Source organism: Xylophilus sp. ASV27 (assembly GCF_016428875.1).
In the GTDB taxonomy this organism is placed as follows: Bacteria; Pseudomonadota; Gammaproteobacteria; order Burkholderiales; family Burkholderiaceae_C; genus Xylophilus.
On record NZ_JAELTO010000006.1, the window covers coordinates 1 to 55,506 of the forward strand.

The window sequence follows — 55,506 nt, forward strand, 5'->3', positions numbered from 1 at the left end:
CCCCCCCCCCCCCCCCCCCCCCCCCCCCCCCCCCCCCCCCCCCCCCCCCCCCCCCCCCCCCCCCCCCCCCCCCCCCCCCCCCCCCCCCCCCCCCCCCCCCCCTTTCCAGCACCCCCCCCCCCCCGACATCTACACTAGGTTCTCTTCGTCGGCAGCGTCAGATGTGTATAAGAGACAGGGCCAGGGCGGCAATGGCGGCGGCAACGGCCAGGGCCGCGGCGCCCGCGGCAATGGGCCGCGCCCCGCCCACCCGGGCAATGGCGACGGCGCGCAGTTTCCGCGCGAAGAGCGCCAGCCGCGCCACCATGGCAATGCGCCGAGCCCCTCGCATGCCGACGTGGTGGCCCATCGCCGGGCCGAGTCGGTCGGCGGCGCGGCGGGCCAGCCCGATCCCCTGCGTACCAGCGTGGACAGCATGCTGGGCCGTGGACGCCGCGGCGGCGGTGGCGGCGGCGGCAACCGCTCGGGCGGCGGCGGCTATGGCCGCAGCGGCGGCGGCAACCGTTCCTACGGACGCTGATCCAGGCGGAATGCGGCCACCGTGCCGCATCAAAGGAAAAGGGGCGCCGCGGCGCCCTTTTCCATTGCTGGGCGAATACACCCCTCGGCCGGTACGTTATTCGCATGGAGAACGCGAGCTGCGCTGATAATCGTTCGCATCCACCCGGCATTCCCTACAACACCAAGATCGAACGGGCGGAACTCCACGCACCCGTTCTCTGCTTGTTTCCAAGGAATGCCATGACCCGAATCCACCGGCCGCAGCGCGCCCTTGCGCTCGCTTTCGCCGCGTCGCTGCTCGTCGCCGCCCTCCCCGCCCGGGCGGCGGAAGAAGTCACGCTCTACACCACGCGCGAGCCGGCCCTGGTCGCCCCCCTGCTCTCGGCCTTCTCGGCGCAGAGCGGCATCAAGGTGAACACCGTCTTCGTGAAGGACGGGCTGCTGGAGCGGGTGCGGGCCGAGGGCGAACGCTCGCCTGCCGACCTGCTGATGACGGTGGACGTGGGCCATCTGATCGATCTGGTGGAAGGCGGCGTCACGCAGAGCGTGCAGTCCGCCGCGCTGCAGTCGGCCATTCCCGCCAACCTGCGCGGCGCGCAGGGCGAATGGTTTGCGCTGTCGCTGCGCGCACGGGTGGTGTATGCGGCCAAGGATCTGAAGCTGACGTCGTTGCGCTACGAGGACCTGGCCTCCCCGCAGTGGAAGGGCAAGGTCTGCACCCGCGCCGGCCAGCATCCCTACAACACGGCCCTGGTATCGGCCATGATCGCCCACGACGGGCCGGCCAAGACGGAGCAATGGCTGCAAGGCCTCAAGGCCAACCTGGCGCGCAAGGCCACCGGCGGCGACCGCGACGTGGCGCGCGACATCCTGGGCGGCATCTGCGACGTGGGCCTGGCCAACTCCTACTATGTGGGCCACATGAAGGCCTCCAAGGAAGGCACCGACGCGCGCAAGTGGGGCGACGGCATCCGCGTGGTCAAGCCCACCTTCGCCGACAAAGGCAGCGGCACGCACGTCAACATCAGCGGGGCCTCGGTGGCCAGGCACGCGCCGCACAGGGCCAACGCGGTGAAGCTGCTGGAATTCCTGGTGTCCGAGCCGGCCCAGGCGCTCTATGCGCAGGCCAACTACGAGTACCCGGTGCGCAAGGGCGTGGCGCTGGACCCGGTCATTGCCCAGAGCATCGGCCCGCTGCAGGTCGACCCGCTGCCGCTCACCGAGATCGCCCGCTACCGCCAGCAGGCCAGCACGCTGATCGACAAGGTGGGACTGGACAAGTGATCCATTGATGCCTCCGGTCGGGCCGCTGTGGCGCGGCGCGTCGGTGCTGATCGCGCTGGGAGTGCTGGCGCCCGTGGCGTCGCTGGCCTGGCTGGCGCTGGGCGCCGATTTCTCGCACTGGGTGCATCTGGCCACCCACGTGCTGCCGGACGCCGCGCGCAACACCGCCCTGCTGCTGGCCGGCGTGGGCGTGCTGGTGCTGGTGATCGGCACCGGCTGCGCGTGGCTGGTGACGGCCTGCGACTTTCCCGGGCGCCGGGTGCTGCACTGGGCGCTGCTGCTGCCGCTGGCCATGCCGACCTACATCGTCGCCTTTGCCTATCTGGATCTGCTGCACCCGATCGGCCCGGTGCAGGGCGCGCTGCGCTGGCTGCTGGGCTATGACAGCCCGCGCCAGTTCCGCCTGCCCGATCTGCGCTCCATGGGCGGAGCGATCCTGGTGCTGGGCCTGGTGCTCTACCCCTACGTCTACCTGACGGCGCGCGCCATGTTCATGACGCAGCCGGCGCATCTGCTGGAGGCCGCGCGCACGCTGGGCGAAACCCGGCTGGGCAGCTTTTTTCGCGTGGTGCTGCCGCAGGCCCGCCCGGCGCTGGCCGTGGGCCTGAGCCTGGCGCTGCTGGAGACGCTCAACGACATCGGCGCCTCCGAGTTCCTGGGCGTGAACACGCTCACGGTGTCGGTCTACACCACCTGGATCACGCGCTCTGACCTGGCCGGCGCCGCGCAGATCGCCTGCGCCATGCTGGCTGCGGTGCTGCTGCTGGTGCTGCTGGAGCGGCATGGCCGCCGGCACCAGCGCTTCGGCTCGACCCAGCGCATGCGCCCGGTGCAGCCGCGCCGGCTGCGCGGCGCCCAGGCCTGGCTGGCCACCGCAGCGGCCGCGCTGCCGGTGCTGCTGGGCTTTGGCGCGCCGGCTCTCTACCTGCTGGCCGAAACCTGGAAGCGGCTGCGCCAAGGCGGCGTGTCGGCCGGGCTGCTCGACAGCCTGCTCAACACCCTGCTGCTGGCCGGGGGCGCCACCGCGCTGGCGCTGGCGGCCGGCCTGGTGGTGGCCTGGGCCACGCGCCGTACCGGCAGCGGGCCGCCCCAGGCGCGCTGGCAGGCGCGCGCCGCGACGCTGGGCTATGCCCTGCCCGGCACCGTGCTGGCCATTGGCCTGCTGACGCCGGCGCTGGCGGTGGACGCCGCGCTGGGACGGCTGCTCGGCCGCCCGGACCTGCCGCTGATGGGCGCGGGCGCCATCCTGGCTGCGGCCTGCGCCATGCGCTTCCTGGCGATGCCGGTGGGCGGCATCGAGGCCGGCCTGGCGCGCATTCCGCCTGCGCTGGAGCAGGCCGCCCGCCTGCTCGGCGAAACCGCTACCGGCACGCTGCGCCGCGTGCACCTGCCGCTGCTCACGCCGGCGCTCACCGCCAGCGCGCTGCTGGTCTTCGTCGACGCCATGAAGGAGCTACCGGCCACCCTGCTGCTGCGGCCGGCCAATTTCGACACCCTGGCCACCTGGCTCTATGCCGAGGCCGCGCGCGGCACCTACGAGGAAGGTGCGGTCGCCGCGCTGGCCATCGTGCTGGCCGGGCTGCTGCCGGTGGTGCTGCTGGCGCGCACGCAGTTGGGCGGCCCCACGGAAGATGCCCTGATTCCATGAGCACCACGCTGCGACTCGACGCCATCCAACTGGCCTATCCGGGCCGGAACGGCCTGCACACCGTGGTGCGGGACCTCTCGCTGCAACTGCAGGCCGGCCACATCGGCTGCCTGCTCGGCCCCTCGGGCTGCGGCAAGACCACGGCGCTGCGCGCCATCGCCGGCTTCGAGCCGGTACGCGCGGGGCGCATCCTGCTCGGCGAAACAGTGCTGTCCTCGCCCGGGCAGCAGGTACCGCCCGAACGCCGCCGCGTGGGCATGATGTTCCAGGAATATGCGCTGTTCCCGCACCTGAGCGCGGCGCAGAACGTGGGCTTCGGCCTGCGCCGCCAGCCGCGCGCGCTGCGGCAGGCGCGCGTGGCCGAGATGCTGGCGCTGGTCGGCCTGGCCGATGCGGCGGCGCGCCACCCGCATGAACTGTCCGGCGGCCAGCAGCAGCGCATCGCGCTGGCCCGCGCGCTGGCGCCCGCGCCTGGGCTGCTGCTGCTGGACGAGCCCTTCTCCAACCTGGACGGCCCCACCCGCGAGCGGCTGACCCGCGAGGTGCGCGACATCCTGCGCGCCGCCGGCCAGACCGCCCTGCTGGTCACCCACAACGAAGCGGAAGCCGCCACCATGGCCGATGCCATCGGCCGCATGCAGGGCGGCGCGCTGCAGAACTGGGTCACCCGCGCGCCGGCCGCAGCCCCGGCGCGGGAGCGCAGCGCTCATCCGGACGAAAATCAGAAGGAAATACGGCTGTAGCCAAGAATCTATCTAGGCTTTTAGCTATCATAAAAATAGCAAATGGCGCGCGGCGAATTCCGGGGGACACATCGTCGTTCAGTCGCCGTCGGCAGCGCCCTCGTCGCCAGCGGGCTCGGCCATCGCGGCCAGTGCCTCGTCCAGCACCGCATGCAGGGCCGCCACGCGCTGCTCGCCCAGCAGGGCGTTGAGGGACAACTGCGCCGCCTTCCAGTGCCGCTGGGCCTCGCGCTGCCTGGCGCGGCCGGCCTCGGTGATGCATACCAGCCGGCTGCGCGCGTCGGGCCCCGCCTCCAGCACCAGCAGGCCTTCTGCCACCAGCACCTGCAGGTTGCGGCTGAGGGTGGAAGCCGTCATCTGCATCAGCGCGGCCAGTTCCACCGAGCGCAGCGGCCCGAAGCGCAGCACGTGGCACAGCAGCGAGTACTGGGTGGTCTTGAGCCCGGTCTTGCCCACCTCCGCGTCGTAGTGCTGGGTGACGCGGCGGGTGAGCTGGCGCAGCTTGAGGTTGGTGCACCCGCGGGGCTTGTCGGCGGGGCTGGCGGTTTTCATGCGGACAATTGTAGCTACAATCGTTGCAGCTACAACACCCCATGGAGACCTCCCGCATGAGCAATCGCGACCCCGCCGCCACCCTGGCCGATTGGCTGGCAGAAGAAACCGCCGCCCGTCAGCGCCTGGACGCCGGACCCGGCCCCGGCGTGGCCCGGCCGGAGCAGATCGCCGGCCTGAGCGGCCTGCAGCAGATGCAGGCCATGCTGCGCGGCGAACTGCCCTACGCGGCCATCGCCAGCACGCTGGACTTCCTGGTGCTGGAGGTGGACGAAGGCCGCGCGCTGTTCCAGGGCACGCCGCGGCCCGGGCACCTGAACCCGATGGGCACGGTGCACGGCGGCTGGTTCGCCACGCTGCTGGATTCGGCGCTGGGCTGCGCCGTCCAGACCCGGCTGCCGGCCGGCCGCGCCTACACCACGGCCGAACTGGGCATCAACATGGTCAAGGCCATCACGCCCAAGGTGCAGCGGGTGCGCGCCGAGGGCAAGGTGATCCACTGCGGCCGCCAACTGGCCACGGCCGAGGCCCGGCTCACCGGGCCGGACGGCACGCTGTACGCGCATGCGAGCACCACCTGCCTGGTGTTCGATCTGCCGACCCGGTAGGCCACAATCAAGGGCTTCTGCCTCCATCAAAGAAGCCCCCATGCGACTCCTCCACACCATGCTGCGCGTCGGCGACCTGCGGCGCTCCATCGCGTTCTACACCGAGGTGATGGGCATGCAGCTGCTGCGCACCACCGACCGGCCCGAACAGAAGTATTCGCTGGCCTTCGTCGGCTACGGCAGCAACCCGGAGCATGCCGAGATCGAGCTGACCTACAACTACGGCATCGACTCCTACGACCTGGGCAAGGGCTACGGCCACATCGCCCTGGGCGTGCCCGACGTGGCCGCGGCCTGCGAAAGAATCAAGGCCGCCGGCGGCGTGGTCACGCGCGAGGCCGGCCCGGTGAAGGGCGGCACCACCGTGATCGCCTTCGTGCGCGACCCGGACGGCTATCAGATCGAACTGATCGAGCGCACGTGAACCCGCGCGCCATGCCCCTGCACATCAGCACGCCCCTGGTCGAGTCGTGCCCGCTGAGCCTGGCCGCCGGCCGCCCGGTCTGGCTCAAGCTGGAGGCGCTGCAGCCGCCCGGCTCCTTCAAGATCCGCGGCGTCGGTCTGGCCTGCGACACCTACCGGCAGCGCGGTGCGCGGCGCTTCGTCTCGTCCTCCGGCGGCAACGCCGGGCTGGCCGTGGCCTACGCCGGGCGCCGGCTGTCCGTCCCGGTGACCGTGGTGGTGCCCGAGACCACCTCCGGCACCGCGCAGGCCCTGCTGCGCCAGGAAGAGGCCGAGGTCATCGTCCACGGCGCCTCGTGGCAGGAGGCCAATGCGCTGGCGCAGTCCCTGGTCAGCGCGACCGACGCCTTCATCCACCCTTTCGATGATCCGCTGCTGTGGCAAGGCCATGCGTCGATGGTCGATGAGATCTTCGGCGCCGGCCTGCAGCCGGGCGCCGTGGTGCTGTCGGTCGGCGGCGGCGGCCTGCTGTCGGGCGTGGCCGAAGGCCTGCAGCGCAATGGCGGCGCCGGCGTCCCGATCCTGGCGGTGGAGACCGACGGAGCCGCGTCGCTGCATGCCGCGATGGTGGCCGGGCGCACGGTCGAGCTGGAGCGCCTGAGCAGCATCGCCACCTCGCTCGGAGCCAAGCGCGTCTGCGAGCGGGCGCTGCAGTGGACGCAGGAGCGCCCGGTGCAGAGCCTGCGGGTGTCAGACCGCAGCGCGCTCGGCGCCTGCGAGCGCTTTCTGGCAGACCATCGCCTGCTGGTGGAGCCGGCCTGCGGTGCCAGCCTGGCCGCGGTCTATGAGCGCGCGCCCGAGCTGGAGCGTTTCGACAGCCTGCTGGTGGTGGTCTGCGGCGGCGCCACCGCGACGATCGATCAGATTCGGCTCTGGCTGAAGCAGGGCTGAGTCCTCCATCGCCCGCCAGGCCGCCCGCAGCGCGTCGCGCAGCTCGGCCCGGAGCGTGCGGCGGGCGCTGCCAGGGTCATTGATGCTATCTATTTAATAGCCATAAATCCAGGCCCTACCTGGGCTACAAGCCGATTCTGCTTGAAATTCCGGTGCGCGCGCGCATCAGGGCCTGACCTCGAAGCTCAGCGTGGCGGTGTGGCGCACGTCCTCGTACCTCTTGCCTCCGACCGTGACCGCGCCGTTGACCTTGGCCGTCACCTCCAGCACGTAGAGGCCGGGGAACGGCGTGTCGAGGTGGACGCTGCCGTCCTGGGCCGGCGCCAGCACTCGCCGCCAGCCGGCCGAAGTCTCCACGTTGACCTGCGTGGCGGCGACGATGCCGCCCTTCCACACCAGGCGGAAGGTGTTGCCCCCGGGCTCGGTGGGCACCAGCTCCAGGTCGTTGAGCGCCCTGGTCTCGGCGCGGCCGGAGCGGGCCTGGTAGTAGTGCAGCACGCCCTTGTCGGTGACGCGGCTGGCGACCAGGCGCAGGTCGCCCGCAGCGGCGGCGGGGATCCGCATGCGCGCGGGCTCGAGCGTCAGCGGCAGATCCTTGCCATCGGCCAGGAAGGCGCGCGGCGCGGCCACGCTGGAGGCCGCCTGCGGCGTCTTGCCCAGTTCACCCACATAGGCGCTGGCAACGCCGCCGGCATCGCGCTCGAGCCAGACGTAGTCGGCATGGGCGGCGCAGGCCAGCGACAGGGCCGCGAGGGCGAACGACGGGGACAGAAGGCGGCGGAGCGGGGACATGGGCTTGGCGGACAAGGAAACCTCTGGACTATCAATGGAAGGGATCTTCAGAGCGGCCATCCGGCATGGCTCAGGAAAGGGCATGCGGCGCCAGCCACATCGCCATGCCGCCCACGCCGGCCACCCCGGCAAATGCAGCAGCCAGCGCGGCAACGAGCGGCAGGTAAGGAAGCAGCAGCGCAACGCAGAGCGCACCGGCCGACAGGAACCCCAGCCACACTACCACGCCCACGCTGCCGCCCCAGGCGAGCCAACACGGCGCGACGGCGGCGGCCAGCAGCACGGCACCCGCGCCGCGCAGCAGCCGCCGGTGGCCGGGGGGCGCCTCATGCGCCTGCGTGAGCTGTTGGTAGTGGCGGTCCATGGCAAAGCCCAGCCCGGCCATGCCGGCAAAGGCCAGCGCGAGCGCGAGCAGGCAAGCATGCAGCGTCGTCATGCCGAGCGCTCCGCGGCCGTCAATGCGCGGGGCGAACGGCGCGCCAGCGCGGCGCGCTTCTCGCGCCGCCAAAGAAAACGCGCGGCGCATGCGGCCGCAACGCCCAGGGCGAGCGACACCAGCGCGACGCCGACGCTTTCCCAGTCGCCACGCTGCCACTGGGCGGGCAAGTGGTCGCCGGTGCTCAGGAAGTCGAGCACCGGCAGCAGCAGGCACAGGCCCGCGAAGAGGCCCAACTGCTCGCGCCAGGCTTTGGCCGGCGGGCGCCACAAGGCATGCGCCAGCGCCAGCAGCCACAGGCCGAAGAACACGCGCTGCTCCCAGCCGGCGCGCTGCCCGATGCCGAGCGGCACCAGCCGGTTCGCCCAGAGATAGCCGACGCACGCAAGGGCCAGCCCGGCGATGGCCGCGACGTTCAGCGCCTCGATCAGCCGGTAGACGCGCGCGGTGGCGCCGCCGAATTCGCCCAGGTGCTTGCTGCGGCGCTTGACCATGAACAGGATCGCGCCCGTGGCCATCATCGCGGCGCCGGCCAGCCCGCACAGAAAGTAGAGCCACTTCACGGCCCAGCCGCCGAAGCTCGCCATGTGCAGCCCGCCCATGGCGGACTGCGCCAGCGACGCCGTGCCGCCGTCCGCGTCGCCCGGCAGGCGCACCCGCAGCACCGCTCCCGTCGCCGCCGAGAACGAGGCCATGCCGCTCGTCGGGCTCAAATGCCGCTGGGCCGCGGCATCGTCGTTCCAGCCGTAGACGCCGATGCGCGCGGCGGCATCGCCAGGATGGTCGATCACCACCGCGCGCACCGGCTGCCCCATGAGCGCCTGGCCGCGCGCGGCGAAGGCCTCCAGGTCCGGCACGGGCATCGCGCGCCCACTGCGCGCGGGCTGGCCGCCGCCCAGGTCGTCGAGGAACCGCTGCTGCGCCGCAGCGCCGGCGCCGTAGTGCGCCAGCTTGGCCGCGGGCATGAAGCTCATGCCGGAGATCACGATGCCGGTGTAGGCGATCATCAGCTGGAAAGGCAGCGTCAGCACGGCCACCGCGTTGTGCGCGTCCAGCCAACTACGCTGCCCCTTGCCCGGCCGGAAGGTGAAGAAGTCCTTGAAGATGCGCTTGTGCGTGATGACGCCCGACACCAGCGCCACCAGCATGGCCAGGGCGGCGATGCCGACGATCCACAGGCCGATGCTGCCGGCGTGCAGTTCATAGTGGAAATCGACGAAGTGCTGGCCGGCCAACGTGCCGCGCAGCGCGGGGCCGCCAGCGCCGGCGGGCACAGGCGCGCCGGTGGCCGGATCGAGCTTGGCCGAGACGTACTGCTGCTTCTCGTCGAACCAGTACACCGTGAGATCGCCGCCGCCCTGCGCGTCGGACGGCCACAGCTCCCACATCGCCGCCGCGGGGTGGTGCTCGGCCATGTAGGCCACGGCCCAGGCCAGGCGCTGGGCGCGGCCGGCGCCCGGGTCTGCCGGGGCGGCGGCAGCGGCGGCTTCCTCGGCGCGGTGCTCGGGCGTCATCCAGTGCGAGATCGGCTCCTGGAACACGGCCAGGGTGCCCGTGAGAAACACCGCGAACAGCAGCCACGAGAACCACAGGCCGCACCAGGTGTGCAGCCACGCCTGCGCCTGGCGGAAGCCGCCCTGCCCCGGGCCGCTGCCAGACATGACGGTCTTGTGCCGGGCCTTGTTCCGGGAACTGGTCATGTGAGTGATCCATGGCGCTCACGCGCCACCCGCGGCGCATGAAACGGGCAGCTGCGCCAAAGGCCGCGGAGCAGGCCATGCCAGGGCATCCGCGGAACCGGCTTTGCCGGGCCGCTGGATGTGCCCCCTTTGAGGGAGAAGGCGAAGACGCCAAGCGCGCAGCCTGGGGGTGCTTTCATGTCAGCCTCCCAGGCGCAGCAACAGCCAGCCCGACAGCGCGAGCGCGGCGGCGAGCACGATCAGACCCTGCCAGACCCGTGCCGGGCGCACCGGCGAAAAGGCCCAGATCACGGCCGCCACGTGGACGATGAAGCTGGCCTGCATGCCGGCCAGCGCCGCATCGGCCCGGCCGGCCGGCAGCACGGCGCCGACGAATACGGCAGCCGCGGCCGCCAGCGCATAGCCGCCAAGAACGGCGGCCGCCAGGCGCGACAGGATGCGCAGGGCCGGGTGGGAGGTGGAGTGCACAGTGGTCATAGGGCATAGTCGGTCATGGGGCGAAAGGCGCAATATCGCGCCCCTACCCTCTATGACCAACGAGCACGAAAAAAGGGCCACTTCCGGCATCAGAACCTGAAGTTCAGGGCCACCTGGGCATTGCGCGGCGTACCGAACTGGCCCTGTCCGCCGATGTTGGCGTAGTACTTCCTGTCCAGCAGGTTGTTCAGGTTCGCCTGCAGCGAGAGTTGCGGGCTGAAGGCGTAGCGCAGCATCAGGTTGACGATGCCAGAGGCGTTTTGCTGGTAGAGCGTGTCGCCCGCTCGGGTGGGCAGCGGGTAGTAGCTGCGATTCTGCCATTGCAAGCCCCCACCCACCGTGAGCCGCTGCCAGTCGCCTGGCAGGCGATGGGTGGTGAACAGATGCAACTGGGTCCGGGGCGCCCAGCTGTTGACCGCGCTGCCGTCAACGCCGGTGGCAATGGTGCGCGCCAGGCCGGCCGACAGGTTCCAGCCGCTGTCGAAGCGGTGCTCCAGGTTGGCAAACTGGGTGCGGTTGGTGCGGTACCAGCGGGTCCACCGGGCGGCGGTGGTTTTCGAGACGTCCCAGTCGGTAGATGCGCCATCGCTGAACACCAGGGCAAGCCGCCCCAGGTCGAGCCGGTAGGCCGATTGGCCTGGTAGTCGGCGCCCAGGCGCAGGGTCGTGTCGGGTGTCAGGTCGGCGTCGATGACGCCGTACAGCACCTGTTCCAGCAGCATGAGCCGCAGCTCGGGCGGCGGCGCCACGGGCTCGGGCATGGCGGCCAGCGCGTCGAGGTAGGCCTGTTCGATGGCGCGGCGGCGCACCTGGTTGATGAGCAGGTTGCGCGCCACGGTGGTCAGTTAGGCGCGCGGCTCCTGCACCGGGTCCAGCCCCCTGGCGGTGAGCACCTTCAGGAAGGTGCTCACCGCCAGGTCGGCGGCGTCGAAGGCATTGCCCACCTTCTTGCGCAGCCAGTGCTGCAGCCAGCCGTGGTGGGCGAGGTAGAGGGATTCGACGTCGGGAAACACGCAAGGCGATGGGGCGGGCACGCAGCGACCTGATATTGAGAACAATTCTCAAGTATAGATGGATGCACCGCCGCCGCGCGCATCAGAACTTGCCGCGCAGCGTCAGCGTCGCGTTGCGCGGCTGGCCATAGACATTGCCCCAGGCCGGTGCTCCGATGGTCTGGTAGTAGGTCTTGTCGAACAGATTGGCCACGCTCAGCGCCAGCGACCAATTGCGGTCGATCCGGTAGCCAAGGCGTGCCGTCCATACGGCATAGGACGGTTGCACATCGGTGATGGCGCCCACCGCGCGCGAACTGGCCGTCTGGAAATTGACGCCGCCGCCCACGCTCCAGGCGCCCCAGTCGCCAGGCAGGCGGTAGTCGCTCCAGACGCGCAGCATGTGCCTGGGCGTATAGGTGCTCGCAAACTCGACACCGGCATTGGAGGTGTTGTCCAGGTACCTGAAGTGGCTGAACGTATAGCCGGCAAACAACTGCCAGCCGCGGGCCACCTCACCGCTGATCTCGGCATCCAGGCCCTGGCTGCGCACCCTGCCGCTGGAGACATAGCAATAGTTGCCCACCGAGCATGTGTTCACCAGGTCCTCTTCGGCCCGGTTCTTCTGGTCGATGCGAAACAGCGCCACGGCGGCATTGACCCGGCCATCGAGCAGTTCACCCTTCATGCCCACCTCCAGATTGCGGCCCTTGATGGGCGGCAGCAGGGCGCCCGCCGCCGTCAATGCGTTCTGGGCCTGGAAGATGTCGGAGTAGCTTGCATAGGCCGACCACTGGTCATTGAGTGCGTAGATCAGGCCGCCATAGGGCGTGATGACGCCACTTTCCTTGTAGGGATCGTTGTAGGCCGCGCCGGTGTCCCGGTAGCGGCTGCTGCCCTTGAAACGCGTGATGCGTGCGCCGCCGACCAGTGTCAGCACATCGGTCACGCTCAGCCGCGCCACGCCATAGGCGCCCGACTGGGTCAGGCGGGTTTCACTGTCGTCGCCCCGATAGCGGTTGGCCAGGAAGTCGGCCCTGGTGGGTTCCCGGATGGCGGCGTTCGGATCGAACACATTGTTGAGCACGCCCATGCGGATCAGCGAGTAGTCGCTCTGGTTGACCATGTGGCCCGTGTTGGCGCCAAAACTCACCGAGTGCCTGCGGCCGAAGGCATCGAATTTGCCATCCACGGCCACATCCAGCGTCTTGTTGTCCGTGGTGACATCGAACAGCCCCGCATACATTTCATTGCCGGCCAGCGTCGCGGGCTGGATCGCGCCCAGGGCGAACGCGTACTTCATATCGTGCTTTTCGGTGGTGTAGCCCGCAGTGGCCTTGATCGACCAGTCGGCATTGAAGTGATGCGCCAACTCGGCAAACAGCGAGGTCTGCTCGCTGTTCCAGCGGTTCCAGTCCGCGCCCAGGAAGGTGGAGCGCGGCAGCCGCAGGTCCGCGCCGCTGGCATAACGAGGCAGGCCCTGGAAGAACGGCGTGGAGCGCAGCCGCTCATGCGTGGCGCCCAGGGTCAGCTGGGTCTGCGGCGCGATGTCGTACTCCAGCACGCCGTAGAGCACTCCCGTCCGGCTGTCGGCCACGTCGTAGAAGTAGTCGCGGCCGTTGAGGCTGGCGACCACCCGGCCGCGCAGCGTGCCGGCTTCGTTCAACGGCCCCGTGGCGTCGATCTCCGCGCGCAGGTTGTTCCATGAGCCCGCGCTGGCGGACATCTGCAATTGCCGCTCGGCCAGCGGGCGCTTGCGCACCATGTTGATGGTGGCGCTGGGCGAGCCCGCGCCCTGCAGCAGCCCCGTGGCGCCGCGCACCACCTCCACGCGGTCCAGCGTGGCGGCATTGCTGGTGAAGTTGTCGGCCTGCGGATAGTAGAAGGCGCGATTGACGCCGTCGAACTGGTAGGTATCCACCCGGAAGCCGCGCGAATAGACGTAGCGCCCGCCCATGGGACTGTCATACATGGTGATGCCGGTGGTGCTGGCCAGCACGTCGTCGACGGTGTTGAGGTTCTGGTCATCCATTCGCTGGCGCGTGATCACGCTGATGGACTGCGGGATGTCCTTGACCGCCTGCTCGCCCTTGCCCACCGTAACCGCGCGGGCCACATAGGAGCCCGTGCCCTCGCTGATGGCGCTGCGCTCGGCCCGGGCCGTCACCCGCACTTCGTTCAGCGTGGCCGACGCGCCGGCCGGCATCCCGGCCTGCGCGGGCGGCCTGCGCAGCGTGTAGCTGCCATCGCCGCGCGCCACCATGGCCAGGCCGCTGCCCGCCAACAGGCGCTGCAATGCCTGCTGCGGCGAGTACCGGCCATTGAGCGCCGGACTGGTCAGGCCCTCGGTCAGCGCCGGGTCGAAGGACAGCGCGATGCTGGCCGCCATGGCCACGCCGGACAGCGTGCGGCCCAGGGGCCCCGGTGCGATCTGGTAGGACTGGGCGGCCTCGCCCGGGGCCGGATCGGCGGCATGGACGGTGCCAGCGGCAAGCGCCATGCCCAGCAAGGCCAGGCGGGCGGCATGCTCCAGGGGATGGAAAACGGAGTGCGGTACGGGGAAAGCGGCCATGGAATCGGTCTTTGGACTGCGGAAAAGTGAAGGTCTCACCCCCGTTGCCAGCCGAGCGTCGAAAAAGTATCACCCTGGCTCAACTATTTTTTCCCGCCCCCTGCCCCGGCCGTGCCACCACCGTGATCCAGTATCCGCGCAGGCGCATCTGCACATCGACCGGGTAGGTGGAGGCCAGCATGGTCAGCGTGCGGTCGGTGTCCGCCAGCGGGAAGGTGCCCGATACGCGCAATGCCGCCACCTCGGGAGCACAGTGCAGCATGCCCGGACGGTAGCGGCCCAGCTCGGCACAGAAGTCGCCCAGAGGCATAGCGTCGGCCATCAGCATGCCCTGCGTCCAGGCCGTGGCCTCGGGCGGCACGGGCTGCGGCACGGCCACGCCCTGCGCCGACAGCACGGTCTGCCGTCCCGTGGGCACGACCAGTGGCGGCCCGCTCGCGCCGTGCAGGCGGACCTCCACCGCGCCTTGCGTCACCGCCAGGCGGACCGACCCGGAGTCGTCCCGCACCGTGAAGCGCGTGCCCAGCGCACGCAGCCGGCCCAGCGCCGTATCCACCACGAAGGGACGCCGGGGCGTGGCCGGATCGGGTGCGGTCTGAATGGAGATCGCGCCGTGGCGCAGGTCAACCCGCCGCAATGCGGCATCGAAATGGATGTCTACCGCGCTGGCGGTGTCCAGCATCAGCAGGCTGCCGTCGGCCAGTCGCTCGGTGCGCCGCTCGCCGGTGCCGGTGTGCAGGCCGGCGGTCCAGCCCTGCCCGTCGGCTGCGTGCCAGGCCATCCAGGCGGCGGGTGCCACGGCCAGCAGCGCGGCCAGTCTGGCCACGGCGGCACGGCGTCCGGCACGGCTGCGTGCCGGACGGTCCAGCGCCGGCAGGGCCAGGGCCGTGGGCAGGCCGCCGAGTTTGCCCATCAGCAGCTCGGCGCGTTCCCAGGCCCTCGCATGCTCGGGGTCCGCCTGGCGCCAGCGCTCGCAGGCGGTGCGGTCGGCGTCGGTCGCGCCGCTGTCATGCAGCCGCATCAGCCATTCGGCGGCCTCGTCGAGAACGCGTGCCTGCAGGGCGCCCCTCATGGCATCGCCACCAGGCAATGGCGGAAGGCCTGGGCCATGTAGCGCTTCACGCTGGTCAGCGACACCTGCAAGTGCCTGGCAATGTCCTCGTACTTCATGCCGTCGAGCTGCGACAGCAGGAAGGTGCGCCGCACGACAGGCGGCAGCGCATCGAGCATGGCATCGATCTCGTGCAGGGTTTCCAGCACCAGCGCACGCTCCTCGGGCGACGGCGCCAACGCTTCGGGCAGGGTGGCCAGCGCCTCCAGGTAGGCCCGCTCCAGCGCCTGGCGCCTGTACCAATTGACGAGCACTCCCTTGGCCACGGTGGTCAGGTAGGCGCGCGGCTCCTGCACCTGGTCCAGCCCGCGGGCGGTGAGCACTTTCAGGAAGGTGCTCTGCGCCAGGTCGGCGGCGTCGAAGGCATTGCCCACCTTCTTGCGCAGCCAGTGCTGCAGCCAGCCGTGGTGGGCGAGGTACAGGGATTCGACGTCGGGAAACACGCAAGGCGATGGGGCGGGCACGCAGCGACCTGATATTGAGAACAATTCTCAAGTATAGATGGGTGCACCGCCGCCGCGCGCATCAGAACTTGCCGCGCAGCGTCAGCGTCGCGTTGCGCGGCTGCTCGCCCTTGCCCACCGTGCCCTCGCTGATGGCGCTGCGCTCGGCCCGGGCCGTCACCCGTACCTCGTTGAGCGCCGTGACAGTGCTGCTGGTCAGCGCCGGGTCGAAGGACAGCAGCATGCCGGCCGGCGCCTGGTATGACGACCACATCCCCGCACAGGCGTCAGACCCCTCGCAGCGCCGCCTTCAGCTCCGCGCCCAGTTCCGGCTTGTGGGCGAACGGGTCGCTCGGGTTGCGCGCCTGGACCACGTCTTCCAGGCGCGTCTGCACCGGGCCGAGGGCCTGCGGGTGGCTGAAGATGTAGAACTGGTCGGCCGCCACGGCGTCGAACACCTTCTGCGCGACCTGGGCCGCGGTGATCTTGCCGCTGCCGACCGCCTTGTCGCTCATGGCCTGGCCGATCAGCTGGCTCCGGGTGGGCTTGGCCGATGCCAGCGCGCCCGGCCGGTTGCGCTGGCTCTGGTTGATGCCGGTGGGCACGAAGTACGGGCACAGCAGGCTGGCCGACACCTGCTCGCTCACCAGCCGCAGGTCCTGGTAGAGCGTTTCGGTCAGGCTCACCACCGCATGCTTGCTGACGTTGTAGATGCCCATGTTGGGCGGCGCCAGCAGGCCGGCCATGCTGGCGGTATTGACGATGTGGCCGCGCCAGGACGGGTCTTGCCGCGCGGCGTCGAGCATCATCGGGGTGAACAGGCGCACGCCGTGCACCACGCCCCAGAGGTTGACGCCCAGCACCCATTCCCAGTCCTGGACCGAGTTCTCCCAGACCAGGCCGCCCGCGCCCACGCCGGCGTTGTTGAAGACGAAATGCGGCGCGCCGAAGCGCTCCTGGACCTGCGCGGCCAGCGCCTCCATCTGGGCGGCGCTGGACACATCGACCTTGCGCGTCAGCACGGTGGCGCCGGCGGCCTGCATCTCGGCGGCGGCCGCATCGAGCGCGTCCTGCTGCACGTCGACCAGCACCAGGTTCATGCCCCTTCGGGCGCCGATGCGCGCGCATTCGAGGCCGAAGCCCGAGCCGGCGCCGGTGAGAACGGCGGTCTTGCCGTTGAAATCCTGAATCATGGTCTGCTGTCCTTTCCCATGAACAATGGCAAACACCCGAGAGCGTGCATTCAGGCCTCCGCCTTGCGCAGCACGAAGCCGATGCGCGGAAAGTGCACGTGCACCGTGCCGGCGCGCTCGTCGGTGCGGCGCAGGGTGTAGTGCATGCGGGTGGCGGCGATGAGTTCGCCTTCGGTCGGTTCGGGGCCGAAGCTCTCGGCCGTGACCGTCACGCGGCTGCCCAGCGCGATGCCGTGCTCGTCCTGGAACGGTTCCGGGTCCACCGGCACGGGGGTGGCCGCGGCGGCGATGGCGATCGCCTCGGCGGAGCCCAGGTCCTGCGGACGGCCGTGGCCGATCGCCGCCATGCGGTCCATCCAGTCCAGCACGCCGGGCGTGGCGTCGAGGATGCCGGCCATCACCGGCACGCGCGAGCGGGTGAACCACAGGGCGTGGTAGACCGAGAAGTCCGCCACGCAGGGCGCGTCGCCCAGCAGGAAGGGGCTCTCCTCCAGCATGTTGGCCAGGCGGCGCAGGTAGCTGCGGTAGGCCGCGGCGGCGTCGGCCGGACGCAGCCGGGTCATGTTCACGCTCATCGCGCCGCGGTCGTTGGCGAAGGCCTTGGCCGCCTCGGGCGGCGCGCCGGCGAACAGGCTGGCGGCTCCCTTGGGGCTGATGCTGTAGGCCATGGCGGCCCAGAACAGCGTGCTGTCGGCCCACTGGGCGAGGATGCGGGCCATGCCCTTGGCGCGCGCCGGGTAGAGCGTGGGGTTGGCCTGGCGGTGCTCCAGCACGTCGCAGATCAGGGCGGTGTCGCAGTAGATGTCGGCGCCGATCTGCAGCAAGGGCGTGCGTCGGTAGCCGCCGGTGAGCGCCTGCACGTCGGGCTTGGGCATGACGCTGGGGATGGTGACGGACTTCCACGCCAACTGCTTGTAGCCGAGGATCAGGCGGACCTTCTCCGAGAACGGCGACATCGGGTAGTGGTGCAGGATCAGGTCGTTCATGGGAGCTTTCCTTATCGGGGCATGGCCCGTTGCAGGAGGGTGTCGAAGTCGGTGCCGGCGCCCAGGGTGCCGAAGGCATGGCCCCAGTCGCCGCCCAGGCGCGAGTCGCAGAAGGCGCCGAACACGGCGGCCGGCGCGCACTGGTGCAGCAGCGCGGCCTGCACGGCCAGCGCCACGTCCTGCGCCAGGCGGCGCGCCTCGAGTTCGGTGGCCATCTCCTCGACGCGCGTGGGCAGGGCGGCCGCCAGGCGGTCCAGCGCGCGGTGGGCGCCCCGGGCGGGCGCCAGTTCCTGCGCCAGCGCGGCGGCGGCGTCGGCGCGGCGCATGGCGCGCAGCAGGTCCAGCGCCATGATGTTGCCGGCGCCCTCCCAGATCGAGTTGAGCGGCATCTCGCGGTAGATGCGGGCCATGACGCCCTGGCCGCCCTCCTCCACATAGCCGTTGCCGCCCAGGCATTCCATGGCTTCCTGCGCAAAGTGGCTGCCGCGCTTGCAGATCCAGAACTTGGCCACCGGCGTGAGCAGCCGGGCCATGGCCTGCTGGTGCGGGTCGTCCGGCTGGTCGAAGGCATGGGCCAGGCGCAGGGCCAGGGCGGTGGCGGCCTCGCTCTCCAGCGCCAGGTCGGCAAGCACGTTGCGCATCAGCGGCTGGGCGATGAGCGGCTTGCCGAAGGCATGGCGCAGGGCGGTGTGGTGCAGGGCCAGCGCCAGGGCCTGGCGCATCAGGCCGGCGCTGCCGAGCGCGCAGTCGAGCCGGGTCATGGTGCCCATCTCCAGGATCTGCGGCACGCCGCGGCCCTCCTCGCCCACCCGCCAGGCCTGGGCATTGACGAACTCGACCTCCGAGCTGGCGTTGGCCTTGTTGCCCAGCTTGTCCTTCAGGCGCTGAATGCGCAGTGCGTTGTGCGTGCCGTCGGGCAGCACGCGCGGCAGGAAGAAGCAACTGAGCCCGGCCGGGGCCTGGGCCAGCACCAGGAAGGCATCGCACATGGGCGCGGAGAAGAACCACTTGTGACCGGTGATAGTGTAGCGCTCGCCCCAGGCGTCGCTGCCGTCGCGCACGGCCTGGGTGGTGTTGGCGCGCACGTCCGAGCCGCCCTGCTTCTCGGTCATGCCCATGCCCATGGTCACGCCGGGCTTGTCGGCGACGAAGGCCATGCGCGGCTCGTAGGCGCGGCTGGCGAGCTTGGGCGCCCACTCGGCCGCCAGCGCCGGGTTGCCCCGCAGCGCGGGCGTGGCGGCGTAGCTCATGGAGACGGGGCACAGCACCGAGGGCTCGAGTTCGGTGAACAGCATGAAGCCGGCCGCGCGCAGCAGGTGGGCATGGCGCCCGCCCGCCCAGGGCGTGCCGTGCAGGCCGGCGCCGACCGCCGCCTCCAGCAGGACGTGGTAGCTCGGGTGGAACTCGACCTCGTCGATGCGGCGGCCGAAGCGATCGTGCGTGTGCAACTGCGGCAGGTGCGTGTTGGCCAGCCGGGCATGGGCCTGCATGGCGGCCGAGCCGGCGCGCGCGCCCAGCTGGCGCAGCGGCTGCAGTTGCGCGGCGTCCAGGCCGGGCGCTTGCAGCCGCAGGGCGTCCTGCAGCGCGTGGTGGGTGTCGAACAGGTTGAGGTCGGCCAGCGGCGTGCTCTGGTTGAAGACCTCGTGGGTGTCCGTCGGAGCCGCGATGACCGGCGTCATGGCTACACCAGCTTGACCAGTTGCTTGCCGAAGTTCCTGCCTTTGAGCAGGCCGAGGAAGGCCTCGGGCGCCGCTTCGATGCCCTGCGCGATGGTCTCGCGCGGCCTGAGCTTGCCGGTGGCGACCAGCGTGCCCAGCTCCTTCAGCGCCTCGGGCCAGACCTCCATGTGCTCGCTGACGATGAAGCCCTCGATCTTGATGCGGTTGATCAGGATCAGCGCCGGGTTCTGCAGCGGCAGCGGCTGGCCGTCGTAGCCGGCGATCATGCCGCACACCGCCACGCGGGCGAAGGCGTTGGCGCGCAGCAGCACGGCGTCGAGGATGTAGCCGCCGACGTTCTCGAAATGGCCGTCGATGCCGTGCGGGCAGGCTTCCTTCAGGGCGCGCGACATGGACTTGAGGTCACCGTGCTCGCGGTGGTCCACGCAGGCGTCGAAGCCCAGTTCCTCCCGCGCGTACCGGCACTTGTCCGGGCCGCCGGCAATGCCCACCACGCGGCAGCCGCGCGCCTTGGCCAGTGCGCCATAGGCACTGCCGACCGCGCCGGTGGCGGCGCTGACCACCACCGTTTCACCGGCCTTGGGCGCGATGATCTTGACCAGCCCGTACCAGGCCGTGACGCCCGGCATGCCGACCGCGCCCAGGTAGTGCGACAGCGGCACGTGGGTGGTATCGACCTTGCGCAGCGCGCCCGGCTGGGCGGCATCGACCACGCTGTACTCCTGCCAGCCGCCCATGCCGACCACCTGGTCGCCCACCGCGAACTTGGGCGAGCGGCTCTCCACCACCTCGCCCACGGTGCCGCCGATCATCACCTCGCCCAGCGGCTGGGACGCGGCGTAGCTCTTGCTGTCGTTCATGCGGCCGCGCATGTACGGGTCCAGGCTCAGGTAGTGGTGGCGCACCAGCACCTGGCCGTCCTGCAGCGCGGGCGTGTCGGCGGTCACGAGCTTGAAGTTGCTGGCGCTCGCTTCGCCCTGCGGGCGGCTGTCGAGCAGGATCTGGCGGTTCTGTGGCATGCGGTTCTCCTTGGGCGCCCGGGTGGGCGGTAGCTACGGTTTTTATAGCTAGTAGCCCAGATAGAACCTGGGCTACAGCCGTTTTTTACTTGAAATCAATCGGTCGAAATGCCATCGCCGGCGCCCGCCGGCACGCGGCGCTTGACGTACTTGAAGGTGCCTGTGGCATGGGCGCACAGGGCGCCGCTTTCGTCCAGGATGCGGGCCTCGACGAAGGCCATGCTGCCGGTACGGTGCAGCAGCCTGCCGCGCGCGGCCAAGGGGCCGCTGGCCGGCCGCAGGAAGCTGGTCTTCATCTCGATCGTGACCACGCCCATCTCGAAGTCGACGCTGCGCGCCGCCGCCGCCATGGCCACGTCCATCAGCGTCATGGCCGCGCCGCCGTGGGTCACGCCATGGGCGTTCAGGTGCTCGGGCCGCGCGGTGTAGTGCAGCTCGGACTCGCCCTCGCCGATGCGCTCCAGCGTGAAGCCCAGGTGGTGGGCGAACGGGATGCGGCCCCGGGTCCAGCGCTCGATGTAGTCGTTCTGCAGGCTCATGAAAAAAGCAGGGCTTTGGTGAAAGCCGCCATCATCCCCCGGTCACGGCGCTCACGCCACCGTCCACCGCCAGCCACTGGCCGGTGATGTGCTTGCCGGCATCCGAGGCGTACAGCACGCACAGGCCCTTCAGGTCCTCGTCGTCGCCCAGGCGTCCCAGCGGCGCGTGGGCTGCCATCTCTTTCTCGCCCATGGCGGCCAGCAGGCCGGCCGTCATCTTGCTCGGGAAGAAGCCCGGGCAGATCGCGTTGACGCGGATGCCGTAGCGGCCCCATTCGGCGGCCAGGGTGCGGGTGAAGTTGATTACCGCGCCCTTGGAGGTGTTGTAGGCGATGGTCTTCATGGCCGGCGGGTTGCCGCCCAGCCCGGCGATGGAGGCCAGGTTGATGATGCTGCCGCTGCGGCGCGGGATCATGCTCTTCCTGGCGATCTGCTGCGACAGCAGGAAGTAGCCGCGCACGTTGAGGTTCATGACCTTGTCCCAGGCCTCGACCGGGTGGTCCTCGGCCGGCGCGCCCCAACTGGCGCCGGCGTTGTTGACCAGGATGTCGACCGGCCCCATGCGCTGCAGGGTCTCGTCGGCCAGGTGCTGCACGTCCTGCTCGCGGGCGCAGTCGGCCGCCACCCAGCGCGCGTCGATGCCGGCGGCCTGCAGGTCGGCCACCGCCTCTTCCAGGTCGCCCGCCTTGCGCGACGAAAGCATCACCCGCGCGCCGGCCTCGCCCAGCGCATGGGCCATTTGCAGGCCCAGGCCGCGCGAGCCGCCGGTGACGAGGGCATTCTTGCCGGTGAGGTCGAACAGTTGCGGGATCGATCGGGTCATGGTGTCTCCGTGCGTTGGTGATTCGCTGGCAGCATGCGCCGCGAGCCAGGTTCTTGGCCGATTGTGTTCAAGCGCCCTCGCGCGGCGCTGTCACGCCGGCGATAGTGCCGCTCATTCGTCCTCGCCGAGGCGCGCGCGCCAGAGTATCAGGCCGGCTCCAACCAGCGCGGCGAGCCCTCCGCCCACCATCAGCCACTGGCCCAGGCGCTCGTCCACGTCGTGAACCGCCACGCCCAGTACCAGGGTCAGCAGGCCGCCGTAGATGAAGATCCAGACGAGGCGTTCAATGCGCTTGAGGCGGGCGGAAGTGGTCATGGGAAGGCGGTGCGGCGGAGGAGCCTGCATCTTAGGGCGTGTCGTCAAAACCCATCCTCCGGAAGTTCCACGCAGGTCTGGTCCCGCGTGCGCACCACCTGCAGCCAGGCGCCGATCCGGGGCAGCTCATAGCGGTAGAAGTAGCGCGCCGCCGCGCGCCGACCCTGGGCGGCGGGGGTTTCGTCCTGCACCGCCAGCAGCACGTCCAGCCAGATCCAGGCCAGCGCCAGGTGGCCGAAGGCCTGCATGTAGGGCACGGCGTTGGCCAGCGCCGCGGCCGGGTCCTCGGTGGCCCAGGCGGCCTTGGTGGCGGCGCCGACCTGGGCCAGCGCCGCGCCCAGGGCGTTGGCGTGCTCGGCCAGCTCGGGCCGCTGGAGGGCGCGCTCGATGGTGGCGTTGACGCGGCCGGCCAGCAGCAGCAGGCCGCGGCCGCCTTCCATGCGCACCTTGCGGCCCAGCAGGTCGGTGGCCTGGATGCCGTGCGTGCCCTCGTGGATCATGTTCAGGCGGTTGTCGCGCCAGTACTGCTCGACCGGGAAGTCGCGCGTATAGCCATAGCCGCCATGGACCTGGATGGCGAGCGAGTTGGCCTCCAGGCACCACTCGCTGGGCCAGCTCTTGGCAATCGGCGTGAGTACTTCCAGCAACAGGCGGGCGTCGTCCGCGGCCTGGGCGTCGCCGGTCTTCTGCTCGTCCACCAGCCGCGCGCAGTACAGTTCCAGCGCCAGTGCGCCTTCGCAATAGGACTTCTGCGCCAGCAGCATGCGCCGCACGTCGGCGTGCTCGATGATGCGCACCTGCGGGCGCGCGGCATCCTTGCCGGCGGGCCCAACGGGCCGGCCCTGCGGCCGGTTCTTCGCGTAGTCGAGCGACGCGTAGTAGCCCGCCAGGCCCAGCATGACGGCCGCAGTGCCCACGCCGATGCGGGCCTCGTTCATCATGTGGAACATGCAGTGCAGGCCCTTGCCGGGCTCGCCCACCAGGTAGCCCACCGCGCCGGCCTTGCCGCCGACGGGGTACTTGCCCTCGCCGAAGTTCAGCAGCGTGTTGGTGGTGCCGCGCCAGCCCAGCTTGTGGTTGAGGCCCGCCAGCGCCACGTCGTTGCGCTGGCCGGTGAGCCGGCCCTTGGCGTCGACCATGCGCTTGGGCACGATGAACAGCGAAATGCCGCGCGTGCCCGGCACCAGCTTGCCGTTCTCGTCGGGAATCTTGGCCAGCACGATGTGCACGATGTTCTCGGTCAGTTCGTGGTCGCCCGACGAGATCCACATCTTGTTGCCGGTGAGGCGGTAGCGCGGACCGAGCGGGTCGTGCTGGAAGTCGGGGCCGTCGGGCACGGCGCGCGTGGCCACGTCGCTCAGCGACGAGCCGGCCTGCGGCTCCGACAGGCACATGGTGCCGGCCCAGCGGCCGGAGAACTCGTTCAGCGCGAACACCTCCTTCTGCTTGTCGGTACCGTGCACCATCAACAGGTTGGCGTTGCCGCTGGTGAGCATGTTGGAGCCGATGCTCACCGAGGCCATCGCGAAGAAGCTGTTGGCCGCGGCCTGCAGCGTATAGGGCAACTGCATGCCGCCGACGTCGTAGTCCTGCGCTGCGCTCAGCATTCCCGACTCGACGAAGGCCTTGTGCGCGTCGTGCGTGGCCTGCGGCAGGATGACCTTCTCGCCGTCGAAGTGCGGCTCCTGGGTATCGACCGTGCGGTTGAACGGCGCGTATTTCTCGCGCGCGATGCGCTCGCAGGTGTCGAGCACCGCGTCGAAGGTCTCGCGCGAGTGGTCGGCAAAGCGTTCCCGCTGGTTCAGCGACTCGGCATCGAGCCAGTCGTAGAGCAGGAAGTCGAGCGTGGAGCGAAACGTCATGGCCGTGCCGTGCAGGAGGGAGACAAGCCGGTCAATGTACTGGAATCAATGCGGCGACGCTGACTCCTTCAGGACACGTGCCGTGTCGCTCGGGCGCTCGCCGAAGCGCCGCTGGTAGTGCGCCGCGAAATGGCCCGCATGGAAGAAACCGTAGCGCTCGGCAAGCCTCGCCAAGGCGCCGGCGCGGCGCAGGCGGCCCCGCTCACCAGGGCCCGGTGCACCAGGTCCAGGCGCATCCCCCGCCAGTGGGCCATCGGGCTTTCGCCGAAGGCGGCGGCGAAGGCCTGCCGCAGGCCCCGCGCACTCACGCCCAGGTGGCGGCACAGGTCGACCAGCGTGAAGGGCTCGGCGACCAAAAGGCCTCTTCCTGCATATCGGGGCCGGCCCGCAGGGCCGCGCAAAGAACTGCGCATTCGGGATGGCGCCCGCGCTTTGCGGATTCCGCGCGCGCCCGGCGCTGCCTATCGTTCGGCCCATCCCCACGATAAGAGGAGATGGCGATGTTCAAGGGCTTGCAGGACAAGGTGGCAATCGTGACCGGCGGGGCGACCCTGATCGGCGCGGGCGTGGTGCGCGCATTGCACGAGGCCGGGCCGACATCGATGCCGAAGGCGGCGCGCGCGTCGCCGCCAGCTGCGCTGGCGGGGACAAGGTGTGGTTCCGCCGCACCGACATCACCGACGACGCCCAGGTCCGCGCCTGTGCCGACGAGACGGCCGCGCGTTTCGGCCAGGTGGACTTCCTGGTCAGCCTGGCCTGCAGCTACGTCGACAACGGCGTCGAATCGCCGTGCGCGGACTGGCTCGCGGCGCTCAACGTGAACGTGGCCAGCGCAGTCGTGATGCTGCAGGCGGTGATGGCTCTATCCCACCAGCAAGGCCGCGCTGGTGCAACTCACGCGCAACATGGCGCTGGACCTGGCGCCCGACAACATCCGCGTCAACAGCGTCTCGCCCGGCTGGACCTGGTCGGCCATCATGGACCAGCTCACGCACGGCGACCGCGCCAAGACCGATCGCGTGGCCGCCCCGTTCCACATGCTGCGCCGCGTCGGCGACCCCGAGGAGGTGGCGCAGGTGGTGCTGTTCCTGTGCTCCGACCACGCCAGCTTCGTCACCAGGGCGGACTACGCCGTGGAGGCGGCTATTCGGCCATGGGCCCCGAATCCTTCGAGCCGGCGATCCCGAAACTGATGGCCTGAGCCGCATCACGAACATCTGGAGACACCCATGCGCAACATCCTCATCGTCGGCGCCGGCCAGTCCGGCCTGCAGCTTGCCCTGGGCCTGCAGGCTCGAGGCTATGGTGTGACCGTCGTCTCGAACCGCTCGGCGGACGAGATCCGCCACGGCAAGGTCATGTCCAGCCAATGCATGTTCCATGACAGCCTGCAACTGGAGCGGGACCGCGGCCTCGCCTTCTGGGAGCAGGACTGCCCGCCGGTGGAAGGCATCTCCTTCGCCGTCCCCCACCCCGGGCAGCCAGGCGTGAAGGCGCTGAGCTGGAGCCACCGGCTCGACCATGTCGCGCAGTCGGTCGACCAGCGCCTCAAGGTGCCCGGCTGGATGGACACCTTCGGCCGGCGCGGCGGAAAACTGATCTTCAAGGACGCCGAGATCGAGGACCTGGAACAGTGCACGCGCGCGCACGATCTGGTGATCGTGGCGGCCGGCAAGGGCGCGATCGCCAGGATGTTCGAGCGCGACACCGACCGCAGCCCCTACGACCGGCCCCAGCACGCCCTGGCGCTGACCTACGTGCATGGCATGCGGCCGCGCGAGGAACACAGCGCGGCGTGCTTCAACCTGATCCCGGGCGTGGGCGAGTACTTCGTGTTCCCCGCGCTCACGCACAGCGGCCCTTGCGAGATCATGGTGTTCGAAGGCATCCCCGGCGGCCCCATGGACTGCTGGGCCGGCGTCCGCGGCCCCGCAGAGCACCTAGCACGCTCCCTGGAGATCCTGCGGCGTTTTCTGCCCTGGGAGGCCGCGCGCTGCACACAGGTGGAACTCACCGACGCCAACGGCCTTCTCAGCGGCGCCTTCCCGCCGACGGTGCGCAAGCCGGTTGGACGCCTGCCCAGCGGCCGCCTGGTGATGGGCATGGCCGGCGCGGTGATGCTCAACGATCCGATCACCGGTCAGGGCTCGAACAATGCCCCGGAATTCGCGCATGCAGTGGAAAGCGCCATCGTCGCGCAGGGCCAGGCGGCATTCGACGAGGTCTTCATGCACGACATCTTCGAGCGCTTCTGGAACGGCTACGGCACGCATGTGAGCGGCTGGACCAACGCCATGCTGGCGCCGCCGCCTGCGCACCTGATGCGCTTGCTGGGCAGCGCAGCGGCCTCGCCTGCGGTGGCGCGGCGCATCTCATCGGCGAGATCAAGGCCGTGCAGCTGCGCCCGGGGCGCCATGCGCCGCTGCTCTACGCCGACGGCCGCTACACCACATTGCACCCCCAAGGAGCCCCCACCCCATGAGCACCGCACCCGACACGCATGCAAGCCGCGTGGCCGAGCCCTATGTCAACCACATCCCCACGATGACCGGCGGCGTGGGCCACCGAATGCTGTCGCGCTTCTACCGCCACCACTTCGTCGATGCGAACCCGCCCGACACCACGCTGATCCCGATCTCGCGCACCATCGGCACCAGCCAGATCGTGGACGAGATGCTGTTCTGCTTCACCCACAGCTGCGAGATCGACTGGCTGCTGCCCGGCACACCGCCCACGGGCAAGCGCGTGGAGATCCCGCTCGTGGCCATCGTGAAGTTTCGCGGCGACAAGCTCTGCCACGAGCACATCTACTGGGACTAGGCCAGCGTGCTGGTCCAGATCGGCAGGCTGGATCCTACGGGGCTGCCGGTGGCCGGCGTGGAAACCGCGCGCAAGCTGCTCGACGAGAACCTGCCTTCGAACACGCTGATGGCCCGCTGGGCGAAGTCCGCGTAGGCGCGCATCCCTCGGCATGCGCATGGAAAAGGAAAAGGCCGCGCCGGGCAGGACACCCGGCGCGGCCCATGTGCCGAAGAGGGTGAACCCCCAGGCGGGGAGGATCAGATCACTTCGAACACCCCTGCGGCGCCCATGCCGCCGCCGATGCACATGGTGACCACCACCTTCTTGGCGCCGCGGCGCTTGCCTTCGATGAGCGCGTGGCCGGTCAGGCGCTGGCCGCTGACGCCATAGGGGTGGCCCACGGCGATGGCGCCGCCGTCCACGTTCAGGCGGTCGGCCGGAATGCCGAGCTTGTCGCGGCAGTAGATGACCTGCACGGCGAAGGCTTCGTTCAGCTCCCACAGGTCGATGTCGTTGACCGTGAGGCCCAGGCGCTTGAGCACCTTGGGAATGGCGAAGACCGGGCCGATGCCCATCTCGTCCGGCTCGCAGCCGGCCACGGCAAAGCCGAGGAAGCGGCCCAGCGGCCTGAGGCCCTTCTGCTCGGCGTACTTCTCGTGCACCACCACGCAGGCGCCGCCGCCGTCGGAGAACTGGCTGGCGTTGCCGGCCGCGATCAGGCCGCCCGGAAGGGCCGGACGGATGCCGCTGATGCCTTCCTTGGTGGTGCCGGGGCGGATGCCCTCGTCGTTCTCAAGCGTGACTTCCTTGGTGCGCAGGCCCAGCACCGGGTCGGCCACGCCGGCCATCACGGTGATGGGCGCTATCTCATCCTTGAAGCGGCCGGCTTCGAGTGCGGCGGTGGCCTTCTGCTGGCTGGCGGCGCCGTATTCGTCCATGGCGTCGCGGCCGATGTTGTAGCGCTTGGCGACCTGCTCGGCGGTCTGCAGCATGTTCCAGTAGATCTCGGGCTTGTGCTGGACCAGCCACGGGTCGGCCAGCATGTGCTTGTTGGCTTCGTTCTGCACGCAGGAGATGCTCTCGACGCCGCCGGCCACGTAGACCTCGCCCTCTCCCGCGATGATGCGCTGCGCGGCGGTGGCGATGGTCTGCAGGCCGGAGGAGCAGAAGCGGTTGATGGTCATGCCCGAAGTGGTGACCGGGCAGCCGGCGCGCAGCGCGATCTGGCGCGCGATGTTGGAGCCGGTGGCGCCTTCGGGCGTGGCGCAGCCCATGATGACGTCATCGACGGCGGCGGCTTCGATGCCGGCACGCGCGATGGCGTGCTGCACCGCGTGGCCGCCGAGCGTGGCGCCGTGCGTCATGTTGAAGGCCCCCTTCCAGCTCTTGGCGAGCGGCGTGCGGGCAGTGGAAACAATGACGGCGCTGGTCATGGTGAGGTCCTTTGAAGATGGGTGGGAAAAGAGCTTGTCGTCATTGCGCCGGAGCAGCGTTGGCGTTGCTCAGGAGCTGGCGATAGAAGCCGATCATCTCGCCGTAGTTGGCGATGGCCAGGCGTTCGCTGGTGCCGTGGAAGCGCGCCAGGTCTTCGCCCTTCACCCGGAACGGCGAGAAGCGGAAGACGGCGTCGCTCACCAGCGCGAAATGGCGCGAGTCGGTGGCGGCGGTCATGAGGCCGGGGGCCACCACCGCATCCGGGAAGCTCTGGCGCACCGCCTGCCGGATCGCGCGGTAGCCGGCGCTGTCGGTGGGCGATACGGGCGAGGGCTCCGAGTTGCCGGGGTACTGCTTGATCTTGATATCGTCGTTGGCCAGTTGCCTGCGCAGGTGCGCCTCGACGCTGGCGAGCGTGTCGCCCGGCAGGATGCGGAAGTTGACGGCAGCCTCGGCGCGGCCCGGCAGCACGTTGTCCTTGTTGCCGGCGCGCACGATGGTCAGCGCGGCGGTGGTGCGCAGCATGGCGTTGCTGCTCGGGCTCTTCTCGAGCTGGCCGCGCACCAGCGGCTCGGTGAGCCACAGGTTGGACAGCATCACCCGGTTGATGCCGCTCATCTCCGGCGCGAGCGCGCCGAACATCTGGCCGGCCACGCCCTGGATGCCGCCGGGCATCGGGTGGGCTTCGAGCCGTGCCAGCGCCGCGCTCATGCTGCCGATGGCGCTGTGCTGCGGAGGCATCGACGAATCGCCCGGAGCGGTGTCGAGCGACAGGAAGAAGGTGCCGTAGCCCTTCTCGGCCACGCCGATCAGGGCCGCAGGCCTGGAAAGACCGGGCAGCACGCCATCGAGCACCAGCAGGCCCTCGTCGAGCACCAAGTCCAGGCGCACGTTGCGCGACTTGAGCAGTTCCGCGATGGGCCGCGCGCCACGCAGGCCGCTCACCTCTTCGTCGTCGCCCATCACGAGGTAGACGGTCTGCTTCGGCTTGAAGCCGCTGCCAATGAGCAGTTCGACGGACTCCATCTGCGCGAAGAGATTGCTCTTGTTGTCGAGCGTGCCGCGGCCCCAGACGAAGCCGTCCCTGATCTCGCCGGCGAAGGGGTCGACCGTCCAGACGGCTTCCGTGCCGGGCGCGATCGGCACCACGTCCTGGTGCGCCATCAGCGCGATGGGCGGCGCATTCGGGTCGGTACCGGGCCATGTGTAGAGCAGCGCCTTCTGTCCCACCACTTCCTTCTTGAGGGTGGCGTGGACCTTGGGGAATTGCCGCTCCAGGTAGACGTGCAGCTTGTCGAACTCGGCCAGGCTGGCGGCCGGGTCTTCAAGGCTGGACACGGTGCGGAAGGTGATCGCGGTGGACAGCCGTCGGGCGGCTGCCTGCAGGTCGATGTCCGGCCGGGGTGCGGGCGCCACCGCCAGTTGCTGCGATGGCGTGGCCAAGGTCCTGAGCACCACGGCCGCCAGCAGCAGGACGATCGCCAGCAGCAGCCCGAGGGAAATGCGTTTCAACATGGGCGCTCAGGGTCGCTTCGCAGCCTTCTCAGTCAGCTGAACTGCTTGCCTTCTGCCACCAGCTTCCGGATCAGCGGCGCGGGCTGCCAGAATTCGGCGTCGTCCTGCGGGTTGCGGGCAAAGCGCTGCATGCTCTGCATCACGTTGAACAGGCCCACCTGGTCGGCATAGTGCATGGGGCCACCGCGCCAGACCGGAAAGCCATAGCCCGTGAGGTAGACCACGTCGATGTCGCTGGCCTTGGAGGCGATCCCGTCCTCCAGGATCTGCGCGCCCTCGTTCACCAGCGCGTACACCAGGCGCTGCACGATCTCTTCGTCGCTGATCTTGCGCGGCGTGATGCCCTGGTCCTTGCGGTACTGCTCGATCATGTCGGTGACCAGCTTCGAGGGAATGGCATCGCGCTTGCCCGGCTGGTAGTCGTACCAGCCGGCGCCGGTCTTCTGGCCGAAGCGGCCCATTTCACACAGCAGGTCGGCGGTCTTGCTGTACTTCAGGCCCGGCTTCTCGACGTAGCGGCGCTTGCGGATCGCCCAGCCGATGTCGTTGCCCGCCAGGTCGCCCATGCGGAACGGGCCCATGGCGAAGCCGAACTTCTCGATGGCCTTGTCCACCTGCTGCGGCGTGGCGCCCTCCTCCAGCAGGAAGCCGGCCTGGCGGCTGTACTGCTCGATCATGCGGTTGCCGATGAAGCCGTCGCACACGCCCGACACCACCGCCGTCTTGCGGATCTTCTTGGCCACGCCCATGACGGTGGCCAGCACGTCCTTGGCGGTGGCCTTGCCGCGCACCACCTCCAGCAGCTTCATCACGTTGGCCGGGCTGAAGAAATGCATGCCCACCACGTCCTGCGGGCGCTTGGTGAAGGCAGCGATCCTGTCCACGTCCAGCGTGGAGGTGTTGGAGGCCAGGATGGCACCGGGCTTGGCGACCTCGTCGAGCTTGCGGAACACCGCCTCTTTCACGCCCAGGTCTTCGAACACCGCTTCGATGATCAGGTCGGCGCCCTTCAGGTCGGCGTAGTCCAGCGTGGTGCTGAGCAGGGCCATGCGCTGCTCGTACTTGTCTGCCTTGAGCTTGCCCTTCTTGACCTGGGCCTCGTAATTCTTCCTGATGGTGGCGATGCCGCGGTCCAGCGCCTCCTGCTTCATCTCCAGGATCTTCACCGGGATGCCGGCGTTGAGGAAGTTCATGGCGATGCCGCCGCCCATGGTGCCGGCGCCGATCACCGCCACGGACTGGATGGCGCGCTGCGGCGTGTCGGAGGGCACGTCCGGGATCTTGGAGGCGGCGCGCTCGGCCACGAAGATGTGGCGCAGCGCCCGGCACTCGGGCGTCCACATCAGGTTGGTGAACAGTTCGCGCTCGTAGGCCATGCCCTCGTCGAACTTCTTCCTGGTGGCGGCCTCGACCGCGTCCACGCACTTGAGCGGCGCGGGGAAGTTCTTGGCCATGCCGGTGACCATGTTGCGCGCGAACTGGAAGTACGCATCGCCCAGCGGGTGCTTGCAAGGCAGGTTGCGCACCAGCGGCAGCGCGCTGCCATCCGCATGCTTGGCGGCCACTTCACGGGCGAAGGCCAGCGCCTCGTCCAGCAGGCTGTCGGCCGAGGCCGCCATTCTGTCGAATAGCTTCTGGCCGGGTTGCTGGGCCAGCAGCTCGCTCTTGACCGGCTCGCCGGAGACGATCATGTTCAAAGCCGTTTCCACGCCCAGCACGCGCGGCAGGCGCTGCGTGCCGCCGGCACCGGGGATCAGGCCCAGCTTGACCTCGGGCAGCGCCACGCTGCAGCCGGGCGCCGCGATGCGGTAGTGGCAGCCCAGCGCCAGCTCCAGCCCGCCGCCCATGGCCACCGTGTGCAGGGCCGCCACCACCGGCTTGGAGGTGTTCTCCACCGCCAGAATCACGCTCAGCAGGTTGGGCTCCTGCAGCGCCTTGGGCGAGCCGAACTCCTTGATGTCCGCGCCGCCCGAAAAGGCCTTGCCGGCCCCCGTCAGCACGATGGCCTTCACGGCCTGGTCCGCCTGCGCCTTGGCCAGCCCATCCGTGATGCCCTGCCGCGTGGCATGGCCCAGACCGTTGACCGGAGGATTGTTCAGGGAGATCACGGCAACGTCGCCGTGCAGTCGGTATTCAGCCGTCATGCGGAGGGTTCCTTGGTTGGGGAATACGGAAGGGGGATGTCTCGGAGCTTGTAGCCGTTGCGGGCGGCGAACGGTCGTGCTTTTCTGAAGCATTCTAGGAGGGAGCGCATAGCGGAGCAAGAAGGGTTGTCTCTGGGGGGACAAGAGCGGGCTGCATAAGATCTGAAGGCTGGCCTTGCCCGCGGAAACCGCATCTCCTGCTGAGATACAACTCCGCGAAGACGTCAAGGGTGTTGCCACTTCAGGAGCCTCTGTTCTGCAGCCGCCAGGACGCTGTTGCTCAGGAAGCCGATGGCTCCCAGTAGCAAGATGCCTGCAAAGAGGTCGTCCGCGCGGAACGAGCGCGCGGCCAGCAGGATGGTCAGACCCAGCCCGTCCTGAGACGCGACCATCTCCCCCACCACGGACACGATCAGCGACACGATCATGGACAGGCGCATGCCCGCCAGAACATCGGGCAGCGCATTGGGCAAGCCGATCTTCCAGACGAAGGTGCGGCGCGGCATCTCCAGCGCCTGCGCCACCTCGCGCAGACGCACGTGCACCGAGGCGATGCCATGGACCGTGTTCAGCAGCACCGGCCACATGGCGCCGAAGGCGACGACGAACAGCACCATGCCGCTGGACAAGCCGAAGATCGACATGGCCAGGGGCATCACCGCAGAGGCCGGCAGCGGCCGCACGAACTCGAGCGTGGGCGCGAGCCACGCGCGCGCTGCCGCGGAGGCGCCGATCAGCGCGCCCAACAACATGCCCGCGACCGAAGCCAGGCCCCAGCCCAGCGCCATGCGAAGCACAGTGGCTCCGGTCTGGTAGAGCAAATCCCCCTCCTGCAGACCGAAATGCAGGCTCGCCCAGGTGGCCTCGGGAGTCGGCAGGAACACCTTGCTGACCCAGCCGCCATGCGTGGCGGCCCACCACAGGACTACCAGCGCGGCCAAGATGCCGACGGCACCTGCGGCTTCGACGGCATGCCCTCTCAGTCGCGGCCGTGCCGCCGTAGTGGCGCCGCTCATGGCTGCGCCTCCCCCATGCGCCGCGCCACCCAGCGCTGCAAGCGCAGCGTCCCCGCATTGACGGCGAAGCCCACCATGCCGATCCAGAACAGCCACGACAGCATCAAGGCAGGGTCCAGGCTCTGCTGCGCAACCATCAGCGCATAACCCATGCCGTGCGGATTGGCGGCAATCTCCACCGTCACCGCCACCACCAAGGCAATGGCCGCGCCCAGTCGCAGCGCCACGAAGAGGCGCGGCACGCTGCTGGGCAGCACGATGCTGACGAAGCGCTTCAGAGGTGAAAGCTGAAGCGCGCGCGCCACCTCCAGCAGTTGCGGATCGACCTGCCGCGTAGCGGCCTGGGTCAGCACCAGCATGGGCCAGAAAGTAGCGAAGCCCACCACACTGACTTCCATCCCCGGACCGAAGCCGAACACCAGCATGGCCAGCGGAATAAGCGCCACCGAAGGCACGGGCCGCAGCATCTGGATGGTGAGCGACCCCACGCGGGCAGCACGTGTCGACAACCCGAGTACCGTGCCAAGCGAAATGCCCAGCGCACTGCCGATCAGCAGACCCAGCGCGGCGCTGCCCAGCGTGAAACCGGTGGCCACGAACAGGGAGCCGTTGCTGATGCTGGAGACGAACGCCCGCAAGGCGGAGGTGGGCGGAGCGATGGCATCGCTGCCCTGGCCTGCGGTGCGTGCCCAGCCCTCCAGCAGCAGCAAAAGGGCTGCCGGGAACACGAGCGGCCGTATCAGATTGAACGCGCGCACCATGTCAGTGATGCCCGAGGTATTGATAGAGTTCGCGGCGCAATCGCAGAAACTCCGGGTGCTCCTTGGTGGTGAGCTGGTTGCGCGGCTGCGGCAAGGGCACGTCCAACATCGCCGCCAGACTGGGCTCTCCTGCTGTGGGGTTGGCGCGCAGGGCAATGACACGGTCGCCCAGGTAGATCGCCTCCTCCAGGTCGTGGGTGACGAACATCACCGTCAGCCCCTGCTCGCGCACCAGACGCGCCAACTCGTCCTGCAGGCTCTCGCGGGTCATGGCGTCGAGTGCGCCGAAGGGTTCGTCCATCATCATCAACGCCGGCTCTTGTGCCAGACAGCGCGCGATCTGCACCCGCTGCTGCATGCCCCCGGAGAGTTGGGCCGGAAACTTCCCGGCATGGGCCGACAAACCCACCGTCTCCAGCACGCGGGCGATGCGGGCCTGCCGCTGCGCCGCCGGAACCTGGGCCGCCTCCAGCGCCAGGCTCACGTTGGCCTGCACCGTACGCCACGGCAGCAGCGCGCGGCCGTAGTCCTGGAACACGAAAGCCACCTCCCGGGACGGCCCCATGATGGCCTGACCCTTGCGGCTGACCTGCCCACCGCTGGGCGTGACAAAACCCGCCGCCGCGCGCAGCAGGGTCGTCTTGCCGCAGCCCGAAGGACCGATGACGCAGACGAACTCGCCGGGCTTCACCGAAAAGCTGGTGGGCGAAAGAATCTCTCGCCCACCGAGATGGATGGACACCTCGTCAAAATCGAGCGCGGATTCAAACATCGCGGGCGCCCGGGCTTGGCTTGAACAACAGCGCGCCGACATTGAGCCTGCTGCGCAAGACGCCTTGATCCGCCATTAGATCCACCCAATAGCCGAGCTGCTTCTCCGTGACCACGGTGCCAGCCGGGGAGATGCGCACCTTGTCAAGAGCATCCGGCGGGAGCTTGAGGTACTTGCCAACGTGGGCCCTCAGCTTGTCGGCGTTCCTCGGGTCTTGCATGAAAACCGCTGCTTCCTGCACAGCCTCACGGAACGTCCGTGCCGTTCCTTGGTTCCTGTCCACCCAGGTTCGCTTGGCAACATACAGGACGGTGGGATTGCCGTCGGGCAGGAAGGTGCCGTAGTAGGAGGCCACATACCCGGCGCCGCTGTCGACGATGCGGCTCACGAACGGTTCGACGGACACCACGGCATCCAGCGAGCCACCGCGAATCAGGTCGTTGTGCTGCGGGAAGGAGGCCTCAACGAAGATCACCTTCCTCTGATCCACGCCTTGCTGCTTGAGCCAGGCGCGCAAGGTCATATGCAGAAAGCCGCCAAGCCCGGGCACCCCGATTTTCTTGCCCACGCAATCCTGCGCCGAGCGCACGCCACTGCCGGCCCGGCCCACCAGCGCCACGTTGGTGGAGGCTTTGGAGGTCACGCCACCGCCAGCGACCACCACGTGGTCGAGGCCTCCCTCGACCGACTGCAGAAAGACGCTGGGCGTTGGCCCACCGATCTGCAGAGAGTCGGACTGCACGGCCGCGGGGATGGTCGAGCCGTTGGGGATGAACTTCAAGTCCACGTCCAACTGGCGCTTGGTGAAGAAACCCTCCTCGGCGGCCACGAACACGGAAGCGAAGTCGGTTACTGCCGTGTAGCCAAAAGCGATCTTCCTGGCCTGGCCAAAAGAGGGCAGCGAGGCAGTGGCCGACAGAGCTGCAATGGTTTGAAGAATTGTTCTGCGTTTCATATGTGTCTCCTGTGGGGTGCAAGCAGATGATGAGATTGCACTACGGCGCGGCCAAAACGCTGAGGACGGCGAGCGACATCGCACTGACGCCATTCTTAATCGATGGTTCTGGAATCGGGGCAAAGAAGGGCGAGTGGTTCGCAGGCAGCGGCTTTCCGCCGGGCTTTCTGGATGCCTCGAACTGCTTCGGATCCGACGTTCCGATCATGAAGAACATCGATGGCACGCCCTCGTTCACGAAGGCCGAAAAATCCTCGCTGGCCGCCAGTGGGGGCATGCGTCGCACGTACTTGTTTCCGAAGCTGGCCGACAGCACAGCCTCGACACGCGTCACCACCTGTTCGCTGTTGACCACGGCAATTCCACCTTCGATGAGTGACACCTCGGGAGGCACACCTCCGGAGGCCATGGCCGCGGCATTTGCCGCGCGCTGAACGCCGCTCAACAACTTCTCTCTCACCGCAGGGTTGTAGGTGCGAATGGTTCCCTGCAACATCGCCGCGTCGGGAATGATGTTTCCCGCTGTCCCTGCTTGAAAAGATCCGAACGTCACGATTCCGAATTCGCGAGGGTCTTTCTCCAGACTGACCAGCGTTTGTACGTCGGTGATGAAGCGGGAACCCATGACGATCGGATCTATGGCCTTGTCTGGCGCGGAGCCGTGACCCCCGCGACCTTTGAAGGTGATTTCCACCATATCCGAAGAGGCTGTCATCGCGCCCACGTTGGTCGAGATCCCGCCATAGGGCCCGGGTGATGTGTGCAAGGCAAACGCGAAGGCCGGCTTGGGAAAGCGCTTGAACAGACCGTCGTCCAGCATGGCCCGTGCGCCAGATACGGTCTCCTCGGCCGGTTGGGCCACAAACATCAGAGTACCTTGCCACTTCGCCTTCATAGCGACCAGTGTGCGTGCAGCGCCGATCCAACTCGCCATGTGGATGTCATGCCCGCAACTGTGCGCTACCTGGATTTCCTTGCCCTTGTAGAGCGCCTTCGCCTTGCTGGCGTAGGGCAAGCCGGTCTTTTCCTCCATGGGCAGACCATCCATGTCGGTGCGCACCATTACGGTTGGGCCTATGCCATTGCGAAGCGTGGCCACCAAGCCCGTCTTTCCAACGCCCTCAGTGACGTCAAATCCCAAAGCCCGCATTTCGGCAGCCAGCTTTCTGGCAGTGTGAACTTCCTCGAAGGCGAGTTCGGGATGCTGGTGCAAGTCCTTGTAAAGCGCGTCCAGTTCGGGATACACTGCGTTCACCATGCCGCCGATCTCCGGGGCCAGTTTGTCCACTGTCTGCGCATCGGCTGCTGAAGTGGCGATCGTCAGAATGGCGGCGCAAGCAGCGCGAGGGATGAGCGATGAAGGGTTCATTTCTTGTCTCCAGGATGTGGCCATCTCGATGGGACGGCGCACGTGATAACGAACAAATCAGCCAGCGGTGCCTGCGTCGAGCAGGTCGTCAAAAATCGCCACGGCTCGCGTCCATCCTGCCGAGGCGCCGCGGATCTTGTGTGGGAAGCAAGATATGTAGAAACCGTTGGCCGGTAACGCCTCCAGGTTGTGCAGCTTTTCGAGATGGCAGTAGCCGATATCGCGGCCGGCCTTGTGGCCTTCCCAGATCAGCGAGGCGTTGCCGGTTTCCGCGTACCTTTCGGCCGTATGGACGAAGGGCGCATCCCAGCTCCATGCATCCGTGCCGGTCAATTTAACGCCGCGCTCGAGCAGGTACACCGTCGCCTCGTAACCCATGCCGCAGCCGGCCGAGACGAAGTCGGCGCGGCCGTAGCGCAAGCCTGCGCGCGTGTTCACCACCACGATTTCGAGGGGCGAGAGCGTGTGGCCGATGCGGGCCAGTTCTGCTTCCACCTCTGCGGCACTGACCACGTAGCCATCCGGCAGGTGGCGGAAGTCGAGCTTCACTCCGGGCTGGAAGCACCACTCCAGCGGCACCTCGTCGATCGTGATGGCGCGCTCCGCGCGCCCAAGCGCCTTGTTCATGGTGCTGTGGAAGTGGTAGGGAGCGTCGAGATGGGTGCCGTTGTGCGTGCTCAGGTGCACGCGCTCGAAGGCCCAGGCCTCCGCGTCGGGCAGGTCGGCGGGCTTCAGGCCGGGGAAGAACTGCGCAATGCTCTCGAACGTATCGCCATGCGCGAAGTACTCGATTCTCGGCGCAAGCGGAGGCGGATCGCTCAGCACCTCGTTTTCGAGATAGATGGAAAGATCAATGAAGCGGCGGGGCATCTGGGAAATCCTGGTGGTAGCGTGCGGTGGCTGGTACGCCCCGCATCAATGGATCTTGCGATGCCGATCGAGCGAGAAGAACATGTAGCTCATTCGGCGGTACCAGGGCATGCCCACCTTGCTGGTGTAGCCCTGCGCCACACCGTCGTTGGCCAGCGCGGTCTGTGCCTGCACGATGTCTTCGGCCTGCAGGTTGGTCATCATGCCGAAGATCGACAGATCGAGCACGGTCTTGATCTTTCCGCCTTCAGCCGTCAGGAAGGCCCCGGTGTATTTGTCCAGCGCCTTGATGCCGGAGTAGATGTCGTCCACGGTCGCGCCGATGACGCCGATGTGCTGCGAGGGCGATGAGAAGTTCATGCCCACGGCTCCCTTGGTGATGGTGTAGCCGGTGATGTAGGCGTTCAGGATGTTGCGTTTGCCGTTCTTGGCGTAGCGCTCCACCACGGAGATGCGCGCCAGATTCATGCCGTTGAACTCGGGCACGACCTTGCCGTCCTTCACGTCCAGCCACTGCTCGGTGAAGACCTCCTTGTCGGCAAAGGACTGGTTCCAGAGCATCACCTTCGCCTTGCTGCCGTCGGCCGACAGTTCCAGCGGTCGGAGCACGAGGTCCTCCTTCTTCAGGTCGTCAAGGCCGGGCCGGGCCGTGGCGATCACTGCGGAGTAGTCAACCTTGATCTCCTTCCCTGGCATCAGCTGGCCGTTCTCGGCCACCAGTTCGCCGCCCTTGAAGACGTAGGCAGGCTTGATCTGGTCGATACGCGGGATCAGCAGAATGTCCGCGTAACGCCCCGGCGTGAGGGAGCCCAGCTTGTCTTCCATCTTGAAGCTGCGCGCGACGTTGTAGCTGGCCATCTTGATGGCGTCGATGGGGCTGACGCCCATGCCGATCACCTTCTGGACGATGTTGTCCATGTGACCGTTCTGCACCAGGGTGCTGACGGAAATGTTGTCGGTTCCCAGCAGCAGGTTGTCGGTTGGCAGCTTGTGGCTCACAACGCCGGGGATGATCGCTTCCAGGCTGCCCAGCATGTCGCGCACGACGGTGGGCAGTCCCATGCGCAGGCTGGTGACCGTCTCTGCGTAGGTGATCACGTTGTGGTTGTTGGTGGTCCCCAGCGCGGGGAACAGGTTCACTTGGTTTGCCGACTTGGTGAATTCGACGTGGCCATCGACGATCATGCCCCTCGACGCGGCGATGGCCAGCTTCTCGAACTCCGCGTCCTGGCCGGCCAGCAGGAGGTTGTGGTTCAACTCCCCCAGGCCGATGACGGGCTCCCAGTCCAGCAAAGTCCTGACGGCGGGCAGATCCACTTTCTTGCCCGGCGCAAGCACGAACATGCGGTAGGGGAATTTCTCGTAGTCCAGGAAGACCGCCTTGGCCGCTTCCACGCCCTGCGACTTTGCCGCACTCACAAGGTCGGGGATCTCCGCGTAGATCGAGGTAGTGCCATGCGGCACCAGCAGCTTCTGCATCGCCGCCGGGGTGACCCACTGCGACTCGACGTGGAAGTGAGCGTCGATCAGTCCGGGGATGGCGATCATGCCCTTGCCGTCAAACACCTTCCTGGCGCTGATCGCTTGGCTGGGGTTGACGGCGATGATCTTCTCGCCCTGAATCAGCAGAGATCCCGGCTCAACGCTGTTGGTGTAGACGTCCAGAATCTGCACGTTCTTGATGAGCAGGTCCGCCGGAGCCTTTCCGCCGATGATGTCAAATGTTTTCTTGTATTCGGCCTTGAGCGCCTCGATCGATGGCGGCTTGCCCACGGCCCACGTGCTGCTGGCGCCCAGCAGCATGGCGAGCAGCAGCGGTACCGCCGGAGTCGGGATGAAGTTCATGTGGGACCTCCGCGAATGGGTTTGAGACGAAGTGCTGGAATCAGAAACCGTGGCGAATGCCGGCCGCCAGGGTGGTGCCGCTGTTCTTGCCCGTGAAGCGATCAGACATTCCGATCAAGTAAACATCGGTGCGCTTGGACAGGAAGTAGTCATAGCCGACGGTCAGCGTCTTGTTGGTGGCGTCCGCCGCGGCGAAATGCGAGGTGGCGTTGCCGTACTGCGCCAGCACCTTGCCCGCCCCGATGGGCATGGTGAGGCCGACGTTGTAGATGCTGGTGTGGGTGTTGGCGCTGGCCCGCGTGCTCACCTTGCCGACCTGGCCAAACACTTTCAGCGCGGCGAAATCGTACGCGGCGCTGAGTTCAAGCGTGTCCTGATGCTTGAAGCCCGCGGGCACGCCTGATGCGCCGTTCTTCACGCGCTGGAACGCGAGTGCGCCGGAGAAACTCTTGCTGTAATAAGCAACGTTGCCGCCGATGTTGTTCCCGAACGAGCCGCTGCTCTGCTCTCCGAAACTACCCATCACGCTGGCGGCCAGCCCGCCGTAGCTATTGGTCGAATAGCCCACTGCGTTGTTCCATGCGGTGTCACCGAAGTAGCGCAAGGCGGACGCGTTGGGAGAAAACACCTGGCGAATCGCGGGCGAGAAACCAGTCGAGCCGCCGAAGGGATCGAAGCGGCCGGCTGCGGCGCGCGTCGGCGTGCTCTGGCGGCCAAGGCGAAGCGCGCCGAAGTCGCCACTCAGGCCGACGTTGGCGGCGCGCGAGAAGAAGCTGTCACTGTTGTAGCGGCCGGGCTCGCCGGTGTCGGCGCGGAAGAAGGACTCCAGCGCAAACACCGCCTTCAGGCCGCCCCCCAGGTCTTCCGAGCCGCCCATGCCGAAGAAGCTGGTGAACAGCTTGCCGCTCTCCAGCCGCATGCGGCTGTCAGAGCCCGCATCCTGGAAGCGGCCCACCGACTGGTCGATCACACCGTAGAGCCGTATGTCCGACTGCGCCAAAGCACCGACCGAGACGGTGCCGCAGGCAAGGGCTGCGAGTTTGGAAAGGGATTTCATGAATGTCTCCGTCGTTTGTTAGAGATGTCGCGTTGCCGGGAACTCGGGCGGTTCGCATGCAGCACGGGCACGAATGTGGCAGTCCTGCCGCGGTTCGCATAGCGTTTAATTTGCACATGGGTGATTCGAAAAAAGCAACGGCGAAGAACCATGCCGCATGGGCTAGCTGGAGATACTTGACCCAGCCGTTTCAGCGCCAACCGAGACCCATCCCATGCGCATCCACGCCCGATCGCTCCACTACTTCGACATGATTCGCCGCTGCGGATCCATACGCGGCGCGGCACGCCTGCTCAACATCACGGCGTCAGCGGCCAATCGCCAGTTGCTGGCGCTGGAGGAGGAAGTCGGGGCGCCGCTGTTCGAGCGCCTCAGCAGCGGACTGCGCCTGACGGCCGCGGGCGAGTTGTTTGCGCACCATGTCATCACCGTGCTGCAGGACGCGCAGCGCCTGGGCGGAGATCTCGACAACCTGCGCGGCCTGCGGCGCGGAAGCCTGCACATCATGGCGGTGGAAGGCCTGCAGTCGACCTTGATGGCCACACTGGCCACGCGCATGCTGTCCCAGCACCCGCAGGTCGAACTCACCATTACCTCAGGCACTTCGGCCAGCATCTTTCAGGCCGTCGCCAGTGGCGACGCCGACATCGCCATCGGTTTTCCCACGCACCGTAATCCAGCCCTGCATCAGGTGGCGTTGGCGCGGTTCGAGTTCGTGACCATCATTCCACCCGATCACCCTCTGGCGGCCCGCAAACAGGTGAGCTTCAGTGACTGCGCCAGATACCCGCTGATCCTGCCCAGCGCCGATCTGTCCATGTACGACGCGCTGCAGCCTGCCATCGAGTCCTATGACAAGCCCTTCAAGGTGGCCTTGCGCACCACGTCCACCGAGCTGATGAAAAGCCTGGCGGCGTCAGGCGTCGGCGTCGCCTTCCTGACGCGAATCCGCACCGGGAGCGAGATGGACGCGCGGAGCCTGGTCCACGTGCCGCTGGTCGCGCCCAGGGCCATGTACTGGGAAATGGGCGTCTACGTGCGCGCCGGCCGTACCCTGCCGCCCGCCTTGCAAGCCTTCGCGCAGATTGCGACCGAGGAAATCAACAAGCGGCTGGCGGACGCGCGACGCGCGAAACCCAGATCCTAGGCGACGCTGAATAAGCGCCCTCGACACGCAAGGGACTTGTTCAGCGTTGCCCCAAGTCACATTGAGGGTTCTGTCCTCGCCGCCCTCGACGCGCTCCACTCGAATGACATCAGCACCCATGTCGGCCAGCAGCGCGGCGCAGTAGGGGTCGGAAATGTATCGACCGAAATCGAGTACGCGAATACCTTCAAGAATCTGCCGCATCGGGCCCTCGGAACGTTGATTCTTCGACGGTCAACGCACGTATTCGCGCACGGCTTTGCGTGCCGGCATGAGCTGCCCCCGACACTCGCCGAAACCGATCCGCCGGAAGCCGTGGCGCTCGCACCACCCTCGCAGGACGACCGTATCGCCATCTTCAAGAAAGCGCCGGCTCTCACCGTTACCGAGATCGACCGGCTCCTTGCCTCCCCGGCTCAGTTCAAGCAGGCACCCTTCTTCGCCGCGCGCAGGGCCTGACTGAGTGCCCGTTCCCAGCATGTCTCCAGGACGAAGATTGCAACCTCCTTCTGTATGGTGCGCCACCATCTGGGCAAGCGACCAGTAGGTATGCTTGGCGCTGGTGCGGCTGAGTCGGACGCCTTGGTCTCCGGTCTTGGGAGTCAGCAGCCAGGCTTCGAGCTGGATGTCGAGTCCGCCATTTTCGCCAGCACGCGTTGCTCGAAGATATGGCAACGTCGGCGGGTCGCTCTCAGCCCGCACCAGCGGCACGCGAAAGGGCGCCAAGGCTTCCATGGTGACGATCCAGGGAGAGATGGTGGTGAGGAAATTCTTGGCCAAGAAGGGACCCAGCGGCATCGACTCCCAGCCCTGCACGTCGCGTGCCGACCAATCATTGAGCAGACACACGCCAAAGATGTGCTGCTCCGCCTGGTCGATGGGAATGGGCTCGCCCCTGGCATTTCCCGGGCCCATGAAGGCGGCCAGCTCAAGCTCGTAGTCCACGCTGGTCGACGGGCCGAACGCCGGCACGTCGCTTCCGGCCACGGGGCGACGTTGGCCGTACGGTCGGTAGAAACTCCCGCCGCTGACTTCAATGGAAGAAGCTCTGCCGTGGTATGCAATGGGAAGCCACTTGAAGTTGGGGTACAACGGGTTAGCGGGGGCGAAGATCTGTCCCACATTGAAGGCGTGATACTGCGACGCAAAAAAGTCCGTGTAGTCCCCGATCTGGGCGGGAACTCCGAATTCTGCTCCGGACTGCGAAACGAGGCAGTTGCGGAGGATGCACGCCTCAGGCGCACCCACACGCAGCGCCCGTGAAAGCGCCAACCGCAAGCCGCTCCAGGCGTGGGGACCCGAAGCCATCAGCGCATTGAGAGTGGGCTGCGCCGCCTTCGCCGCAGCGTCGGCATCCGGCCCTTTGAAGACGCCCAGCGAGCAGGCCTTGTGCATATCCAGGATCATGTCGCCGATCGCAACGCCGCCCCGGAAACCCTCGGTGGCACCACGCACACGAAAGACGCCGTGAGGCAAGTTCTGAATCGGGAAATCGCCATTGGCGAGGTTGGCGGTTTCCACCCAGCTCATCAGTTGGGGATCGTGGGTTTCGTTGGGTGCGCTCATGTGCTCGTTGTGTCAGGAGAGGAAACTGCAGGCGATGGAAGCCTGGGTTCAGATGGAGCGTCCTGCCTTCTCCCAATAGGGATCGCGCAGCTTTCGCTTGAAGATCTTTCCCGAATCTTCACGCGGCAACGCCGCAGAAAATTCGATCACTCTGGGCACCTTGAACCGAGCCAGCCTCGAAGCCAGGTGGGCCCGCACCTCCTGCGCAGTGACGGCGCCCTGCTCTCCCACTTCGATATGCGCACAAATGCTCTCGCCGAATTCCTCATCCGGAATGCCGAAGACGGCACAGTCCTTCACGCCGGGCATGTCGATCAGCACTGCTTCGATCTCCGCGGGATAGATGTTCACACCGCCGGAGATGATCATGTCTTTCTTGCGGTCGCACAGAAAGATGTAGCCGTCCTCATCGATCAGTCCCACGTCGCCCACCGTGACAAGCCCCCCACGATCGATCTCCTGACGCTTTTCGGCGTTCCCTTGGTAAGTGAAGTCGGGCAGGAAACTGGCCCGCATATGGATTTCGCCGACCCGTCCTGGGGCCAGTTCATTCCCTGCGTCATCGAACACCTTGGCAGTGCAGCCGTGGAGAGCACGGCCCACCGTGCCGGGCTTGCGCAATGCCTCCTCGGCGTTGTGCCAGACTGGAATTCCGGTTTCCGTGGAGCCGTAGTACTCGCAAATCACCGGCCCCCACCAATCGATCATGGCGCGCTTCACATGAATCGGGCACGGCGCTGCGCCATGCACCACATGCCTGAGTGACGACAGCGCGTATCGGGCGCGCACTTCTGCGGGCAGCCTCAGCAGGCGCACGAACATGGTCGGCACGATATGCATGTGCGTCACGCGGTACCGATCAATCAGATCCAGCATCTCCTCTGCATCGAACCGGGCTTGTAGCACGATGGAGGCGCCGATGCGGGCGGCGAGCATCCCGTAGGCGTTGGGAGCGGAGTGGTACATCGGCCCGTTCATGAGCACCACGCCGGGCTCATCCGCCTTCAGCCCGTAGATGATCGCCGCGTGCTGCTCGCTGAGGATCCTCTGCTCAGGCGTCGGCCGATTTCTCCGGACGCCTTTCGGTCTGCCGGTGGTACCAGACGTGTAGACCATGGAGGCAGGAGGTGCGCCCGCATCAGGAGCCGCCGAAGAGTGCTGTGTCAACCACATATCCCAGTCGGCGCCGCCCTCGCATGAGAACCCGGCGGGTACCGCAAGGCCATAGGCAGCGGCAATCTCGGCAGGAGTGGCCACCACCAGCAAACGAACGCCGGCAGGAATGCTCCCGATGAGCTGGGGGATGAGATCCGCGTGCGCCACGAGCACTTTGGCGTTGCAGTCCTGCAGGATGTAGCGCACTTCATCGGCGGTGAAATGCCAGTTGATCGGCGTAGCGTAGGCACCGATCAATCCTGCGCCCAGCGATGCCTCGAAAAACGCGAAGTCGTTGCGCATCAGTATCGCAACCGAATCGCCATCGCTCAGACCCATGGAACGAAAGCCATTGGCAGCCCGTGCAGCGTTCAAGCGCATCTCTTCGACGGACTGGCGGCGTTCGCCAGAAATAAGACGGGCCTGCGCGCGCTGCATCGGTTGATGGAAATCGGTCATGGGTCGTTGTCTCAAGCTGGTTTTTTCGAGCGAACGGCTGCCCGGCTTGCGGGCGCGGTCTTCGCCGCAGTGGCGAGCACGCTCGCAGCCTCATCGGCGGCATGGAGCATGGCCGGCGTCATCAAGATGTGGGCCCGAACAGCTTCGCAAGCAGCGGACTCATGGCGATCCAGCACCAGTCGGGTGAGCTCGTCGTGCTCCGCCGCGATCAGCGATGAACGGCCAACGCCCTTCATCATGTGGTGGCGGTAGCGGTAGGTTTGGTCGTAGAGGGAACTCTGCAGCTCGATCAGACGCGGCGATCCGCACGCGGAGATCAGTGCCACGTGGTAGTCCTTGTGAAGGCTGTCGAACTCGCCGGCTGCGGCCTCGTCCCAGGCCGTCACCTCCTCGAACCGTCGCATGCGATGGAGCGCTGCGACGACCCGGGCCTCCCACTCGTGATCGCCGCGCTGGATGGACGCACGCAGCGCTTCGACCTCGACCAGCGTGCGCACGCGAACGATGTCGTCCAGATCCTCGCGGCTCATGCCGGCGACACGAAAACCCTGGTTGCCCGTGGCCACCACGTGGCCGCGCGAGACCAGGCGGAGCAAGCCCTCCCGAATGGGCGTCGTGCCAAACCCCAACTGCCGCGCCAACTCGTGCACCCGCAGCTTTGAACCGGGCTCCAGCTCGGATTGAAGGATCGCGTTCTGCAGTACGGCGGTGGCTTGCTCGGCCAGCGTGTCGGAGGGCGGCGTCGCGGTCTTCATCATCGATGCCTCACGGGTGGGATTGATCATGAGTCGATCATATACAGAATTGTGTTTTGTGCAAAGTTTGGCGTATTATGCAAAATAAATCTTCTGCACAAGGACCTTGCATGCCATTGCCGCCCATCCTCCAGGACCGACTGCGTCTGCCCGTGATCTGCGCACCGCTGTTCATCATTTCCAACCCGGACCTGGTCATTGCCCAATGCCAGGCCGGCGTTGTCGGCTCTTTCCCGGCGCTCAACGCACGGCCCGCCGCGCAACTGGACGAGTGGCTGCATCGCATCACTGAAGAACTCGCCGCCTGGGACCGCAGGCACCAGGATCAGCCGGCGGCGCCCTTCGCCGTGAACCAGATCGTCCACAAGACGAACGACCGCCTCGAACAGGACATGGAACTCTGCGCCAAGTACAGGGTGCCGATCGTCATCACCTCGCTCGGGGCCCGCACCGAGTTGAACGACGCGGTGCACGCCTACGGAGGCGTGGTGATGCATGACGTGATCAACAACACCTTCGCTCGCAAGGCGGTCGAAAAGGGCGCAGACGGCCTCATCTGCGTGGCAGCCGGTGCCGGCGGCCATGCGGGACGTCTCTCACCCTTCGCTCTGGTGCAGGAACTGCGCAGCTGGTTCGACGGTCCCATTGCATTGTCCGGATCGATCGCCACGGGCCGTGCCGTGCTGGCCGCTCAAGCGATGGGCGCAGACCTGGCCTACATAGGGTCCTTGTTCATCGCGAGCCAGGAAGCGAATGCGCCGCAGGACTACAAGCAGATGATCGTGGACAGCCATGCGGATGACATCGTCTACACCAACCTCTTTACCGGGGTGCACGGCAATTACCTGCGCCCGTCCATCCTGAAGGCAGGGCTCGACCCCGAGAACCTTCCCGTCAGCGACCCGAGCCAGATGAGCTTTGGCTCGGGCAGCAGTTCCAAGGCCAAGGCGTGGCGCGACATCTGGGGCTGCGGGCAGGGCATCGGCGCGGTCTCGGCGGTGGAGCCCGCAGGCGCACACATGGCGCGGCTGCAACGCGAGTACGAGGCTGCGCAGAGGGAACTCAGCGATAAAACCCGGCGGCCATTGGCGTGCGCGGCGGTATAGGTGCAGCTCAAACGCGCCGGCGGACGAGGATCGAGACCATGAAATTGAGCACGCAAGCGCACATCGAAGCCGTTCTCGACAACTTCGCCCAGCACGTTGCCAACATCTCAGGCTGAAAGCGGCGGCGGTTCTGCCCGGCGCATCGTCAATCCGGCACCACCGCCGTCGCCTCGATCTCCACCAGCGCCTGGTCCTCGATCAGCGCCGACACCTCCACCGCGGTCATCGCGGCATTGAAGCTGCCGATCAGTTCGCGGAAGGCCACGCCGATCTCGGGGTAGGCAGCGACGTAGGCCTGCTTGTCCGTCACGTACCAGGTCATGCGCACGATGTGCTCGGGGCGGGCGTCGCCGGCCTTGAGCACGTCGACGACGTTCTGCAGCGCCTGGCGCACCTGGGCGGCCATGCCGCCTTCGGCGAAGCGGCCCTGGGCGTCCCAGCCGATCATGCCGGCGACGAAGACCATGCGGCCGCGGGCGGTGACGCCGTTGGCGTAGCCGCGCGGGCGCGGCCAGCCGGGGGGGAGAAGGACTTGCATGGGGGCGCTCCTGTCAGCGTTCGGGATGGTAGGGGGCCAGCGCGGCGCGCATGTCCTCGGGGATGGGGATGGCGCGGTGCGTGTCCAGGCTGGTGGTGACCAGCACCTGGCGCGAGCGCACGCGCAGTTCGTCGCCCAGGCGCGCGTCCAGCGCCAGCGCGAGCGAGCTGGTGCCGATGCGCTCGACGGCCAGCTCGAAGATCACGCGCTCGCCCATGCGGCTGATGGCGCTGAAGTCGCACTGCAGGCTGACGATGGGCATGCCGATGCGGCGGCGCGCCAGCAGGTCGGCATAGGGGATGCCGAGGCCGTCGCTCACCCAGTCTTCCACCAGGGCGTTGAAGAGGACCAGGTACTGCGGAAAGAAGATGATGCCGGCCGGGTCGCAGTGGGCGAAGCGGATCGGGTACTCGCGTTCGAAGCGCAGGGCGGGGGGAATGCTCATCGGGATGGTTTTTTGATGAAAAGTGCCTGTAGCCCAGGTACTACCTAGGCTTTTAGCTATGTATTTTATAGCAACGCCGTGTTGCTGCCAATGGCGCCCGGAACCATCAGGCCGGCTGGCGCAGCCGAAACCGCTGGAGCTTGCCGGTCTCGGTGCGCGGGAGATGGGTGCGGAATTCCACCGCGCGCGGGTATTTGTAGGGCGCGATGCGCTGCTTGACGAAGTCCTGCAGTTCCGCGGCCAGCGCCTCCGTCGGCTCGGCGCCGGGGCGCAGCACCACGAAGGCCTTGACGATCTGGCCGCGCTCCTCGTCGGGCACCCCGATCACGCCGCATTCGGCCACCAGCGGGTGCTGCAGCAGCGCGTCCTCGACCTCGGGCGAGGCGATGTTGTAGCCGGCCGAGATGATCATGTCGTCGGTGCGCGACTGGTAGTGGAAGTAGCCGTCCTCGTCCATCAGGAAGGCGTCGCCGGTGAGGTTCCAGCCGTCCTGCACGTAGTGCTTCTGCCGCTCGTCGGCCAGGTAGCGGCAGCCGGTGGGGCCCTTGACCGCGAGCCGGCCGACGGTGTTGGGCGGCAGCGGGCGGCCCTGCTCGTCCACCACGCGCGCCTGGTAGCCGGGCACGGGCTTGCCGGTGGCGCCGGGACGGGCGCTGGCCTCGTCGGCGGAGATGAAGATGTGCAGCATCTCGGTGGCGCCGATGCCGTCGATCAGCTCGATGCCGGTGGCCTCCTTCCACAGCGCGCGGGTGGCCGCCGGCAGCACCTCGCCGGCCGAAACGCACTGGCGCAGCCGGGTGGCGCGCAGCTCTGGCCCGCTGGCGGCCATGGCGCGGTAGGAGGTGGGCGCGGTGAACAGCGTGGTGGCGCCGAAGTCGCCAATGGCCTGCACCAGCTGCGCCGGCGATGCCTTCTCCAGCAGCACGGTGGCGGCGCCCACGCTCATGGGGAACAGCACCAGTCCGCCCAGGCCGAAGGTGAAGGCCAGCGGCGGGCTGCCGATGAAGACGTCGTCCGGCCGCGGGCGCAGCACGTGCGGCGGCCAGCAGGCGCAGATCGCCATCACGTCGCGGTGGAAGTGCATGGTGCCCTTGGGCATGCCGGTGGTGCCGGAGGTGAAGGCGAGGATGCAGGTGTCGTCGGCGGCGGTGTCCACGTTGGCGAAGCTGCCGCTCTGGCGCGCCATGGCGGCCTCGAGCCCGTCGGGGCCGGCGTCGTGGAAGCAGCGTATGCGCGACAGCACCGGGCATTGCGCCGCCGCGCTGCGCAGATCGTCGGCCAGGCGGGCGTCGCACAGGGCATGGGTGATGGCGCCCTTGTCCATCACCTGCGCCAGCTCCTTGGCGCGCAGCAGCGGCATGGTGGCCACGGCAATGGCGCCGGCCTTCATCACCGCGAACCAGCAGGCCACCATCATGGGGTTGTTGGGCGCGCGCAGCAGCACGCGGTTGCCGGGCACCAAGCCCATCTCGTGCACCAGCACGGCGGCGATGCGGTTGGCGCGGTCCTGCAGTTCGGCATAGCTCCAGCGCAGGCCGGGCGCCAGCAGGCAGGTGCGGTCGCCCTCGCCCGCCGCCACGCGAAGGTCCAGCAGTTCGGTGGCGCAGTTGAGCCGCGCCGGGAACTGCAGCGCGGGCAGGTCGAAGCAGTACTCGGGCTGCTGCGACGGCGGCGGCAGCCGGTCGCGGGCGAAGGTGTCGATATGCGCGCTGGTCATGGGCGGGCCCCCTGGTGGTGTGCGGATGGAACGGTTCACGCGGCCGGCGCGAAACCGCGCAGCAGATCGCGGCCGATGATGAGCTGCTGCACCTCGGTCGCGCCCTCGTAGATGCGCAGCGCGCGGATCTCGCGGTACAGGCGCTCCACGGTCTGGCCGCTGACCACGCCCTGCCCGCCCCACAGTTGCAGCGCGGCGTCTATCACCTGCTGCGCGCCCTCGGTGGCGGCCATCTTGGCCATGGCGGCCTCGCGCGTCACGGTGTGGCCCTGGTCGCGCTTCCACGCGGCGCGATAGGTGAGCAGCGCGGCGCCGTCCACCGTGGTGGCCATCTGCGCCAGGCTGGCCTGCGTCAGCTGGAAGTCCCCCAGCACGCCCTTGAACATGTGCCGCGTGCTGGCGCGCTCCAGGCCCTCTTGCAGTGCACGCCGTGCAAAACCGAGCGCGGCCGCGGCCACCGAGGTGCGGAACACATCGAGCGTGCGCATGGCCACCTTGAAGCCCTCGCCCGCCGCGCCCAGGCGGTGGCTGAGCGGAATGCGGCAGCCGTCGAAGCGCAGCCGCGCCAGCGGGTGCGGCGCGATCAGCGCGATGCGCTCGGCCACCGTGAAGCCCGGTGCGTCGGCCGGCACCACGAAGGCCGAGATGCCGCGCGCGCCCGGCGCCTCGCCGGTGCGGGCGAACACCACGTAGAAGTCGGCGATGCCGCCGTTGGAGATCCAGGTCTTCTCGCCGTCGAGCACCACCGTGTCGCCCTCGACCCGCGCGCTGCAGGCCATGGCGGCGACGTCCGAGCCGGCGTCGGGCTCGGACAGCGCGAAGGCGGCGATCGCCCTGCCCTGCGCCACGGCCGGCAGCCAGCGCGCCTTCTGCCCGGGCGTGCCGTGCAGGCTGATGGCGCCCGAGCCCAGGCCCTGCATGGCAAAGGCGAAGTCGGCCAGCCCGTTGTGGCGCGCCAGCGTCTCGCGCACCAGGCACAGGATGCGGGTATCCAGCGCCTCGCTGCTGCCGCCATGGGCGGTGCCGGCCACCGCGTGGCGCAGCCAGCCGGCGTCGCCCAGGCGGCGCACCAGGGTGCGGCAGTCGGCGTCGACGTCATCGCCGTGCAGGTGCGCCACGCGCTCGGCGGCCCAGGCGTCGAGTTCCAGCGCCAGGGCCTTGTGGTGGGCGTCGAAGAAGGGCCAGTCCAGGTGTTCTTGGTGCTGCATGGGCCGGCCCTCAGTTGCCCTGGAAGACGGGTTTGCGCTTCTCGGCGAACGCGTGGTAGGCGCGCGAGAAGTCCTCGGTCAGCATGCACAGCGCCTGGGCCTGGGCCTCGGACTCGATGGCTTCGTCCACGCCCATGGCCCATTCCTGGTGCAGCATGGTCTTGGTGATGCCGTTGGCAAAGCTCGGGCCCTGGGCGATCTCGCGCGCCAGCGCCTGGGCCTGTTCCAGCACCTCTTCCGGCGTGCACAGCCGGTTCAGGAAGCCCCACAGCGCCGCCTCTTCGCCGTCCAGCGCGCGGCCGGTGTAGAGCAGTTCGCTGGCCCGGCCCTGCCCGATCAGGCGCGGCAGCATCGCGCAGGCGCCCATGTCGCAGCCGGCCAGGCCGACGCGGTTGAACAGGAAGGCGGTCTTGCTGCGCGCCGTGCCCAGGCGCATGTCGGAGGCCATGGCCAGGATGGCGCCGGCGCCGGCGCAGATGCCGTCGATGGCGGCGATCACCGGCTGCGGGCAGTGCCGCATGGCCTTGACCAGGGCGCCGGTCATGCGGGTGAACATCAGCAGCTCGGGCGCGGGCAGGCCGATCAGCGGGCCGATGATCTCGTGCACGTCGCCGCCCGAGCAGAAGTTGCCGCCGGCGCCGTGCAGCACCACCGCCTGCACGTCGTCGGCATAGCGCAGTTGCTCGAACAGGTCGCGCAGTTCGGCGTAGGAGTCGAAGGTCAGCGGGTTCTTGCGCTCGGGCCGGTTCAGCGTGATGGTGGCCACGCCGTGCTGCACCGACCAGCCGAAGTGCTGCGCGGCATAGGCGGCCAGGCTGCGGCGATTGCCGGCCCGCAGAGAGGGGTCGAGGGGCATGTTGGCTTGTCTCCTTGAAATGGTGTCAGCCGGCATCCTGGGTGCCGGCGGTGAGTTGCACGCGCAGCTCGCCCAGCAGGCCGTGCATCTGGCGCTGCTCGGCCGCGCCCAGGCCGGAAAAGATCTCGACCACCCAGGCCTCGTGCACCGCGGCGATCTTCTCGAAGGCGCGGCGGCCCTTGGGCGTGAGGCGCACCTGGGAGGAGCGCCGGTCCTGCGGGTTGGCGCTGCGCTCGACGAAGCCTTCCTTCTCCAGCTCGTCGGTCAGGCCGGTGACGTTGCCGCCGGTCACCATCAGGAAGCGCGACAGCGCGCTCATGCGCAGGCCCTCGGGGTTGCGATATAGCTGGGCCAGGTAATCGAAGCGCGCCAGCGTGATGCCGAATTCGGCGCGCAGACGCTTGCGGATCAGCGTCTCGATCTGCGTGCTGCAGGACAGCAGCCGCAGCCAGAGCTTGAGTGACTGGTGGTCGTCCGAGGCCACGCGGCCTTCCAGGCCGATGCTCTGGTCGTCCAGCAGGCGCTCGGCCGTCATCTTGGGATTGCGTTTCACATGACCTCCCCGCCTGATATAGATATGCACTGGCCGGTGACAGCGCCGGCACCCTCGCCGCATAGCCACAGCACCGCGTCGGCCACCTGCTGCGGCTGCACCAGGCGCTGCTGCGGGTTGCCGCGCTCGAAGCTGGCGCGGGCCTCGGCCGCGCTGCGGCCGGTGGTGGCGACCACGCGGGCGATGCTCTCGTGCAGGATCTCGGTCTCGGTATAGCCGGGGCAGACCGCGTTGACGGTGATGCCCCTGGCCGCCACCTCCAGCGCCACGGAGCGCGTCAGCCCGACCACGCCATGCTTGGCCGCGCTGTAGGCCGCCACATAGGCATAGCCGCGCTGGCCGGCCGTGCTGGCGATGTTGACGATGCGGCCCTGGCCGGCGGCCAGCATGTCGGGCAGCGCCTGCTGCATGCAGTGGAAGCTGCCTGACAGGTTCACGTCCAGCATGCGCTGCCACAGCGCGCGCGAGGTCTTGCCGAAGGGCGCGCTCTCGGCCTGGCCGGCGTTGTTGACCAGGATCGAGACCGGGCCGTGCCGCTCGCGCGCGGCAGCAAAGGCGCGGGCTAAAGCGTCTGGATCAGTCACGTCGGCCGCGATGGCGGCGGCCCGCGGCAGTTCGGCAGCCAGCGCCTGGAGCGGCGCGATGCGGCGGCCCAGCAGGCTCAGGCGCACGCCGCGCGCGGCCAGCGCGCGGGCGATGGCCGCGCCTATGCCCTGCCCGGCACCGGTGACGACGGCATGCAGGCCCTGCATCATCAGACCGGCTCCTTGGCCTGCGGCGCGGCGGCCTGCGCCTGGGCGCGCTCGCGGGCGTAGTTCGATTCGAGCTGGCCCTTGGCCGAGCGGTAGGGGCGCGGCCAGTCGAGGGCGCCGTAGCCGATGCGCGCGGCCTGGTCCAGCGTCCAGGCCGGGTTGGCCAGGTGCGGCCGCGCGATGGCGCACAGGTCGGCGCGGCCGGCGGCGATGATGCTGTTGACGTGGTCGGCCTCGGAGATGGCGCCGACCGCGATGGTGGCAATGCCCGCCTCGTTGCGGATGCGGTCGGAGAACGGCGTCTGGAACATGCGCCCGTACACCGGCTTCTCCAGCTTGCTGACCTGGCCGGACGAGCAATCGACCATGTCGGCGCCCGCGGCCTTGAAGGCGCGCGCGATCCGCACCGCGTCGGCCGGCGTGGTGCCGCCCTCGACCCAGTCGTGCGCCGAGATGCGCACCGACATCGGCAGATGCGCGGGCCACACCCGGCGCACCGCGGCGAACACCTCCAGCGGGTAGCGCAGCCGGTTCTCCAGCGCGCCGCCGTACTCGTCCGTGCGCTGGTTGGTCAGCGGCGAGATGAAGGACGACAGCAGGTAGCCGTGGGCGCAATGCAGCTCCAGCCAATCCGCGCCGGCCTCGGCCGCCCAGCGCGCGGACTGCACGAACTGCTCGCGCACCTGGTCCATGTCGGCGCGGGTCATGGCGCGCGACTGCTGGCTGACGCCCTCCAGGTACTGCTGGGGCGAGGCCGACAGCAGCGGCCAGTTGCCCTCGGGCAGCGGCTGGTCGATGCCGTCCCAGGCCACGCGGGTGGAGGCCTTGGCGCCGGCGTGGCCGATCTGCAGCGCAAACTTGGCGTCGCTATTGGAGTGGATCCAGTCGGCGATGCGCTTCCAGGCGTCGCGCTGGGCCTCGGTGTAGAGCCCCGGGCAGCCGGGGGTGATGCGGCCTTCGGCGCTGACGCAGGTCATCTCGGCGAACACCATGGCCGCGCCGCCCATGGCGCGCGCGCCCAGGTGCACCAGGTGGTAGTCGCCGGCAATGCCGTCCATGGCCGAGTACTGCGCCATGGGCGAGACCACCACGCGGTTCTTGAGCGTGACGCCGCGCAGCGTGAAGGGCGTGAACATGGGCGGCGGCGCGGCCGCGCCGGGGGCGAGGGTAACGCCCGCCTGTCCGGCGAACCAGCGCTCGTAGCCTTCCAGCCAGGCGCGGTCGCGCAGGCGCAGGTTCTCGTGGCTGATGCGCTGCGAGCGGGTCAGCATGGAGTACATGAACTGCTCGGGCGGCAGGGTGTCGGCATAGCGCTCGCCCACCGCCTCGAACCATTCCATCGCGTTCCAGGCCGCGTTCTGCAGGCGCAGCACGTCGACGCTGCGCAGCGCCTGGTAGCGCCTCAGCACCTCGGGGATGTCGGCCGGGCTGTAACCCACGGTGTCGAACTGGCGCACCAGCTCGATCGCGTCCTCCAGCGCCAGTTTGGTCCCAGAGCCGATGGCGAAGTGCGCGGTGTGGACCGCGTCGCCCATCAGCACCACGTGGCTGTGGCCGTTGAACAGCGACCACTGCTCGCAGCGCACCCGCTGGAAGTTGAGCCAGGCCGAGCCGCGCAGGTGGCGCGCGTTGCTCATCAGCGGCTGGCCCTGCAGATGCCTGGCGAACAGCTTCTCGCAGAAGGCGATGGAGGCCTCGGTGTCCATCCGGTCCAGGCCGTGGGCGCGCCAGACCTGCTCGGGCGTCTCGACGATGAAGGTGGTGGTATCCGGGTCGAACTGGTAGACGTGCGCCTGGAACCAGCCATGCTCGGTCTTCTCGAACGTGAAATTGAAGGCGTCGTAGCGCCGGTGCGTGCCCAGCCAGATGAAGCGGTTGGGCCGGGTCACGATGTCGGGCTTGAAGACATGAGCGTGCTTGCGGCGGACCTTGGAGTTGACGCCGTCGCAGGCCACGACCAGGTCGGCGTCGGGGAAGTCGGCATCGGACTCGACCTCGCGCTCGAACTCCAGCGCCACGCCCAGCGCCTCGCAGCGCCGCTGCAGGATGTTGAGCAGGCGCTTGCGGCCGATGCCGACGAAGCCGTGCCCGCCGCTGCGGATGGTGCGGCCCTTGAACTCCAGCTCGATGTCGTCCCAGTGGTTGAAGGCGCGCTCGATGTCGGCCGCCGTCTCGGCGTCCCAGGCGCGCATGTTCTCCAGCGTGGCGTCGGAGAACACCACGCCCCAGCCGAAGGTGTCGTAGGGCTTGTTGCGCTCGACGACGGTGATGTCGTGCGCCGGGTTGCGCTTCTTCATCAGCAGCGCCAGATACAGGCCCGCCGGTCCACCGCCGATGCACACCACCTTCATGGGGATTCCAGGGTCGAGTTGATGAGGTGCCTGGCAATTTATCCATGATTACTTTAGTTGTCAACTATATGAACCAGCAGGACGCCTCGCGGCAACGGGGCGGGGGGTCGATCAAGGACAATGGCGCCCTCTCCCAGAGTCATGCCCCATGTCCCGCACCACCTTGCAGATCTCCGCCGGCCAGGCCGGCCCCACCCTGACGCCGCAGCAGAAGCGCTTCAACACGCTGATCCGAAAGATCGCCGAGGCACGCCGGACGCTGGCGCAATGGCAGGACAACATCGGCCTGTACCGGCAGGCCCATTCGCGGGCGCTGCTGCCACTGGAGAACGAGCTGGCAGCCCTGCGCAGGCAGTGGGTCTTCGCGCTGGACGAGGTGCTTGGCCAGCGCGGGTGGACCAAGGCGGAACGCGAAACGCTGCGCGAACTGGTGTGCGAGTACGCCGGCCTGCTGCTGAATACGCAGGGCGACGATGAGGAGTTGAAGGCAGTTTTCGACAGGCACGCCGAGGTCGACTTCGACACCGAGCAAAAGCAGATCGTGCTGACCCTCAAGGATCTTGCGCAATCCCAGATGGGCCTGGACCTGGGCGACGACGAAGGCATCGATACGCACGCCGACCTGCTGCAGCGCCTGCAGCAAGGCATGCGCGAGCGGGCGGCGGCCGAGGAGGCCGAAGGCGGCGCCCAGCCCGCGCCCCGCCGCAAGAGCGCCGCGCAGCAGCGGCGCG

51 protein-coding genes and 6 pseudogenes (1 of these 57 only partly in view) are annotated in these 55,506 nt (G+C 68.2%); 13 read left to right on the forward strand and 44 right to left on the reverse strand.

The window, feature by feature from the left end; genetic code table 11:
* The 4 genes and pseudogenes from JHD63_RS02420 to JHD63_RS02435 all read left to right on the forward strand — a co-directional run.
* Positions 1-520 (forward strand): annotated as a pseudogene (locus JHD63_RS02420) (hypothetical protein); the annotation flags it as partial.
* Between the two features lie 221 nt (positions 521-741).
* Positions 742-1,785 carry a Fe(3+) ABC transporter substrate-binding protein gene (locus JHD63_RS02425; RefSeq protein WP_198969068.1) on the forward strand — a complete coding sequence of 348 codons (1,044 nt, stop codon included), beginning with the start codon at positions 742-744 and terminating at the stop codon, positions 1,783-1,785.
* A gap of 7 nt (positions 1,786-1,792) precedes the next feature.
* On the forward strand, positions 1,793-3,433 hold the full coding sequence (locus tag JHD63_RS02430) for an ABC transporter permease (RefSeq protein ID WP_198969069.1): 1,641 nt from the start codon (positions 1,793-1,795) through the stop codon (positions 3,431-3,433).
* Entirely contained in the window at positions 3,430-4,176 is a 747-nt protein-coding gene (locus JHD63_RS02435; RefSeq protein ID WP_198969070.1) for an ABC transporter ATP-binding protein, read from the forward strand. Before JHD63_RS02430 ends, JHD63_RS02435 begins: the two co-directional genes overlap by 4 nt.
* A gap of 78 nt (positions 4,177-4,254) precedes the next feature.
* Here JHD63_RS02435 and JHD63_RS02440 read toward each other — a convergent pair whose 3' ends face one another.
* Entirely contained in the window at positions 4,255-4,728 is a 474-nt protein-coding gene (locus JHD63_RS02440; protein WP_198969071.1) for a MarR family winged helix-turn-helix transcriptional regulator, read from the reverse strand.
* Positions 4,729-4,784: 56 nt separating this feature from the next.
* Between JHD63_RS02440 and JHD63_RS02445 the strand changes: the two genes are divergently transcribed.
* Genes JHD63_RS02445 through JHD63_RS02455 form a run of 3 tightly spaced genes read left to right on the forward strand, consistent with a single transcriptional unit; the run spans position 4,785 to position 6,689 of the window.
* On the forward strand, positions 4,785-5,336 hold the full coding sequence (locus JHD63_RS02445; RefSeq protein ID WP_198969072.1) for a PaaI family thioesterase: 552 nt from the start codon (positions 4,785-4,787) through the stop codon (positions 5,334-5,336).
* A gap of 40 nt (positions 5,337-5,376) precedes the next feature.
* A complete protein-coding gene (gene gloA, locus JHD63_RS02450; protein ID WP_198969073.1) occupies positions 5,377-5,760 on the forward strand; it encodes a lactoylglutathione lyase in 384 nt (127 codons plus the stop codon).
* Positions 5,761-5,771: 11 nt separating this feature from the next.
* Positions 5,772-6,689, forward strand: a complete 918-nt coding sequence (locus JHD63_RS02455; protein WP_198969130.1) for a pyridoxal-phosphate dependent enzyme — start codon at positions 5,772-5,774, stop codon at positions 6,687-6,689.
* 165 nt (positions 6,690-6,854) lie between these two features.
* Here the strand turns inward: JHD63_RS02455 and JHD63_RS02460 are convergent, their stop codons facing one another.
* The 19 genes and pseudogenes from JHD63_RS02460 to JHD63_RS24515 all read right to left on the reverse strand — a co-directional run bounded on the left by JHD63_RS02460 (position 6,855) and on the right by JHD63_RS24515 (position 23,801).
* Complete coding sequence (locus JHD63_RS02460) at positions 6,855-7,481, reverse strand: hypothetical protein (protein ID WP_198969074.1); 627 nt, start codon at positions 7,479-7,481, stop codon at positions 6,855-6,857.
* 70 nt (positions 7,482-7,551) lie between these two features.
* Positions 7,552-7,917 (reverse strand): DUF3325 domain-containing protein, encoded by a 366-nt coding sequence (locus tag JHD63_RS02465; protein WP_198969075.1) that lies wholly within the window; start codon positions 7,915-7,917, stop codon positions 7,552-7,554.
* The gene (locus tag JHD63_RS02470) at positions 7,914-9,617 is read right to left on the reverse strand and encodes a PepSY-associated TM helix domain-containing protein (RefSeq protein WP_370590378.1); all 1,704 of its coding nucleotides are present in this window, start codon (positions 9,615-9,617) and stop codon (positions 7,914-7,916) included. Before JHD63_RS02470 ends, JHD63_RS02465 begins: the two co-directional genes overlap by 4 nt.
* A 180-nt stretch (positions 9,618-9,797) precedes the next feature.
* Complete coding sequence (locus JHD63_RS02475; RefSeq protein WP_198969076.1) at positions 9,798-10,094, reverse strand: hypothetical protein; 297 nt, start codon at positions 10,092-10,094, stop codon at positions 9,798-9,800.
* 89 nt (positions 10,095-10,183) lie between these two features.
* Complete coding sequence (locus JHD63_RS02480) at positions 10,184-10,690, reverse strand: TonB-dependent receptor domain-containing protein (protein ID WP_370590381.1); 507 nt, start codon at positions 10,688-10,690, stop codon at positions 10,184-10,186.
* 104 nt (positions 10,691-10,794) lie between these two features.
* A pseudogene (locus tag JHD63_RS23855) lies at positions 10,795-11,106 on the reverse strand (sigma factor); the annotation flags it as partial.
* 82 nt (positions 11,107-11,188) lie between these two features.
* On the reverse strand, positions 11,189-13,657 hold the full coding sequence (locus tag JHD63_RS02490; protein ID WP_198969078.1) for a TonB-dependent siderophore receptor: 2,469 nt from the start codon (positions 13,655-13,657) through the stop codon (positions 11,189-11,191).
* A 79-nt stretch (positions 13,658-13,736) separates the two neighbouring features.
* Positions 13,737-14,729: a FecR domain-containing protein gene (locus JHD63_RS02495; RefSeq protein ID WP_198969079.1), complete on the reverse strand. Its 993-nt coding sequence runs from the start codon at positions 14,727-14,729 to the stop codon at positions 13,737-13,739.
* Positions 14,726-15,211 (reverse strand): sigma-70 family RNA polymerase sigma factor, encoded by a 486-nt coding sequence (locus JHD63_RS02500; protein ID WP_370590379.1) that lies wholly within the window; start codon positions 15,209-15,211, stop codon positions 14,726-14,728. Before JHD63_RS02500 ends, JHD63_RS02495 begins: the two co-directional genes overlap by 4 nt.
* A gap of 82 nt (positions 15,212-15,293) precedes the next feature.
* A complete protein-coding gene (locus JHD63_RS02505; protein ID WP_198969081.1) occupies positions 15,294-15,485 on the reverse strand; it encodes a hypothetical protein in 192 nt (63 codons plus the stop codon).
* Positions 15,486-15,498: 13 nt separating this feature from the next.
* Positions 15,499-16,404: an SDR family oxidoreductase gene (locus JHD63_RS02510; protein WP_198969082.1), complete on the reverse strand. Its 906-nt coding sequence runs from the start codon at positions 16,402-16,404 to the stop codon at positions 15,499-15,501.
* Between the two features lie 50 nt (positions 16,405-16,454).
* Positions 16,455-17,390: a glutathione S-transferase family protein gene (locus tag JHD63_RS02515; RefSeq protein ID WP_198969083.1), complete on the reverse strand. Its 936-nt coding sequence runs from the start codon at positions 17,388-17,390 to the stop codon at positions 16,455-16,457.
* An 11-nt stretch (positions 17,391-17,401) separates the two neighbouring features.
* A complete protein-coding gene (locus JHD63_RS02520) occupies positions 17,402-19,069 on the reverse strand; it encodes an isovaleryl-CoA dehydrogenase (RefSeq protein ID WP_198969084.1) in 1,668 nt (555 codons plus the stop codon).
* A 2-nt stretch (positions 19,070-19,071) separates the two neighbouring features.
* Complete coding sequence (locus tag JHD63_RS02525) at positions 19,072-20,088, reverse strand: NADP-dependent oxidoreductase (protein ID WP_198969085.1); 1,017 nt, start codon at positions 20,086-20,088, stop codon at positions 19,072-19,074.
* Positions 20,089-20,183: 95 nt separating this feature from the next.
* Positions 20,184-20,627 (reverse strand): PaaI family thioesterase, encoded by a 444-nt coding sequence (locus tag JHD63_RS02530; protein ID WP_198969086.1) that lies wholly within the window; start codon positions 20,625-20,627, stop codon positions 20,184-20,186.
* 31 nt (positions 20,628-20,658) lie between these two features.
* Positions 20,659-21,450, reverse strand: a complete 792-nt coding sequence (locus JHD63_RS02535; protein ID WP_198969087.1) for an SDR family oxidoreductase — start codon at positions 21,448-21,450, stop codon at positions 20,659-20,661.
* Between the two features lie 111 nt (positions 21,451-21,561).
* Complete coding sequence (locus JHD63_RS02540) at positions 21,562-21,765, reverse strand: hypothetical protein (RefSeq protein ID WP_198969088.1); 204 nt, start codon at positions 21,763-21,765, stop codon at positions 21,562-21,564.
* Between the two features lie 44 nt (positions 21,766-21,809).
* Positions 21,810-23,627, reverse strand: coding sequence for an acyl-CoA dehydrogenase (locus tag JHD63_RS02545; protein WP_198969089.1), 1,818 nt, complete (start codon positions 23,625-23,627; stop codon positions 21,810-21,812).
* 45 nt (positions 23,628-23,672) lie between these two features.
* Positions 23,673-23,801 carry a hypothetical protein gene (locus JHD63_RS24515; RefSeq protein WP_255519247.1) on the reverse strand — a complete coding sequence of 43 codons (129 nt, stop codon included), beginning with the start codon at positions 23,799-23,801 and terminating at the stop codon, positions 23,673-23,675.
* 326 nt (positions 23,802-24,127) lie between these two features.
* Between JHD63_RS24515 and JHD63_RS02555 the strand changes: the two are divergent.
* Positions 24,128-24,828: pseudogene (locus JHD63_RS02555) on the forward strand (SDR family oxidoreductase).
* Positions 24,829-25,318: 490 nt separating this feature from the next.
* Positions 25,319-25,561 (forward strand): annotated as a pseudogene (locus JHD63_RS24940) (styrene monooxygenase/indole monooxygenase family protein); the annotation flags it as partial.
* A 6-nt stretch (positions 25,562-25,567) separates the two neighbouring features.
* Here the strand turns inward: JHD63_RS24940 and JHD63_RS23865 are convergent.
* A complete protein-coding gene (locus tag JHD63_RS23865; protein ID WP_233167516.1) occupies positions 25,568-25,900 on the reverse strand; it encodes a hypothetical protein in 333 nt (110 codons plus the stop codon).
* Between the two features lie 223 nt (positions 25,901-26,123).
* Between JHD63_RS23865 and JHD63_RS02565 the strand changes: the two are divergent.
* A pseudogene (locus JHD63_RS02565) lies at positions 26,124-26,582 on the forward strand (dienelactone hydrolase family protein); the annotation flags it as partial.
* Between the two features lie 104 nt (positions 26,583-26,686).
* Here JHD63_RS02565 and JHD63_RS02570 read toward each other — a convergent pair.
* From JHD63_RS02570 to JHD63_RS02620, 11 genes are all read right to left on the reverse strand, one after another.
* On the reverse strand, positions 26,687-27,862 hold the full coding sequence (locus JHD63_RS02570; RefSeq protein WP_198969091.1) for an acetyl-CoA C-acyltransferase: 1,176 nt from the start codon (positions 27,860-27,862) through the stop codon (positions 26,687-26,689).
* A gap of 40 nt (positions 27,863-27,902) precedes the next feature.
* Positions 27,903-29,378 (reverse strand): M20 family peptidase, encoded by a 1,476-nt coding sequence (locus tag JHD63_RS02575; protein ID WP_198969092.1) that lies wholly within the window; start codon positions 29,376-29,378, stop codon positions 27,903-27,905.
* 32 nt (positions 29,379-29,410) lie between these two features.
* Entirely contained in the window at positions 29,411-31,522 is a 2,112-nt protein-coding gene (locus JHD63_RS02580; protein ID WP_198969093.1) for a 3-hydroxyacyl-CoA dehydrogenase NAD-binding domain-containing protein, read from the reverse strand.
* Between the two features lie 224 nt (positions 31,523-31,746).
* Positions 31,747-32,538 carry an ABC transporter permease gene (locus tag JHD63_RS02585; protein WP_198969094.1) on the reverse strand — a complete coding sequence of 264 codons (792 nt, stop codon included), beginning with the start codon at positions 32,536-32,538 and terminating at the stop codon, positions 31,747-31,749.
* Complete coding sequence (locus JHD63_RS02590; RefSeq protein ID WP_198969095.1) at positions 32,535-33,299, reverse strand: ABC transporter permease; 765 nt, start codon at positions 33,297-33,299, stop codon at positions 32,535-32,537. The genes JHD63_RS02585 and JHD63_RS02590 overlap by 4 nt, the downstream gene beginning before the upstream one ends.
* 1 nt (position 33,300) lies before the next feature.
* Positions 33,301-34,071, reverse strand: a complete 771-nt coding sequence (locus JHD63_RS02595; RefSeq protein WP_198969096.1) for an ABC transporter ATP-binding protein — start codon at positions 34,069-34,071, stop codon at positions 33,301-33,303.
* Entirely contained in the window at positions 34,064-35,026 is a 963-nt protein-coding gene (locus JHD63_RS02600) for an ABC transporter substrate-binding protein (RefSeq protein ID WP_198969097.1), read from the reverse strand. Before JHD63_RS02600 ends, JHD63_RS02595 begins: the two co-directional genes overlap by 8 nt.
* 40 nt (positions 35,027-35,066) lie before the next feature.
* Positions 35,067-36,395 (reverse strand): amidohydrolase, encoded by a 1,329-nt coding sequence (locus tag JHD63_RS02605; RefSeq protein WP_198969098.1) that lies wholly within the window; start codon positions 36,393-36,395, stop codon positions 35,067-35,069.
* A 57-nt stretch (positions 36,396-36,452) separates the two neighbouring features.
* Complete coding sequence (locus JHD63_RS02610) at positions 36,453-37,265, reverse strand: cyclase family protein (protein ID WP_198969099.1); 813 nt, start codon at positions 37,263-37,265, stop codon at positions 36,453-36,455.
* A gap of 45 nt (positions 37,266-37,310) precedes the next feature.
* Entirely contained in the window at positions 37,311-39,110 is a 1,800-nt protein-coding gene (locus JHD63_RS02615; RefSeq protein ID WP_198969100.1) for an adenine deaminase C-terminal domain-containing protein, read from the reverse strand.
* 40 nt (positions 39,111-39,150) lie between these two features.
* The gene (locus JHD63_RS02620; protein WP_198969101.1) at positions 39,151-40,167 is read right to left on the reverse strand and encodes a porin; all 1,017 of its coding nucleotides are present in this window, start codon (positions 40,165-40,167) and stop codon (positions 39,151-39,153) included.
* A 214-nt stretch (positions 40,168-40,381) separates the two neighbouring features.
* On the opposite strand from JHD63_RS02620, the gene JHD63_RS02625 reads away from it, so the two are divergent.
* Positions 40,382-41,314, forward strand: a complete 933-nt coding sequence (locus JHD63_RS02625) for a LysR family transcriptional regulator (RefSeq protein WP_198969102.1) — start codon at positions 40,382-40,384, stop codon at positions 41,312-41,314.
* Positions 41,315-41,383: 69 nt separating this feature from the next.
* Here the strand turns inward: JHD63_RS02625 and JHD63_RS02630 are convergent.
* The 4 genes and pseudogenes from JHD63_RS02630 to JHD63_RS02645 form a co-directional block, all read right to left on the reverse strand.
* Positions 41,384-41,518, reverse strand: a pseudogene (locus JHD63_RS02630) (CoA transferase); the annotation flags it as partial.
* Positions 41,519-41,548: 30 nt separating this feature from the next.
* Entirely contained in the window at positions 41,549-42,880 is a 1,332-nt protein-coding gene (fahA, locus tag JHD63_RS02635) for a fumarylacetoacetase (protein WP_198969103.1), read from the reverse strand.
* Between the two features lie 48 nt (positions 42,881-42,928).
* The gene (locus JHD63_RS02640; RefSeq protein ID WP_233167518.1) at positions 42,929-44,494 is read right to left on the reverse strand and encodes an acyl-CoA synthetase; all 1,566 of its coding nucleotides are present in this window, start codon (positions 44,492-44,494) and stop codon (positions 42,929-42,931) included.
* A gap of 11 nt (positions 44,495-44,505) precedes the next feature.
* A complete protein-coding gene (locus JHD63_RS02645; RefSeq protein ID WP_198969104.1) occupies positions 44,506-45,279 on the reverse strand; it encodes a GntR family transcriptional regulator in 774 nt (257 codons plus the stop codon).
* Between the two features lie 80 nt (positions 45,280-45,359).
* Between JHD63_RS02645 and JHD63_RS02650 the strand changes: the two genes are divergently transcribed.
* A complete protein-coding gene (locus JHD63_RS02650; RefSeq protein WP_198969105.1) occupies positions 45,360-46,355 on the forward strand; it encodes an NAD(P)H-dependent flavin oxidoreductase in 996 nt (331 codons plus the stop codon).
* Positions 46,356-46,500: 145 nt separating this feature from the next.
* Here JHD63_RS02650 and JHD63_RS02655 read toward each other — a convergent pair whose 3' ends face one another.
* The 8 genes from JHD63_RS02655 to JHD63_RS02690 all read right to left on the reverse strand — a co-directional run bounded on the left by JHD63_RS02655 (position 46,501) and on the right by JHD63_RS02690 (position 54,775).
* Complete coding sequence (locus tag JHD63_RS02655) at positions 46,501-46,893, reverse strand: RidA family protein (protein WP_198969106.1); 393 nt, start codon at positions 46,891-46,893, stop codon at positions 46,501-46,503.
* Positions 46,894-46,906: 13 nt separating this feature from the next.
* Positions 46,907-47,338: an acyl-CoA thioesterase gene (locus tag JHD63_RS02660; RefSeq protein WP_198969107.1), complete on the reverse strand. Its 432-nt coding sequence runs from the start codon at positions 47,336-47,338 to the stop codon at positions 46,907-46,909.
* Between the two features lie 106 nt (positions 47,339-47,444).
* A complete protein-coding gene (locus JHD63_RS02665; protein ID WP_198969108.1) occupies positions 47,445-49,055 on the reverse strand; it encodes an AMP-binding protein in 1,611 nt (536 codons plus the stop codon).
* Positions 49,056-49,090: 35 nt separating this feature from the next.
* Entirely contained in the window at positions 49,091-50,263 is a 1,173-nt protein-coding gene (locus JHD63_RS02670) for an acyl-CoA dehydrogenase family protein (protein WP_198969109.1), read from the reverse strand.
* Positions 50,264-50,273: 10 nt separating this feature from the next.
* Entirely contained in the window at positions 50,274-51,119 is an 846-nt protein-coding gene (locus tag JHD63_RS02675) for an enoyl-CoA hydratase family protein (protein WP_198969110.1), read from the reverse strand.
* 25 nt (positions 51,120-51,144) lie between these two features.
* Positions 51,145-51,654: a MarR family winged helix-turn-helix transcriptional regulator gene (locus JHD63_RS02680; protein ID WP_198969133.1), complete on the reverse strand. Its 510-nt coding sequence runs from the start codon at positions 51,652-51,654 to the stop codon at positions 51,145-51,147.
* 14 nt (positions 51,655-51,668) lie between these two features.
* A complete protein-coding gene (locus tag JHD63_RS02685) occupies positions 51,669-52,427 on the reverse strand; it encodes an SDR family NAD(P)-dependent oxidoreductase (RefSeq protein WP_198969111.1) in 759 nt (252 codons plus the stop codon).
* A complete protein-coding gene (locus JHD63_RS02690; protein ID WP_198969112.1) occupies positions 52,427-54,775 on the reverse strand; it encodes a bifunctional salicylyl-CoA 5-hydroxylase/oxidoreductase in 2,349 nt (782 codons plus the stop codon). The genes JHD63_RS02685 and JHD63_RS02690 overlap by 1 nt, the downstream gene beginning before the upstream one ends.
* A 148-nt stretch (positions 54,776-54,923) precedes the next feature.
* On the opposite strand from JHD63_RS02690, the gene JHD63_RS02695 reads away from it, so the two are divergent.
* A protein-coding gene (locus JHD63_RS02695) for a J domain-containing protein (protein ID WP_198969113.1) crosses the window boundary here: on the forward strand, positions 54,924-55,506 show its 5' portion. Its footprint extends 524 nt past the window's final position; only the first 583 of its 1,107 coding nucleotides appear in the window; the start codon lies at positions 54,924-54,926; its stop codon lies beyond the right edge, outside the window.

Excerpts from the sequence above, each read along its gene's own strand:
- JHD63_RS02610 (WP_198969099.1), bottom strand. The coding sequence starts at position 37,265 with ATGCCCCGCCGCTTCATTGATCTTTCCATCTATCTCGAAAACGAGGTG.
- JHD63_RS02650 (WP_198969105.1), top strand. The coding sequence starts at position 45,360 with ATGCCATTGCCGCCCATCCTCCAGGACCGACTGCGTCTGCCCGTGATC.
- JHD63_RS02540 (WP_198969088.1), bottom strand. The coding sequence starts at position 21,765 with ATGACCACTTCCGCCCGCCTCAAGCGCATTGAACGCCTCGTCTGGATC.
- JHD63_RS02495 (WP_198969079.1), bottom strand. The coding sequence starts at position 14,729 with ATGAGGGGCGCCCTGCAGGCACGCGTTCTCGACGAGGCCGCCGAATGG.
- JHD63_RS02520 (WP_198969084.1), bottom strand. The coding sequence starts at position 19,069 with ATGACGCCGGTCATCGCGGCTCCGACGGACACCCACGAGGTCTTCAAC.
- fahA (WP_198969103.1), bottom strand. The coding sequence starts at position 42,880 with ATGAGCGCACCCAACGAAACCCACGATCCCCAACTGATGAGCTGGGTG.
- JHD63_RS02640 (WP_233167518.1), bottom strand. The coding sequence starts at position 44,494 with ATGACCGATTTCCATCAACCGATGCAGCGCGCGCAGGCCCGTCTTATT.
- JHD63_RS02570 (WP_198969091.1), bottom strand. The coding sequence starts at position 27,862 with ATGACCAGCGCCGTCATTGTTTCCACTGCCCGCACGCCGCTCGCCAAG.
- JHD63_RS02510 (WP_198969082.1), bottom strand. The coding sequence starts at position 16,404 with ATGATTCAGGATTTCAACGGCAAGACCGCCGTTCTCACCGGCGCCGGC.
- JHD63_RS02645 (WP_198969104.1), bottom strand. The coding sequence starts at position 45,279 with ATGATCAATCCCACCCGTGAGGCATCGATGATGAAGACCGCGACGCCG.
- JHD63_RS02620 (WP_198969101.1), bottom strand. The coding sequence starts at position 40,167 with ATGAAATCCCTTTCCAAACTCGCAGCCCTTGCCTGCGGCACCGTCTCG.
- JHD63_RS02660 (WP_198969107.1), bottom strand. The coding sequence starts at position 47,338 with ATGAGCATTCCCCCCGCCCTGCGCTTCGAACGCGAGTACCCGATCCGC.
- JHD63_RS02590 (WP_198969095.1), bottom strand. The coding sequence starts at position 33,299 with ATGGTGCGCGCGTTCAATCTGATACGGCCGCTCGTGTTCCCGGCAGCC.
- JHD63_RS02515 (WP_198969083.1), bottom strand. The coding sequence starts at position 17,390 with ATGAACGACCTGATCCTGCACCACTACCCGATGTCGCCGTTCTCGGAG.
- JHD63_RS02455 (WP_198969130.1), top strand. The coding sequence starts at position 5,772 with ATGCCCCTGCACATCAGCACGCCCCTGGTCGAGTCGTGCCCGCTGAGC.
- gloA (WP_198969073.1), top strand. The coding sequence starts at position 5,377 with ATGCGACTCCTCCACACCATGCTGCGCGTCGGCGACCTGCGGCGCTCC.
- JHD63_RS02665 (WP_198969108.1), bottom strand. The coding sequence starts at position 49,055 with ATGACCAGCGCGCATATCGACACCTTCGCCCGCGACCGGCTGCCGCCG.
- JHD63_RS02430 (WP_198969069.1), top strand. The coding sequence starts at position 1,793 with ATGCCTCCGGTCGGGCCGCTGTGGCGCGGCGCGTCGGTGCTGATCGCG.
- JHD63_RS02595 (WP_198969096.1), bottom strand. The coding sequence starts at position 34,071 with ATGTTTGAATCCGCGCTCGATTTTGACGAGGTGTCCATCCATCTCGGT.
- JHD63_RS02615 (WP_198969100.1), bottom strand. The coding sequence starts at position 39,110 with ATGAACTTCATCCCGACTCCGGCGGTACCGCTGCTGCTCGCCATGCTG.
- JHD63_RS02435 (WP_198969070.1), top strand. The coding sequence starts at position 3,430 with ATGAGCACCACGCTGCGACTCGACGCCATCCAACTGGCCTATCCGGGC.
- JHD63_RS02585 (WP_198969094.1), bottom strand. The coding sequence starts at position 32,538 with ATGAGCGGCGCCACTACGGCGGCACGGCCGCGACTGAGAGGGCATGCC.
- JHD63_RS02580 (WP_198969093.1), bottom strand. The coding sequence starts at position 31,522 with ATGACGGCTGAATACCGACTGCACGGCGACGTTGCCGTGATCTCCCTG.
- JHD63_RS02685 (WP_198969111.1), bottom strand. The coding sequence starts at position 52,427 with ATGATGCAGGGCCTGCATGCCGTCGTCACCGGTGCCGGGCAGGGCATA.
- JHD63_RS02625 (WP_198969102.1), top strand. The coding sequence starts at position 40,382 with ATGCGCATCCACGCCCGATCGCTCCACTACTTCGACATGATTCGCCGC.
- JHD63_RS02530 (WP_198969086.1), bottom strand. The coding sequence starts at position 20,627 with ATGAGCCTGCAGAACGACTACATCGAGCGCTGGACCCGGGGCCGCATC.
- JHD63_RS02605 (WP_198969098.1), bottom strand. The coding sequence starts at position 36,395 with ATGAACCCTTCATCGCTCATCCCTCGCGCTGCTTGCGCCGCCATTCTG.
- JHD63_RS02445 (WP_198969072.1), top strand. The coding sequence starts at position 4,785 with ATGAGCAATCGCGACCCCGCCGCCACCCTGGCCGATTGGCTGGCAGAA.
- JHD63_RS23865 (WP_233167516.1), bottom strand. The coding sequence starts at position 25,900 with ATGCGTGCCGTAGCCGTTCCAGAAGCGCTCGAAGATGTCGTGCATGAA.
- JHD63_RS02465 (WP_198969075.1), bottom strand. The coding sequence starts at position 7,917 with ATGACGACGCTGCATGCTTGCCTGCTCGCGCTCGCGCTGGCCTTTGCC.
- JHD63_RS02535 (WP_198969087.1), bottom strand. The coding sequence starts at position 21,450 with ATGACCCGATCGATCCCGCAACTGTTCGACCTCACCGGCAAGAATGCC.
- JHD63_RS02655 (WP_198969106.1), bottom strand. The coding sequence starts at position 46,893 with ATGCAAGTCCTTCTCCCCCCCGGCTGGCCGCGCCCGCGCGGCTACGCC.
- JHD63_RS02470 (WP_370590378.1), bottom strand. The coding sequence starts at position 9,617 with ATGACCAGTTCCCGGAACAAGGCCCGGCACAAGACCGTCATGTCTGGC.
- JHD63_RS02670 (WP_198969109.1), bottom strand. The coding sequence starts at position 50,263 with ATGCAGCACCAAGAACACCTGGACTGGCCCTTCTTCGACGCCCACCAC.
- JHD63_RS02505 (WP_198969081.1), bottom strand. The coding sequence starts at position 15,485 with ATGTGGTCGTCATACCAGGCGCCGGCCGGCATGCTGCTGTCCTTCGAC.
- JHD63_RS02440 (WP_198969071.1), bottom strand. The coding sequence starts at position 4,728 with ATGAAAACCGCCAGCCCCGCCGACAAGCCCCGCGGGTGCACCAACCTC.
- JHD63_RS02575 (WP_198969092.1), bottom strand. The coding sequence starts at position 29,378 with ATGTTGAAACGCATTTCCCTCGGGCTGCTGCTGGCGATCGTCCTGCTG.
- JHD63_RS02425 (WP_198969068.1), top strand. The coding sequence starts at position 742 with ATGACCCGAATCCACCGGCCGCAGCGCGCCCTTGCGCTCGCTTTCGCC.
- JHD63_RS02490 (WP_198969078.1), bottom strand. The coding sequence starts at position 13,657 with ATGGCCGCTTTCCCCGTACCGCACTCCGTTTTCCATCCCCTGGAGCAT.
- JHD63_RS02600 (WP_198969097.1), bottom strand. The coding sequence starts at position 35,026 with ATGAAACGCAGAACAATTCTTCAAACCATTGCAGCTCTGTCGGCCACT.
- JHD63_RS02690 (WP_198969112.1), bottom strand. The coding sequence starts at position 54,775 with ATGAAGGTGGTGTGCATCGGCGGTGGACCGGCGGGCCTGTATCTGGCG.
- JHD63_RS02460 (WP_198969074.1), bottom strand. The coding sequence starts at position 7,481 with ATGTCCCCGCTCCGCCGCCTTCTGTCCCCGTCGTTCGCCCTCGCGGCC.
- JHD63_RS02475 (WP_198969076.1), bottom strand. The coding sequence starts at position 10,094 with ATGACCACTGTGCACTCCACCTCCCACCCGGCCCTGCGCATCCTGTCG.
- JHD63_RS02545 (WP_198969089.1), bottom strand. The coding sequence starts at position 23,627 with ATGACGTTTCGCTCCACGCTCGACTTCCTGCTCTACGACTGGCTCGAT.
- JHD63_RS02680 (WP_198969133.1), bottom strand. The coding sequence starts at position 51,654 with ATGACGGCCGAGCGCCTGCTGGACGACCAGAGCATCGGCCTGGAAGGC.
- JHD63_RS02675 (WP_198969110.1), bottom strand. The coding sequence starts at position 51,119 with ATGCCCCTCGACCCCTCTCTGCGGGCCGGCAATCGCCGCAGCCTGGCC.
- JHD63_RS02525 (WP_198969085.1), bottom strand. The coding sequence starts at position 20,088 with ATGCCACAGAACCGCCAGATCCTGCTCGACAGCCGCCCGCAGGGCGAA.